The sequence below is a fragment of the Streptococcus sp. 17.1 genome (genome assembly GCF_016648655.1).
Classification (GTDB): domain Bacteria; phylum Bacillota; class Bacilli; order Lactobacillales; family Streptococcaceae; genus Streptococcus; species Streptococcus salivarius_E.
Genome location: NZ_JACLQM010000002.1, coordinates 57,672 through 114,755 on the forward strand (window position 1 = coordinate 57,672; position 57,084 = coordinate 114,755).

The window sequence follows — 57,084 nt, forward strand, 5'->3', positions numbered from 1 at the left end:
AGTGGCTTTGTATTGGCAGGAGCCAGTCATGAAGCTACAAAGACTGCTGAGGTTTTAGCAGTAGGTGAAGGAATCCGTACTCTTACTGGTGAATTGATTGCACCTAGTGTTGCAGCAGGCGATAAAGTCCTTGTTGAAAATGGTGCAGGTGTCAATGTTAAAGACGGAGATGATTCCGTTTCAATTATCCGTGAAGCAGATATTTTAGCGGTCCTAGCTTAGGTCAATGCTGATCAGATATAAACTAAGATAAAGAAGGAGTAACTATGGCAAAAGATATTAAATTTTCATCAGATGCACGCGCAGCAATGGTTCGTGGTGTTGATACTTTGGCTGATACAGTTAAGGTAACGCTTGGCCCTAAAGGTCGTAACGTGGTTTTGGAAAAAGCTTTTGGCTCACCTCTTATCACTAATGATGGTGTAACAATTGCTAAAGAAATCGAACTCGAAGATCACTTTGAAAATATGGGTGCCAAACTGGTCAGCGAAGTGGCTTCAAAAACTAACGATATTGCCGGTGACGGAACAACGACAGCCACTGTTTTGACACAAGCTATTGTTCGTGAAGGTCTCAAAAATGTAACGGCTGGTGCTAATCCAATCGGTATCCGTCGTGGGATTGAAGCAGCTGTGTCTACAGCGGTTGAAGAGTTGAAAGCCATTGCTCAACCAGTTGCTAATAAAGAAGCCATTGCCCAAGTTGCAGCTGTTTCATCACGTTCTGAAAAAGTTGGTGAATACATTTCAGAAGCAATGGAACGTGTGGGTAATGACGGTGTTATCACTATTGAAGAGTCTCGTGGTATGGAGACAGAACTCGAAGTGGTTGAAGGTATGCAGTTTGACCGTGGTTATCTTTCTCAGTACATGGTTACTGATAATGAAAAAATGGTCGCTGACCTTGATAATCCATTTATCCTTGTGACTGACAAGAAAATTTCAAATATTCAAGATGTCCTCCCACTCTTGGAAGAAGTACTTAAGACCAGTCGTCCACTTTTGATTATTGCTGATGATGTGGATGGTGAAGCTCTTCCTACACTTGTTCTTAACAAGATTCGTGGAACTTTCAATGTTGTTGCTGTTAAGGCCCCTGGTTTTGGTGACCGTCGTAAAGCAATGTTGGAAGACATTGCCGTATTGACAGGAGCAACTGTTATTACTGAGGACCTTGGTCTTGAGCTTAAGGATGCAACTATGGCAGCACTTGGTCAAGCTTCGAAAGTAACTGTGGATAAAGATAGCACAGTTATTGTCGAAGGTGCGGGAAGCGCAGAAGCGATTGCTAACCGTGTTAACCTCATCAAGTCTCAATTGGAAACAACAACATCTGAGTTTGACCGTGAAAAACTTCAAGAACGTTTGGCTAAATTGTCAGGCGGTGTTGCAGTTGTTAAGGTTGGTGCAGCCACTGAAACAGCCCTTAAAGAAATGAAACTTCGTATCGAAGATGCCCTTAACGCTACTCGTGCCGCTGTTGAAGAAGGTATTGTAGCAGGTGGTGGTACAGCCCTAGTTAACGTCATTGCTAAGGTTGCTGAACTTGATCTTGAAGGTGACGACGCTACAGGACGTAATATTGTCCTCCGTGCTTTGGAAGAACCAGTTCGTCAAATTGCTTATAACGCTGGTTATGAAGGTTCAGTTATCATCGATAAATTGAAGAATAGCCCAGTTGGTACAGGCTTTAACGCTGCTAACGGTGAATGGGTAGATATGGTTGAAGCAGGAATTATCGACCCTGTTAAGGTCACACGTTCTGCCCTCCAAAATGCTGCTTCTGTAGCTAGTCTTATCTTGACAACTGAAGCAGTCGTTGCCAATAAACCTGAACCAGAAACTCCAGCAGCACCAGCTATGGATCCAGGAATGATGGGCTACTAAGAGTTTAAAAAAGCAAAAGAAAAAACCTAGGAAAAGTCGAGAAACTTTTTCTGGGTTTTCTTTTTTCAATTATTTGTTGTTAATTACTGAAAAGGGTTAAATGTATCAGAACTTCCTTGTTGCCCGGCCATTTGCATCATCATTTGTTGCTGTTTGATACGCTCTGCTTCCTTATTCATATTGATAGAAACAACAAGAAGGATGACCCAACCGATGAAGGTCCAGTTTAGGAGGATGGATAAAACAAAGACTAGCCATTTCTCGTCTGTTTTGTTTAGGAGGGCTGGTAAGATAATAAGTGCTACAAAAGGTAAAGAAAAAATTAGGAGGAAAAGTGCTAAGGGTAACGTTGCCCCAACTTCATCGCTAGCAACTCCAATTAAATATATTCCGAGGGCCCAGATGATAAATGGAATATCAGCGACGGCTAACATGATGAGGTTTGTTTGGGTTTTCTTGTCTTGTTTCTTCCAAGTTTCATTTAGATTTTTGCTTGCTTGTTGGAAAGTTTCACCAGTTTGATTCGCAAATTGGTTAACAGTCTGACTGGCCGTTTCTACAGCAGGTTTAACTTGTTCCTGGAAGGTCTTTGCTTGCTTTTCTTGAGCTAGGTTAGTTGCTTGGAAAGTCTCATCTTCATCTGCTGTGGAGTTAGTGAGAGGCTCTTCAGCAACATCATAGTTGTCAACATCTTTTTCGGCAGTTTCTACAACCTCTGTTGATGGCGCAGGTTTTGTAGGCTCAACGACTTCTGAGCCGTTCGTTGTTTCTACAGTCTCTTTTTGTGGGACAGTTTCTGTTACTTCGGCAGCTTGTTTGGGAGTTTCTCGGACAAACTCGCCTTTCTGAGCTGCTTCAGCCATTTCTTGAATACTTGGATTACGACCATTAACTGCTTGGAAAAAATCGATCCAATCTTGTTGCTTCATGTGTATAACCTCCAGATATCTTGATTAAAAAATGTTGATAATTACAATTATAGCAATAGTGTAAGGGGACTACAATGGGAGTCTTTACTTTATTTCCTTATAATCTTCTTATCACTAAAGATGGGAAAGAGAAAGAAATAGGTTAGGATATAGACCACTAGAGGATATATCAGTGGATTATAGTCCCAGGCTCCTTGCCAATCTAGGTGTAAGAGTCTAACACTAGCGCGTGTTAGACCGGCACTCCAAGCTTTAAGGCCAAATGGTCTTAGGATTAAACTGAGTGGTGTTGGAAGATGTAAAAGGTAGACTCCATAAACTGCCACTAAAACTAAGAGATATAATCTAAAAAAACGCTGGTGGTAGGCCCACAAGCGTGTGAAATAGTTTTTCATTAGCCAATAACTGCAAATAGTTTTTGAGCGTTTGATTGGCGAGTAGCATCCATGATGAGGAATAAGTCAACGATTGACCAGATACCACATCCACCACACGTCAAAAGTTTACCAACACCGAGACCAATTTGTCCTAATAGAAAGCGGTCAATTCCAAGAGTCCCACCTAGAAGTGAAATAATCAACAACATTGTTGGATCTTGGAAGCTGATTGAGTAAAGCATTGAAAGTTGTTGCTCAGGAAGTGCTTCAAGACGTTGACGGATGTACTGAACTTGTTCTGTTGGGAAATACTTGGCGTTAATGGTTATCCATTGATCGACTGGATTCATAAATTAAATACCCCTCAAATTTTAAATGATATGTAAAGGATAACATATTGTAAAGGGAGATTCAAGGCGGTCAAGGCTTTTGAAGTCAATAAAAGCAACTTATTTGCAAGCTTCCACTGTGTCATAACTAGAGGATCATTAGGATAATCCTTTCGCACTATGCTTGAGAATGAGCCTACTTCTATTATTTGTGATTTCTCAACCCTTTTTCAAAACTGTCTGAACTCGCCTTAACAGTGATTTTTTCGAGTGTTAAGGGATGGGTGAAACTAAGAGTGTGGGCGTGGAGCATGAGTCGAGATGCGGGGCGGTGGCTATAAAGAGGGTCCCCCAGAATGGCATGACCATGGTGGGCCAGATGCACCCGAATTTGGTGGGTCCGTCCGGTTTTTAGTTGACAATTGACCAGACTGGCTCCTTTGAAGGATTTGAGGCGCGTGAAGGTTGTATAGGCAACCTGCCCTTTTCTAGGATCAACCACTCGTTTTCTACGATCATGGCGGTCGCGTCCAATCTTGTCGTTGTACACAGTCTCCTTGGTCTGAAATTTACCTTCAGCCAATGCCCAGTATTGACGCTGAATCTTCTTATCTTCCAAGAGTCTATTGAGAATAGGGAGAATAAAAGGATTTTTTGCGAAGAGTACAGCCCCACTAGTTTCCATGTCTAGTCGATGAACGACGTAACAGGTTTGCCCACAATAGGCCGAAACATGGTTAAGTAGAGCAATTTCTGTGGGTTCATTACCATGCGTCTTCATTCCTTCAGGCTTATTGACCACGATGAGATGCTGATCCTCATAAAGAGGCTCTACCAGACTGGCATTTCCCATAGGGATAATTTTTTCAGGGTAGTCCTCCCGGTCAAAGGTCAGGCTAATCTTATCGCCTTTTTCAACAGGACTCTGCCAATTAATAGCTTCTCCATTGATGAGGACGTGCTTTTTCGTGCGTAGGAAATGACGAATCTTACGAGGAATGAGGAGCTTAGTTTCTAGCAAGTCTTTGACAGTCGTTGCAGGATAAGGATTGATAATTTCTACGTGTAAAGTCATGGTTTCATTATATCATGAACGTTTAAAAGAGGACAGAATCTGTAAAAACTTGGTATAATAGGGTTATGACATTTTTTGATAATCTAAAAAACAAACTTTTTAAAGAAGAAAATAGCGGAAAGGGTAAGGATTCCCAGCCTGCTGAAAAATCGAAGAATTTACAAAATAAGATAAAGGGACTCTTCGCTAAGAAACCTGATGAGGTTGAACAAGCCGTTGAAGACCTAGATATGTCTCAGGAAAGTCAAGAGACGTCACGTTATCAACGTTCTAAGCAAAAGAAACCTATTGATACGACCAAACCTTTAGGTAAGGTTCAGGCGTTCTTGAGCAAGTTTACACTTTCGCCAAGAAATCCTATTCGCCGTTTCTGGCGTCGTTATCATATTGGTAAAATTCTCTTTATCATGGTAGCAGTGCTGGTTCTGACAGTAGGTTCCTACCTTTTCTATATTGCCAAGACGACCAATGTTTCAGATCTTCAAGATGCCTTGAAAGCAACTACGGTTATCTATGACAAAGAAGGCAATCAAGCTGGTTCTTTGTCAGGGCAAAAAGGGACTTATGTGGAGCTGGATGCCATTAGTGATAGCCTAGAGAACGCTGTTATAGCAACCGAGGACCGTACCTTCTATGAAAATAGCGGTGTTAACGTCAAGCGATTCCTCTTGGCCATTGTATCTATGGGACACTTTGGTGGTGGTTCGACCATTACCCAGCAGTTGGCTAAAAATGCCTTCTTGACCCAAGAACAGACTGTCACTCGTAAGGCCAAGGAATTCTTCCTCTCTTTGGAATTAACCAAGAAATATAGCAAGCAAGAAATCCTTACCATGTACCTCAATAATGCCTACTTCGGCAATGGGGTTTGGGGTGTTGAAGATGCTAGCCAAAAATACTTCGGGACAAGTGCTGCCAATCTAACCGTTGATGAAGCAGCGACCCTCGCGGGTATGCTTAAGGGACCTGAAATTTACAACCCAATCGATAATATCAAAAATGCGACCAACCGTCGAAACACTGTCCTCGCAAATATGGTTGATGACAAGAAGTTGAGTCAGGCAGATGCCGACAGTGCGGCTGGAGTTGATATGGCTAGTCGTCTGGATGATACCTATCAAGGGACTGGCGATGACTACAAGTATCCGTCTTACTTTGATGCCGTCATTGAAGAAGCTACGAAAACTTATGGCTTGAGTGAGGATGAAATCGTTAAAAATGGCTACAAGATCTACACAGAGATGGATGCCAACTCACAAGCTAACATGCAGCAAACCTACGAAAATACTTATCTCTTCCCTACATCAGAAAGTGATGGTAGTACAGCTCAGTCAGCTAGTGTGGCACTTGATCCAACAACTGGAGCTGTCCGCGGTCTGGTAGGTCGTGTAGGTGGTACCAGTGATACAACCTTCCGTAACTTTAACTATGCAACTCAAGGGAAGCGTAGTCCTGGTTCAACTATCAAACCTTTAGTGGTCTATGCCCCAGCTCTGGCTTCAGGATGGAGCATCAATAAGGACCTTCCGAATAAACCAATCGACTATAATGGCTATACTCCAACCAACTACGGTGGTGTTGAGACAGAGGATGTGCCCATGTATCAAGCTTTGGCCAACTCCTACAATATCCCAGCAGTTTACCTCTTTAATCAAATCGGTATTCAAAAAGGGATCAGTTACGGTCAAAAATTCGGTCTCAACTTTGACAATGTTCCAGAAGAACTGGGAATTTCACTTGGTGGTGGTGTGACAGCTAGTCCTCTTCAAATGGCTCAGGCATATGCGACCTTTGCTAATGGTGGTGAGATGAACACAGCTTATTTCATCACTAAAATTGAAAATGCCAGTGGTGACATTATTGCTACCCATAGTAAGAAGTCTAAACGTGTTATTAGCCAGTCAGTAGCTAACCAGATGACCAGCATGATGCTTGGTACCTTCTCAAATGGTTCTGCTGTGAATGCCAACTACACAGGTTACACGATGGCAGGTAAGACAGGTACTGTTCAGGCTGAATTTAACAAGGATTTGACTAGTGACCAGTGGGTGATTGGTTATACTCCTGATGTGGTTATGACGACTTGGATTGGTTTTGATAAGACTGATGAGAGTCACTACCTAACAGGAGCTAGCTCGGGAACAGCTTCGACAATCTTCAGCTACATCGCTGCGGATGTTTTGCCAAATACACCAGGAACTGAGTTTACCGTTGAAAATGCCTATGCAGCTGATGGTCAAACACTAGACTATACGGCAGATCCAAATGACTCGCGCAATAGCAGTAACAAGTCATGGACAGACAAGGCATCAGACGTTGTGAATGACGTTAAAGATCAAGCAAGCAGTCTTTGGGATAAGATTACAGACTCCTTCTCAGGTCTATTCAGATAGCTTGTCAATTGCATTTAAAAGTGGTAAGATAAAAAGAACGGAGGCGTTATGGCACAGAAAAAAGCAAGCCTAGCGTGTGCTGAATGTGGGAGCCGAAACTACTCAATTAATGTGAGTAGCACTCCCAAACCAACACGACTAGAAGTTAACAAATTTTGTAAACATTGTAAAAAATACACCTTGCATAAGGAAACAAGATAGGAGACACCGTGAGACAAACTGGAAGTATTTTCAAAGTCTTGAAAGACACGACTTGGCCAGACCGTAAACAACGCTGGCACGATTTTATTTCAGTTCTTGAGTATACTGCGTTCTTCACTGTCATCATCTATGCGTTTGATGAATTGTTGAGTCGCGCTATGTCAGCACTGATTAACTTTTTCTAAAGAAAACACAAAAAGAGTGGGAATGCCTGCTCTTTTTTGTTATAATAAATGCAGATAAAAGCGAGAACGAGGGCCACCAGGCTTTTTTATTACGCTTTGAATTAAACCATAGACATTCATTGACATTTAACACTCGAAGCTAGAGGATAGCTAGCCGAAGGTGTTTAAGTGTCATTTAGAAAAAAGAAAGGAATCCTAAAATGCTAGATTCATTCGACAAGGGCTGGTTCGTCCTTCAAACCTATTCAGGATACGAAAACAAAGTTAAAGAAAACCTTTTGCAACGTGCTCAAACTTATAACATGCTTGAAAATATCTTGCGTGTTGAAATCCCAACTCAAACGGTCAATGTTGAGAAAAACGGTAAAGTTAAAGAAGTGGAAGAAAACCGCTTCCCTGGTTACGTTCTTGTTGAGATGGTAATGACAGACGAAGCCTGGTTCGTTGTCCGTAATACTCCGAACGTTACTGGTTTCGTTGGTTCTCACGGTAACCGTTCTAAACCAACACCACTTTTGGAAGAAGAAATCCGTCAAATCTTGATTTCAATGGGTCAAACCGTTGATGTCTTTGATACTAATATCAAGGTTGGTGACGTGGTTCAAATCATCGATGGTGCCTTTATGGGTCAAGAAGGCCGTGTTGTAGAAATTGAAAACAACAAGGTTAAAATCATGATTAATATGTTTGGTTCAGAAACAGCTGCTGAACTTGAACTTTACCAAATCGCTGAACTTTAAGATAGACAAAAAGAGGTTGGCTAAGAGACTTCAACCTTGGAAGACTATCTCATTAAACTTGAGGGGAGAGGCTAGAAGCTAGATTTTTGAAATTTAGTTATGTGTCACTCCCTTTTTTCTAACGGATGATGAATTATAAACGATTTTATGATAGGATTAGTACTCCTTTACGTTCTTACGCTAAGGTTTTAGAAGGCTTGAACAAAATTATAACTAGGACTTTTTACCTGCTTTTTCCTATATTTCTTATTTGGGTTTTGCTAAGGGGTGGGTGGTTTATTCTCTCTACGACAGTGCTTATTATGGGGGGAGGCTTTTTCCTTCTTTCTCTTGGTCGTAGTCTCTATAATCGACCGCGTCCATACCAGACTTGGGCTATCCAACCCCTTATTAAGAAGGACAGTCTAGGCAAGTCCTTTCCCAGCCGGCATGTTTTCTCAGCGACTGTTATTGCTATGTTGGCGCTGACGCTTAACCCCTGGCTAGGTGGGGTTATGCTTTTTCTGGCGGGTGCTCTAGCTCTTTTGCGCGTGCTAGGTGGTGTTCACTATCCTAGTGATGTTTTGGCAGGCTACGTCATTGGAATCCTTGTGGGTCTTCTTCTTTACCTATAGAAAATCTAGTCCTTCTTTGAAAGAGGAGGGCTTTTTTCGTTGAAAAAGGAAAGGCACCTCTAGGGCACCTTTTCTTTTGTTCTAAAATTCGAGTTGGCAATTAAAGGCTGTTCCCACCATTAGATATTGGCTTAGTTTAGGACATGTTCTGTAATAGCTTGAGCCACACCATGTTCATCATTTGAAGTCGTTACTAAGTTTGCAGTTTCCTTAACCCCTTCAGGTGCATTGCCCATAGCAATTCCCAGGCCAGCTAGGGCCAGCATAGGACTGTCGTTGAAGTTATCTCCGATTGTCATGACTTCTTCAAGAGGAAGGTCGTAATATTTGGCAACCTCGATGAGAGCGTGTTCCTTAGAAACATGTTTGGCTGTGACTTCAAGATAGTTATCTTTGGATAAGTAGAATGCTGTCTGTGTAAAATCCATGCTTAGGAGTTTTTGATGGAGGTCCTGAATAACTTCAGGCTCATCAATCAACAAAAGCTTGTGGATAGGAGGCTCTGAATCTGAGACCGTGTCTTGCAGCTCCTTAATAATAGGAGATTCACCCGTGATACTTCCTTCCAACTGAGACCATTTGTCTAGTTTGTTGGTAATCCAGTCCTTGCCAGAGTAGATATTCACAGAGACACTTGGATAATCTGTGGATAAGTAGCTAAGAAGTTCTTGAATTTCAGCTTTATCCACAGGGTGTTGGATGATAGTACGGTCACCCTCAAGTACTAAGGCGCCGTTGTAGCAGGCGATGGGATTGTCATGAAGTCCCAGTTTATGAGCGATTGGTTGCATCCCTAGTGGAGAACGGGCAGATGCTAAAACAAAGGGAATATTTGCCTTTTCAAGCTCTGGCATTACCTCAATCAGTTGTTCATCTACCTGGTGGTTACTAGTGAGAATAGTGCCATCAATGTCACTGATAATCAAACGGATATTATTCATAATCGCTATCCTTTCCATCATATAAAATCGTTACTCTGTCTTTAAGGGCTTCGACCAAATCAGAATCAGGTTCCTTATCTGTAATCCAGTAGTCAAAGCCTTCAATCTTGCCCAAGATATATTTGGAATGTTTTTCATACTTGTCTGATTCAGCAATAAGAACCTTGGTTCGGGCAGCCTGCATGGCCAGTTGCTTAACAGCAACATCCTCCTCGTCCTCATAACTGACCACTCCTTGATTGAGACTAGCCGCTCCAAAGAAGGCTAAGTCAAATTGTAGATGTTGCAAGAGCTGGGCTTCGTGAAGCGAATAGTAGAAGCGGTTTTTACTGTAAAATCTTCCTCCCAAGAGATGAAAGTCAACGCCTTCTTTGCCACTTAGGACCAATGCGTTGTCCAAAGAGTGGGAGTAGATAGTGACCTTCTTAGTCAATTTTTGTGAGACTTCAAGCATCAAGGTAGAGACATCGAAAAAGAGTAGAGATTGGTCTTTGACCAAGCTAAGCGCTAGGTCTGCCATTTTTTTCTTGTCTTCAGTGAGTCCTTTCTGACGTTCCTGGAAGCCAAGAACAGTGGTATTTTTTACTGGAAGAATGCCACCATGGGTACGCTGAGCCAAATTCCTCTGGCTGAGGCAGTCGAAATCTCTTCTGACAGTATCTTTGGAAACTTCTAATTCATCAACCATTTCCTTGACAGATAGTTTTCCTCTCTCCTCCAAAAGTGTTAATATTTTCTCTAATCGTTGCTCCTGATACATGAGTCACCTTCTTTCTGATACTAGTATAGCATCTTTTTGCTTTTTCACAATACAAAAGCGCAAAAAAACTTAAAAAGAATGAAAAGAACGCAAAACAGACTCAAGTGAATTTGCCTTTTAAAGTTCCCTTATCATCTTTAAAAATCCCTCAAAAATGCTATAATAGAAGCATTACGAATATTGGAGAGAAACCATGAGTTTTTACAATCATAAAGAAATCGAGCCTAAGTGGCAAAAATACTGGGCTGACAATCACACTTTTAAGACAGGAACAGACGCCTCAAAACCTAAGTTTTATGCGCTTGACATGTTCCCTTACCCATCTGGAGCGGGTCTTCACGTAGGACACCCAGAAGGATACACAGCGACTGATATCCTCAGCCGTTTCAAACGTGCACAAGGCTACAACGTCCTTCACCCAATGGGATGGGATGCCTTTGGTTTGCCTGCAGAGCAATATGCTATGGATACAGGGAATGACCCAGCGGAATTCACAGCGGAAAATATTGCCAACTTCAAACGCCAAATCAATGCGCTTGGATTCTCTTACGACTGGGATCGCGAAGTCAACACAACAGATCCAAACTACTACAAATGGACGCAATGGATTTTCACTAAGCTTTACGAAAAAGGCTTGGCTTATGAAGCTGAAGTGCCAGTAAACTGGGTTGAAGAATTGGGAACAGCCATCGCCAACGAAGAAGTCCTTCCTGATGGAACGTCTGAGCGTGGAGGCTATCCAGTTGTCCGTAAACCAATGCGCCAATGGATGCTTAAAATTACTGCCTATGCTGAGCGTTTGCTCAATGACTTGGATGACCTTGATTGGCCAGAGTCTATCAAGGACATGCAACGCAACTGGATTGGTAAATCAACGGGTGCCAATGTCACCTTCAAAGTGAAAGGAACAGACAAGGAATTTACCGTCTTTACGACACGTCCTGATACCCTCTTTGGTGCGACCTTCACTGTTTTGGCTCCTGAGCATGAACTAGTAGATGCCATCACAACACCTGAACAAGCTGAGGCTGTAGCTGACTACAAACACCAAGCCAGCCTTAAATCAGACTTGGCTCGTACAGACCTTGCTAAGGAAAAAACAGGGGTTTGGACTGGTGCTTATGCCGTCAACCCTGTCAATGGTAAAGAAATTCCAATCTGGATTGCGGACTATGTTCTTGCCAGCTACGGAACAGGTGCTGTTATGGCCGTACCTGCCCACGATGAGCGTGACTGGGAATTTGCAAAACAGTTTGACCTTCCAATCGTAGAAGTGTTGGAAGGTGGAAACGTTGAAGAGGCTGCTTACACAGAAGATGGCCTTCACGTCAACTCTGACTTCTTGAACGGTCTCAACAAAGAAGAAGCGATTGCTAAAATCGTGGCTTGGTTGGAAGAAAAAGGCTTTGGTCAAGAAAAAATCACTTACCGTCTTCGTGACTGGCTCTTTAGCCGTCAACGTTACTGGGGTGAACCAATCCCAATTATTCATTGGGAAGATGGTACTTCAACAGCTGTTCCAGAAAGTGAACTCCCACTTGTCTTGCCAGTAACCAAGGACATTCGCCCTTCAGGTACTGGTGAAAGCCCATTGGCTAACTTGACAGACTGGCTTGAAGTGACTCGTGAGGATGGTGTCAAAGGTCGTCGTGAGACTAATACTATGCCACAATGGGCAGGTTCAAGCTGGTACTACCTCCGCTATATCGATCCACACAATACAGAGAAATTGGCTGATGAGGACCTCCTCAAACAATGGTTGCCAGTAGATATCTACGTAGGTGGTGCAGAACACGCCGTGCTTCACTTGCTTTACGCTCGTTTCTGGCATAAATTCCTCTATGACCTTGGTGTTGTACCGACTAAAGAGCCATTCCAAAAACTCTTCAACCAAGGAATGATCTTGGGAACTAGCTACCGTGACCACCGTGGAGCTCTTGTGGCAACGGACAAGGTTGAAAAACGTGATGGTTCCTTCTTCCATGTGGAAACAGGGGAAGAGTTGGAGCAAGCACCAGCCAAAATGTCTAAATCCCTCAAGAACGTTGTCAACCCAGACGATGTGGTGGAACAATACGGTGCTGATACCCTTCGTGTCTATGAAATGTTCATGGGACCACTTGATGCTTCAATCGCTTGGTCTGAAGAAGGTCTAGAAGGAAGCCGTAAATTCCTCGACCGTGTTTACCGTTTGATTACAAGCAAGGAAATTGTTTCAGAAAACAATGGCGCTCTCGACAAGGTTTATAATGAAACGGTCAAAGCTGTTACTGAGCAAATTGAGTCTATGAAATTCAACACAGCCATTGCCCAACTCATGGTCTTTGTCAATGCTGCCAACAAGGAAGATAAACTCTATGTGGATTACGCCAAAGGCTTTATCCAATTGATTGCCCCATTTGCGCCTCACTTGGCAGAAGAACTCTGGCAAACAGTCGCAGAAACAGGTGAGTCTATCTCTTATGTAGCTTGGCCAACATGGGACGAAAGCAAATTGGTTGAAGACGAAATCGAAATCGTTGTTCAAATCAAAGGTAAAGTCCGTGCCAAATTGATGGTCGCTAAAGATCTTTCACGCGAAGAGTTGCAAGAAGTAGCTCTTGCTAACGAAAAAGTCAAAGCAGAGATCGATGGCAAGGAAATTGTGAAGGTGATTAGTGTACCTAATAAACTCGTTAATATTGTCGTTAAATAACGAGTTTATTAGCCTTATCTGCTACCTTCAACAGTCCACTGGACTATTGAAGCCGAACAAACTTGTTAACATCGTTGTGAAATAATCGATTTATTTGTTCATGCTCAACCTCAAACAGTTTCCCAAACTGTTTGAGCCTAATAAACTTGTTAACATTGTTGTGAAATAAAAGTGAATCCTTCAGAGCTAAGCTCTGGAGGATTTTTTACTTTTCTTGACAAGAAAACGATATTTTGTTAATATCATTAACAAAAAGAAGGAAACTATGAATAAGAAAGAACTGCATAAGTTTAATAATCGTTTTAACAGCTTTGCCTTAGCCTTTGAACGGTTGAAAAAGAATCAGCATAGAAATAGTATTGATAAATCAATCACTATTAATGAAGTCCATTTGATTGACCTGATAGGTCGGAATCAGCCTGTGAATCTAGTAAAATTATCTGAGTTACTTGAAGTATCAAGGAGTGCCGTTACTCAGAGTGTTAGACGTTTAACCAAGAAAGACCTCGTTTCTTTTGAATTTGCACCGGATAATGAAAAAAGTAAATATCTGATATTATCCAAAAAAGGGGTTGACGTTTTTAACGTCCATAAAGAGCAGCAAGAACATATTGAAAAAGCCATTTTTTCAGTTTTAAGAAACTATAGTGATGAGGATCTTCAAATGGTTATGAAACTGATGGATGATGTTGAACAGGTATGGCGAGAGTTACCGTGGTAAAAGTCACGGTAATTTTAAAACCATATTGTTAATTGTGTTAACAAAAAAGAGGAAGATATGAATGTACAAATGGAATTTATCTCAGAGTCTGAGTTGGCAGACGAATCTTTTAGTATTGTCATCGATGGCTTAAAACCAAGGGAAACATATCGAGTCGAAATGTTTCTATCCGATTATTATTGTATCAATGCTCCCATGCTTTTAGCTCATGATGGTTTATGGAAATCAACAGCGACTTTTGTATCAGATAAGAATGGTATTATTGATATGTCACAAACTCCATCTTGTTCTGGCTCTTATGAAGGCATTTCAACAATGGGACTATTTTCTAATGCAAAGCCCTTGACCAATAAGAAAAAGAAACTTCCAAACTCTCTTTCTGAAATTCCCTTATTAGATCATTTTTTTGTGGATATCAAAATTATGCAAGGAAATACTGTCATTGCAGAGAGAACTTTCACAAGACATTACATGAGTTCGCAAATTAGTCATAAAGATATTTACGGGAAATATTTTCAAGGGAGACTCTTCTATGATAAAAAGGCAATAAAAACACCAGCATTGATTATTGTGAGCGGTAGTGAAGGACGGATTGAAAAGGCACAGAATATAGCTCAGCTTTTATCTTCTAGAGGTTATATTTGCCTAGCAATTGCCTACTTTGGTTTAGAGGGGTTACCAAAACATTTGGAACGTATTCCTTTAGAGTGCCTTGTGGAAGCGAAGGATTATCTACGTCAGCATCCTCAAGTAGATAGTGAAAAAATTGGAATCTATGGACGGTCTAAGGGAGCAGAATTCGTTTTAGCTGAGGAGAGCCTTTTTAATAACGTTCAATGTTTGGTACTAAATTCACCCTCTGATGTGGTGTATGAAGGGATAGAAGGGAAATGGAACTCTCATACTTCTTCTTGGACGCATTTGCAAAAAGAACTTCCCTATCAAAAGTTTCGACTTAGAGATTATCTGTTCAGCAAACTTTTTAGAAAACCTATCCCTAAAGATTGCTCTACTAGGATAGACATTAGTCAATTACATTCGCCAATTTTATTGCTCGGAAGTACTGTTGATGAAATATGGGATGCCTCGTCAGCAATTGATGATATTGTCTCACATTATAAAGGACACAACATTATATTTAAAAAATATCATGAAACAGGTCACATGTTGACAGTGGCTTATCAACCAAATCACCGTTATCGAAAAGATTGGCGTTTATTGATGAAAGAGAGTAAGGACTCTTGGCTGGCTACGATTCATTTTTTTGATAGGCATTTGAAGAAGCAATAAAAATAGCTTATAAATATGCTATAATAGTCCCAACTAAGATAAAAACACAGTTCTGGTTGGTAGTCCAGACGTAGGCAAGCCTATCAGTAACCCTCCTCCTTGGTTGTCCATTCTTAGGGATAGATTTAAGGAGGTGCTGTCGTGGAAACAATTTCAATTGGATTGACAGTTTATTTTGAAGATGGATTTTGGCATGGTTTGTTCGAACAAGTGTATCTAGAAACTTATCAAGTTTGTCGTGTGACATTTGGTCAGGAGCCAAAAGATGATGAAATTCTAGAGATCTTACAGACTCAGTTTACTCAATTATCTTTTAGTCCAGAAGCTATAGTTAAGCAACATGTAAAAGTCAAGAATCCTAAACGATTACAGCGAATGGTGAAGAAACAAGTAAATCAGAAAGTTTCTTCCAAGTCGAAAGAACTATTGCAGTTGCAGTATGAGGAAAGGAAAAAGATTTCAAAACATCAATCTAGTGTCCAAAAGCAATTGCTCAAACAAGAGAAATTTGAACGCAAACAGCAAAAACGAAGAGAGAAGCACAAAGGTCACTAGTGACTTTCTCTTTCATAAAATAGAACAGCTCTTTTCGTATAAAAAGAGCTGTTTTTACTTGTGTTGAAAATTCCTTTTGTATATAGATTCCTAATAAACCTACTTGTCGTCAAAAGATTTACTGACGATAGTTTCAAATTCTGGACAATATTTACTTGCCTCAAATTCAATAATCTCATATTGAGCAATCTCATTTTGATAGAATGGATCGTGTGTAATGATTTCTTGAACGGCTTCTTTATTTTTAGCTCTCATGAGAATGATACCGCCAGTTCTTGGATTTTTTCTTCCAGATGCGATAAAATGACCTTTTGTATAATACTGATTTAAAAAATCTATGTGTTTTTCTAAGAATTTTTCAACTGTATCAAGGGGCTTAATATAGGTAAGATTTACAATAAACATAAGTGACTCCTTTAAAATGAATGATAAATAGATTATAATACTCTACAAATAAATTGAATAGTAGGCACATTTTTGTAAGGAGAAAAAATGTTAACAAATAAAAAATGGAATTGCAGTATGTCTCGGGTATTAGATGTGGTTGGTGGGAAATGGAGAATGAATATATTATGGGTTATAAATAAGCATAAGAAAGTTCGTTTCAATCAATTGAGAAGAGAAGTTGAAGGGATTACAACTATCAGTTTGACACGTGGACTAGATGTTTTAATAGAGAAGCAATTGGTTGAAAAATATGATTATGAGTCTATGCCACTTCATACAGAATATGAGCTGACAGAAAAAGGGAAATCATTGATGCCGATTTTAAAGGACTTGAATCAATGGGGTAAAGAATGGCTGCAATAAATTTGTCCTCATTTTTATCTCTTCCATCTCACCACTTGGACTCTCATTTTGACCACTTATCCCCAAAAGCCGTTTTTATAACGGCTTTTTTGCTAGACTGGTTCTATCAAAAGGAGAGAGAACATGATTTTACAAGCTAAAAACATAAGCAAACGTTACGGAAATCATCTGGCGGTTGATCATATTCACCTACAGTTTGAAAAGGGGACGTTTAATGCGATTCTAGGACCAAATGGGGCGGGGAAATCGACGACAATTTCCATGTTGATTGGTTTGCAACAGCCAACGCAAGGCGAAATTATCTATGAACCAGGTACTAAAATTGGTGTGGTCTTCCAAACCAGTGTTTTAGATGAGATGCTGACAGTTAGGGAAAATCTGATTATTCGTGCTAAACAGTATAAAGGTCTTAAACCTAATCGTGTGTCAGATCTCATTGATCGATTAGGTCTATCAGCTTTCCAAAAACAAAAATACGGGACGCTTTCAGGTGGCCAAAAGCGTCGGGTTGACATTGCGCGTGCACTTCTCTCACAACCAGATATATTATTCTTGGATGAGCCAACAACGGGTTTGGATATCCAAACTCGTAAGTCTATTTGGGATTTGCTCTATCAATTGCAGAGGGAAGAGGGGATGACCGTTGTACTGACCACGCATTATCTTGATGAAGCAGATGAAGCTGATCAGATTTATATTGTGGACCATGGGAAAGTGATTGCTCAAGGATCGGCATTAGATATTAAGAGCCAGTATGCAAAAAATATCTTGAAGATTCGCTTCAAGGAGAGACAGCAGATAGAAAGTCTCAAAGCTTCGGGAATGTCAGTAGAGCAACAAGGTCAATTGGAGTATATTTTTCAACCCGAGAGTGAAAGGGAAGCCATTGATTACCTGGTACAAGTTAGAGATAAATTAGCCCATTTTGAGTTTCGTCCAGGGACCATGGATGATGCCTTTATTGCACTTACAGGAAGGGAGGTTCGCTAATGCTAGCCTTACTAAAGCGAAATTTTTTATTGTATTTTAGGAATCGTTCAGGTGTTTTCTTCTCCTTGTTGGGAGCCTTGATTTCCTTTATTCTCTATATTATTTTTCTTCAAAAAAATCTAACAGATGCCTGGGCTCAGCTTCCCAATAGTGCTCCTGTGTTAAATAATTGGTTAATGAGTGGGACGCTGGCTGTGACAGGGATTACGACAAGTCTGGCTGCCCTGACTCAGCTAGTAAAGGATCGTGAACATCAAGTAGATCAGGATCTTTATTTATCGGATCAAGGGAAGTGGCGGTTACCATTTTCGTATCTAACGAGCGCAATCATCATCTCTTTTTTCATGCAAGTCCTAATGTATGTACTGATGTGTGGCTATTTTAGAGAAGTTCCAACCCTTTCTCTATTACCTGAGGTGCTCCTCATCATGCTGCTTAGTAGCCTGCTTTCTAGCTTAGTGAATGCTATTTTTGTTTATTTTTTCCAATCAGTAGACAGTTTGGGGAAGTTTGCGACCATAGTGGGTACAGCTTCTGGTTTTTTGGTAGGGACTTATGTACCTTTGGGCGTTCTACCTAATTTTGCTCAACTACTAATGAAATGTACCCCAGCAACTTATATTGCTGCACTTTATCGGCAAGTCCTCATGAATGAAACATTAAGTGAGACCTTTAAAGGTCAAGATGATCTTCGTCAAGAGTTCCAAGAGAAAATGGGTGTTCAACTCAAGTGGCAAGAGTTGTTGACAAAGGAAAATACTTACTTTATAGTGTTAGGAGGTATTCTTCTAGTAGGCATTCTTTGGGCTGTTTTAGTGAAAAAGTCTAGTAAGAAAAAATAAGTGAGAGTTGGAATAGGAATGAAACTTCGTTTTGAAGAAAAGTCAGATATTTCGACAAAGGACCCCTGTGTGGTCATTCAAGCAGAGCAATTATCTGATCAAGCACGAGAGGTAATGGATTACCTCGAACAATTTTCAGTTGTAAATCAAGTGGTGATTCCTATTAAAACGGATGATCATTTGGTTATGGTAAAAATTGATGACATTATCCTAGCTGAGATTGATAAGAATGTGTTAACGATTTATACAATAGACAAAACCTATACGATGAAAGAGACACTGACAAACTTTCAGCATCGCATCAATCGTCGAAGTTTTTTACAGATATCACGTCATGCTGTTATGAATATAGACCATTTGGAATCCCTATCGGATAGTTTTTCTGGCAATATGATGGCCAAAATGACAGGTGGAGTGAAGTCTAGTGTCAGCCGAAAATATGTCAAATCCTTGATGGATTATTTAGGGGTCTAGGAGGAACCTATGAAACGTTTTATTGCTTACTTTGTATCCGGCGTGAGAACGGGATCGTTCTTCTACCTTGCACTTCTTTTACTAGGTCAATTATTTCCCCAGATTATCTATCCAAAAGTTAGTGTGGGAAATATTTTAGCCCTCTTTATGATGAGTGGCTTAATGGGGATGCTCTCGTGGATTTTGGAAGACCTTGACCGTATGTCCTACAGACTTAGAGTAATCTTGCATTTCTTGTTGACGGCGATTGTACTGATAGGGACTTGTCTAATAGCGGGTTGGATTGATGCTGTGCTGAATCCTATCATATGGATTGTCTTCATTTCCGTTTATATTATTATCTGGCTTTACCTCATTTGGCAAATGCATATGAGAACACAGCGTATTAATCAAGCCTTAATACATCGTCGAAGCCAGAAAAAGAAAGAAAAGTAAGAAATTATACGAACCTCAAAAAAGACTCTTTTGCCCCTTGACCCTCACGCCACGTCATAGCCTATACTCTTAATCAGAGAGGAGTTCTAATGAAATCTGTAAAAGAAGTGAGCCAACTATCAGGTGTCAGTGTGCGCACCCTTCATTATTATGATGAAATTGATTTGCTGAAACCATCAATTGTGGCTGAAAATGGTTACCGTTACTATAATCGCGATGCGGTTGTCCGTTTGCAGGAAATATTGCTTTACCGTGAGTTAGACTTTCCTCTAAAAAAAATTAAGGAAATCGTAGGTCAAGCAGGCTATGACAAAGTCCAAGCGCTTAAGGATCAAATCAAGCTTTTAGAGCTGAAAAAGTCCCATTTAGAAGCCGTCATAGCTCATGCTAAGGCCTTACAAATGGAGGAAGAAGAAATGTCATTTGAAGCATTTGATCAAAAAGCTATGGAAGAATTTCAGCAATAAGCTCAGGCTAGATGGGGTCAGACAGAAGCTTATCAAGCTTTTGCGGCTAAGGGAGAGGAGCCCTTCCCTGAAGTCACAAAAGAGATGACTGCAATTATGTCTACTTTTGGACAGCTCAAGGAGTCTAATCCTGATGACAATAGTGTTAAGGAACAAGTAAAGGTGTTACAAGACTATATTAGTCAGCATTTTTATCCATGTGACCAAACGGTATTAGCTGGTCTAGGTCAGATGTACCAAACAGATAATCGCTTTTCTAGTTTTATCGATAAAGTCGGGGGATCAGGGACTGCAGTTTTTCTCGCAGAAGCTATTCGTATTTATTGTCAATAAACTAAAGCCAAAGCCAAAGTCTTAAGGAATTTGGCTTTTTCTCATGCCATAGTGACATTTATGTCACTATTTTTATAATCATTTAATGTTTATAATTAATGTATCGTTTTAGAAGGCGATTAGTTAAGTGTTTCTGCTATTTTGCTTGAAATTTTCATGCAGATAATCAGCTGAAATTTAACCAAACTCTAATTTAAATCAAATTTATGGAGGAAACCATGTCCATTTTAACCATTGACCACATCTCAAAGTACTATGATCTCGACGGTACGAACCAAGAGCGCGCTTTGAACGATGTTACACTTGAGATTGCACCAGCAAAGATCACTGCTATCTACGGTCCATCTGGCTGTGGTAAGACCAGTCTGCTCAGTATTATTAGCGGCTTGGATAGTCAGTATCAGGGAAATCTGTATTTCAAGAATCAGAACATGCGTGATTTTTCAGAGCGTGACCTGACCTATTTTAGAAAGGCCCATATTGGCTTTGTCTTTCAAAATTTCAATCTTATCCCTCATCAATCAGTCCTTGAAAATGTCAAGATGCCTCTTTACGTTAAAAATATGACTGATAAAGAGATGATCGAGATTGCGGAAAAGGAGCTCAGCCGTCTTGGAATCGGAGAATTTATCAAGAAAAATGTTAAGCAGCTTTCTGGTGGGCAAAAACAACGTGTGGCCATTGCCCGTGCCCTAGTTAATAATCCAGAAATGATTGTGGCTGATGAACCGACTGGTTCTCTTGATTCTCAGTCTCAGGAAAATGTTCTCGAAATTTTTAAAGAGCTAGCTGAGGCAGGCAAAACTGTGATTATCGTAACCCATAACCCTGAAGTGGCGGATTATGCGGATGTTGTCATTAAAATGAAGGATGGTGAAGTCGTTGAAACAATCGAAAAATAAGGGATTGACCCTCAAGAATAAACTTAAATTGTCATTGAGCAACTTTATGGAACGTAAGTGGCGTAATCTTTTGATTGCGACGGCAACTTCCATTGGTTTTATCGGTGTTTTAATTTCCTTTGGTTTGGGGAATGCTATTGTTGGTATGATTAATGACAGTACCGATGGTGGTAACATTCCATCCCAAATTCAGATTAGTCTTAGTGCTAAATCAGCAGCCCGAGGGGTTCTAAATGCGGATGATGAGAAGTTTATTCGTAGTCAGATTAAGAGTGATGATATTAAATATTTGGAGAGCCCCTTTGGAATGAACATGGCAAGTCTTACCCTTGATGGTAAGACCATGGATTTCAGCAAGGACCTTCCTAACTATTCTCAGGTTATCAGTCTCTACAAGAACACAAAAATATCTACATCTCGCAATGGTAAGGATAAGATTTCAGCCGGGAAGCCTTTTAAATCCGCAGATGAAAAGGGATTAACCCTTCCGATGAGTTTTGTCAAACATTACAATGAAGAAACAGGGAAGAAGCTCAAGGCTAAAGACTTTATCGGAAAAGAAATCTCAGCTCAGATTGTTGAAAATACTGCTGAGGGAACTAAAGTAGCAGATATCAAGACTAAGATTGTCCGTATTGTTGATGACAGCGAGGATGCTGAAGAGAGCAATAGCTATATGCCAGCCAAACAATTGGAAGAGTTGCTCAAAGAAAATGGCTTTACTAAAACAGTCTCTTACATGCTTTTGGAGCTTAAGAATCCAGCCAAGACTAAGGAAGTCACTAAAAAGTTACAGAAAAACAAGAAGTACCTAGTTCTTTCACAGCAGGCCATCCTCGATGTCATTATTAAATTCATCCGTGTTATCCAAGCACTCTTGATTATCCTTTCGTCACAAGCTATCCTAGTTTCAGCTGTCATGATTGGAATTATCATTTATATTAATATCATGCAACGCTCAAAAGAGATTGGTGTCATGAAGGCTGTCGGTTACCTTAATCGTGACGTGAAAGCTATCTTTGTTTATGAGGCACTCTGGATTACGGGTATCTCACTGGCTCTTGCCCTACTTGTATCACAGGGGATTGGAAGCTTGGCCAACATGATTGTTTCACATCTCTACCCAAGTGTCAGCAAGGTATTTGATCTAAATCTGACATCAATTCTCATCATGTTTGGCTTCTCGCTCTTGATGGGCTATGTATCAGCCTACCTTCCAGCACGTAAAATCAGTAAAATGGACCCTGTCGAGTCACTAAGATATGAATAGAAATGAAGAGTAGTCTCACCAGGCTGCTCTTTTTTGTCAAAATCATCAGTAGAATAATCGGAAAATCCAAACAATAATTAACTTTCTGAAAAGTGGAGACAATTGCCCAAAAATGCTATAATAGTCAACATATACAAGCTATTAGTAACAAAAAATAAGTACCTATTCGATTGGAGGAATTCCATGTATAAAGATGACAGTTTAACCTTGCACACTGACTTGTATCAAATCAATATGATGCAAGTCTACTTCAACCAAGGTATTCACAATAAAAAGGCCGTTTTCGAAGTTTATTTCCGTCAACTTCCGTTTAAAAATGGCTTTGCTGTGTTCGCAGGTCTGGAACGTATTGTCAACTATCTTGAAAATCTGACTTTCTCAGAAACTGATATTGCTTATCTAAAAGAGTTAGGTTATCCTGAGGATTTTCTAGACTATCTAGCCAACCTAAAACTCGAGTTGACTATCAATTCAGCCCTTGAGGGTGATTTGGTATTTGCTAATGAACCGATTTTCCAAGTGGAAGGTCCCTTAGCCCAGTGTCAGTTAGTAGAGACTGCCTTGCTAAATATCCTCAATTACCAGATTCTTATTGCTACCAAGGCAGCTCGCATTCGCTCTGTCATTGAAGATGCTCCTTTATTGGAGTTTGGGACACGTCGTGCACAAGAGATGGATGCAGCAATCTGGGGAACGCGTGCAGCCGTGATTGGTGGTGCGGATGCGACATCAAATGTTCGTGCCGGTAAGATTTTCGGCATTCCAGTTTCTGGTACTCACGCTCATGCTCTCGTTCAAGCCTATGGCAATGATTACGATGCCTTTAAAGCCTATGCATCAACTCATAAGGACTGTGTATTCCTTGTGGATACCTATGACACCCTTAAGATTGGTGTTCCGAATGCTATTCGTGTAGCTAAAGAGCTAGGTGATAAAATCAATTTCTTGGGTGTTCGTCTTGATTCAGGTGACTTGGCTTATCTATCGAAGCAAGTCCGTAAGCAGTTGGATGCTGCCGGTTTCCCTGATGCCAAAATTTATGCTTCAAATGACCTTGATGAAAATACCATCCTCAACTTGAAGATGCAAAAGGCCAAGATTGATGTCTGGGGAGTGGGTACTAAGCTTATCACTGCCTATGATCAACCAGCCTTGGGTGCTGTCTACAAGATTGTCACAATCGAGGATGATCAGGGTGTCATGCATGATACTATCAAGTTGTCCAACAATGCTGAGAAGGTATCAACACCAGGTAAGAAGCAAGTCTGGCGTATTACGAGTCGTGCTAAGGGCAAATCAGAAGGTGACTATATCACTTTCGCAGACACGGATGTTAATGCTCTAGAAGAAATTAATATGTTCCACCCAACATACACCTACATTAATAAGACTGTTCGTGATTTTGATGCAGTACCACTCTTGGTCCCAATCTACGATAAGGGTCAACTCATCTATGACTTGCCTAGTCTTAATGAAATCAAGGCTTATGCGACTAAGGAATTGGATGAGCTTTGGAATGAGTACAAGCGCGTGCTAAACCCTCAAGATTATCCAGTTGACTTGGCCAAAGACGTATGGGATAACAAGATGACCTTGATTGATAATGTCCGTAAGAAAGCCCATGACTTGTCAGAGTAAAAGGAGAAATTATGACTTTGCAAGAAACTATTATTGCTCAACTAGGCGTTAAACCTAGAATTGATCCAAAGGAAGAAATTCGAAAATCCGTTGATTTTTTGAAGGCCTACATGCTCAAACATCCATTCCTTAAAACATATGTTTTGGGAATCTCAGGAGGTCAAGATTCTACCTTGGCTGGCCGTCTAGCCCAACTTGCCGTTGAAGAGCTTCGTGCAGAGACAGGAAAAGACTATCAGTTTATCGCCATTCGATTGCCATATGGTGTCCAAGCAGATGAAGATGATGCCCAACGTGCTCTTGCTTTTATTAAGCCAGATGTGAGTCTTGCGGTTAATATCAAAGAAGCTGTAGATGGTCAGGTTGCTGAACTTGCCAAGGCAGGCGTAAACGTTTCTGACTTTAATAAGGGTAATATCAAGGCCCGTCAACGTATGATTACCCAATACGCGGTTGCGGGAGAAAATAGTGGGGCAGTTATCGGGACAGACCACGCCGCTGAAAACCTTACTGGCTTCTTCACAAAATTTGGCGATGGTGGTGCGGATATTTTGCCGCTCTTTCGTCTAAACAAGCGTCAAGGTGCAGCCCTTCTTGCAGAACTTGGTGCGGACAAGGCCCTTTATGAAAAAGTGCCAACAGCGGACTTGGAAGAGGACAAACCAGGAATTGCTGATGAAGTGGCACTTGGAGTGACCTACCGTGAAATTGATGATTACCTTGAAGGCAAGGAAGTATTAGCCAAAGCCCAGGAAACGATTGAGTCTTGGTGGCGTAAAGGTCAACATAAACGTCACTTGCCAATCACTATTTTTGATGAGTTTTGGAAATAAGAGGAGAAATGAATTATGATCAAAGCTTATATTGATTTTTGGAAACGTGCCTTTGACTTTAGCGGACGTTCGACTCGTCCAGACTACTGGTGGGCTTACTTGGTTAATGTCATTATTATCACTATTCTTACTGTTTTTTGTGTTCTTATTCCTTTCTTCAGTAATGTTGACCTTAGTGATCCAGCTCTGTTGAATAATCAGACTGAACTGCAAAAAATAATTATTACCTATGCTTGGCCACTCATTCTTTTTAGCTTAATTGAACTTATCCCTCAATTGTCTCTACAAATCCGTCGTTTAAGAGATGCAGGCTTTCATCCGGCTTGGGTACTTCTAAGTTATATAGGGCTTGTACCAATTTTGGTTATCTTCTCATTGATTGGAAGCATTGTCCTCCTTATCATGTCTTGTCAACCAACGAAACCAGTACCAGAAACGAAGTTTAATAAAGTTGAATAAGATTGTCGTAACTCTAGGTCAAACCTAGGGTTATTTTTAAATTGAATTTTCAGAAATTAGTGATAAAATAGAGAGGAATAAGGCTTAAAAGGAGGAATCTTATGACTTCACTATCAACAGATTTCACAGATAAACTATTTGCAGAATATGAGGCCAATGCCAAGTACAGTGCTATTGAGAATGCTGTAACTCATAATGGCTTGCTCAAATCCATCGAAACACGTCAATCAGAAGTTGAAAACGACCATGTTTTCTCAATCGATTTGACTAAAGATGAGGTGTCTAACCAGAAAGCTTCAGGACGTTGCTGGATGTTTGCGGCACTAAATACTTTCCGTCATAAATTAATCTCAGACTTTAAATTGGAAAGTTTCGAACTTTCTCAAGCGCACACTTTCTTCTGGGACAAGTATGAAAAATCGAACTGGTTCTTGGAACAAATTATTGCCACAGCAGATCAAGAGATTGGCAGTCGTAAGGTTAAATTCCTTTTGGATACCCCTCAACAAGATGGTGGACAATGGGATATGGTCGTATCACTTTTTGAAAAATACGGTGTTGTACCAAAATCGGTTTATCCAGAATCTGTATCTTCAAGCAATAGTCGTGAGCTTAACCAATATCTCAATAAGCTCCTTCGTCAAGATGCTCAAATCTTACGTGACCTAATTGCAGGTGGTGCTGATCAGGCTACTGTTCAAGCTAAGAAGGAAGAGCTTCTTCAAGAAATTTTCAATTATCTTGCCATGACTCTCGGTTTACCACCACGTCAGTTTGATTTTGCCTACCGAGATAAGGATGACAACTATCAATCTGAGAAAAATATCACACCACAAGCTTTCTTTGAAAAATATGTGGGTCTAAAACTCAGCGACTATGTATCAGTTATCAACGCTCCAACAGTTGATAAACCTTACGGAAAATCTTATACTGTTGAGATGTTGGGTAATGTAGTAGGTGCACCAAGTGTTCGTTATATTAACCTCCCAATGGATCGTTTCAAAGAACTTGCTATTGCACAGATGAAGGCTGGAGAAACTGTTTGGTTTGGTTCAGATGTTGGTCAAGTTTCAGACCGTCAAAAAGGTATTCTTGCAACTAATGTTTATGACTTTACAGCTAGCATGGATATTAACTTGACTCAAGATAAGGCAGGACGTTTGGACTACAGTGAATCTCTCATGACTCATGCCATGGTATTGACTGGGGTTGATTTGGATGCCGATGGCAAACCTGTTAAATGGAAGGTTGAAAACTCTTGGGGAGACAAGGTTGGACAAAAAGGTTACTTTGTCGCTTCTGATGCCTGGATGGATGAATACACTTATCAAATCGTTGTCCGCAAAGACTTCCTTACAGCTGAAGAATTGGCAGCTTATGAAGCAGAGCCACAAGTACTTGCTCCTTGGGATCCAATGGGAGCCCTTGCTTCAAAATAAGATAATACATGAAAACACTGGAAATTTTCCAGTGTTTTTTATAGTTTCTTTAAAATCTATCGGTAAAAAAAGAGTTATCCAATCGGATAACCCTTCTTATTTCTTATTCTTCTGCTATAGCAGTGTTTGAATTTGAATGTTCAGAGCCATTAGAAGAGGCCGATGTCGATGGATTTGTTGAAGCATCAGGACCGTACTGTTGACTATCTTGTGAACTTGATGAGTCACTGCTTTGGCTTGAGTCTAAACTTGATGATGAGCTAGATGTTCCAAGTGATCCTGTGTAAACATTTGATGTTGAAGAACCAGTAAGGAAGACATAGCTACCATTATTATAAACACCGCTAGGCATATCGAAATCTTCAGAACCCGCACCATACATCTGGTTAAGGTAGCTACTTGTTACACCATAGATTTGTTTAGCGATATCAAGGTCTGAATCATGAAGTGGTGTTTTACGATTTTTATAACCTGTCCAAATCGCCATAGAATACTTGGTATTGTAACCAACGAAAGTTTCATCTGGAACCATAAGGTAAGCGTAGACGCCACTTTCTTTTTGTACCTTGTAGTATTCATCGTCACCATAGTTAGATGTACCGGTCTTAGCAGCGTTGAACGTACCAGGGACATAGGCTTCAGTCGCTGTACCACCTGTCATTACTTGTTTCAACATGCTTGACATCATGTAAGCTGTTTGTGGTGACATGGCTTCAACACCTTTAGAATCAAATGATTTTGTTGAACCGTCTTCAAATTTGATTGATTTAATGTAAGAAGGTTTATAGTAAGTACCACCATTTGCAAAGGCTGCATAGGCTGCGGCCATTTTCTCACTTGATGCACCATACTTAGGATCTGCTGATGATGTTGAAGATGAGATGGCATTGGAGTAGAACATTTCTGGATACTCAATACCTAAATCTTTCAAGAAGGACTGGGCATAGTCCAACCCAACAGCTTGAAGAGCTTTAACGGCTGTTACGTTACGCGATTGTTGAAGCGCATAAGTCAATGAAATGCTTCCGTAATACTTACGGTCCCAGTTGTAAACTGGTGTTGAAGAACCTGGGAAATTGTAAGGATTATCGTAAACAGTCGTACCAGTGTTTGTATAAACACCTTTTTCAATAGCAGGAGCATAGTCAGTGATTGGTTTCATTGTAGAACCCCAGTCACGGTCTGTTTGAACAGCTTGGTTAGTAGCGAGGGCAATATTTTCATCTTGGTGACGTGATCCCAATTGAGCAACAACACGACCGTTAGTAACATCAATAATAGTAGAAGCAACTTGGAAACTATCATTTGGATAGTAGATATAGTCATCAGTATTATAGACGTTCCAGATATATTTTTGAATATCTGGATTAAGGTTAGTGTAGACGTCGAGACCTGCTGAGTAGATATCAGCATTGGCATCAGTAGCTACCTGCTCAATAACTTGTTTGATGTAGTTATCTAAGTATGGCTCATAGCTAGCTTTCTTCGTAAGTGGAAGAAGGCCATCTGATACATCAGTTGCTTTAGCTTGCTCGTACTCTTCTTTAGAAATATTCTTGTCTTCATACATTTCGTCAAGAACAGTGTTACGACGTTCTTTGGCAGCATCTGGATTAGCATAAGGGTCATATTGTGTTGGTGCCTGTGGAATACCAGCAAGAAGAGCTGCTTGGGCAACAGAGAGGTCGCTCAAGTCCTTACCGAAGTAAGATTTAGCCGCAGTCTTCATACCGTAGTAACCATTACCCATATAAACCTTATTAATATAGAAGGTCAAGATTTCTTGTTTAGTGAATTGACGCTCCATTTGGAGTGACAACCAGATTTCTTGTGACTTACGTTTAAGGGTTTGGTCAGAAGTGTTAGTTGAGAAGTAAGCCAACTTAATCAACTGTTGGTCGAGTGTAGACCCCCCTTGGGTACTGCTACGTCGAAGGTTGTTAATAGCTGCCCCCATGATACGATAGACGTCAATCCCACGGTGTGTGAAGAAACGTTTATCCTCGATAGAGGTGATGGCATTAACTAGAGTTGTTGGAATTTCATCTGTTGATGCACTCTCACGCTTCTCAGCTCCCAAGTCGGCAATAAGACTACCGTTAGCATCGTAAATCTTACTTGAGTTTGTTGATTGCAGTTTGTTCTCGGTAAGTTTAGGAACACTGCTAACATAGTAGGCAAAGAGGCTACCACCAGCGATGACACAGACTACAAAGAAAGTGAGTAGTCCAATAAATCCGTATTTTGCAATACGCCAGCCCAAACTTTGGTCTGAAGCAGCAGAGCGTTTTCCTTTGCTATAGCGAGAAGAATCTGAACGCTTGATCTTGATGTTTTTAGCACGTTTAGTCAAACCGTTAAGTGATTCTTTAAAGTTGCTGAAATTAAATTTAGCCATTATGTGTTACCACCTAATAATTTTTCAATGATTTCTAAATAAGGAACTTGAGGATAAGCTGCTTCTGCAATTGCATAGCCTCTTTTTTTGATATAATCAAGAGGCATTGATTTCGTCCCTTTATCAATTTGATAAAAAGCGATCAAGTCTTTGGCAGGCAGAAGGTAGGTTTCCTTAAGCGTCGAGAAGTGAAGTAGCACGAAGCAGATCCCATCTTGACTGATGACCTGAGACATGTGCTCAATTTGATGCGCATGAAAGTTTTTCATAGGCATGGATGTCTTTTGTCGTGTCTCTTTGGCTTCAAAATCAATGTAGTATCCTTTGTAAACACCAGAGTAGTCGGTAGTAGAGGCTTGTCTAAAGTAAGCTTCTACAATCTTTGCTCGTGAGCGTTTGGGATAATCGACTTTGACAATTTGAACAGGAGTGGGTTTTTTATGAATAACGGCTAAACCACGCGACAAATAGTAATCATTAGTCGCGTTAATAGCAGATTCAAAGCTCATACCCCGATTGGCAAAGTCAACTCTATTTGATTTTTTAGGACGTACTTGTGCTATCTTACGAGATATCTGATGGGGATAGTTTACCATTTCTTTCCCTTCTTCTTTATAAGATATGCATAAAGACTATTTTATTATACCATAAAATGAACGAGGAAAACAATAAATGACATCACTACTGGTAACTGGTTATAAGAGCTTTGAACTCGGTATTTTTAAAGACAAGGACCCTAAAGTAACCATTATCAAGAAAGCAATTAAACGTGATTTTAAGCGTTTCTTGGATGATGGTGTGGATTGGATGATTTTTACCGGCAACCTCGGTTTTGAATTTTGGGCACTAGAGGTGGCCAAAGAACTTCAGAAAGACTATCCTTTGAGGTTAGCGACGCTCTTTCCTTTTGAAACGCATGGTCAGACTTGGAATGAAGCGAATCAAACAAAACTGGCAGCCTTTAAGCAGGTTGATTTTGTCAAGTATAGCTTTCCCGCTTACCAATCTCCAGCCCAGTTTAAACAATTTAATCAGTTTCTCATTGACAATACAGATCAGGCTTATTTATTTTATGAACCTGAAAATGAAACAAATCTGAAATATTTTTACGGTATGATGATAGAAGCAAGGGATTATCCCGTATTTCGACTGACTTTTGATGACCTCAATGAGGTCATGTCGGAATAGGATATAATTGAGTTTTAAACTTGCATTTTTATATTTTTTTCTGTATCATAAAAATATTAGACAGTAAAGTATTAGTAAGTTAGATAAGACAAGTATTGGAGAATAAAAATGGCTAAGATTAATTTAACGCCCAAGAAAATCTACGAACAAGAATTTAAAACAAGCATGCGTGGCTACGATAAAAAAGAAGTTGATGAGTTTTTAGATGATGTAATCAAAGATTACGGTGTCTATATTGCTCTAGTTAAGGAATTGCAAGAAGAAAATGCAAAACTTAAGGCTAAAGCTTCATCAGCTCCTGCAAGTCGCCCAGCATACGCAAGTGCGACAAGTGAGCCATCACGTGCGAATGCCAATGTTGCTTCGGCTTCAAACTATGATATCTTAAAACGTGTCAGTCGTTTGGAAAAAGAGGTCTTTGGAAAACAAATCGTCGAATAAAACTGGTTTGTGCAATTTTTGGATAATCGCATGGTTGCTTGTCTTCCATGAGGAAAGTCCATGCTAGCACTGGCTGTGATGCCAGTAGTGTTTGTGCTAGGTGAATTAATAAGCCTAGGGACTTGATTTTCAAGTTACGGCGAGTGAACTGGCTAAGTCTTCGGATAGGTTTTAGTAGCTCTGAAAGTGCCACAGTGACGGAGTTTTTAGGGAAACCTAAAAAGTGGAACGCGGTAAACCCCTCAAGCTAGCAACCCAAACTTTGGTAGGGGCATGGGATGGCTGGAAACGAACGGACCATCCTGACTGCTTTGCAGTAGACAGATGATTATCGAAGGAAGTGGTACCTAGTCACTTCTGGAACAAAACATGGCTTATAGAAAATTGCATATAGGTGAGGCTGGGACACATGTCTCAGCCTTCTTTTAGCAGGAATTCTCTCTTTTACAACTATATCTTCTAAAGAAAAGAGTGAAAAAATAAGCCATCAGTTAAAAAAGTTTGTACTCTTAACAATGAGATAAAAGGATGACAATGAAAGAAACATTTACATTAGTAGCAACTGCAGCAGCAGGTCTTGAAGCTGTGGTTGGACGTGAATTGCGTGAGTTAGGTTATGACACTCAGGTTGAAAATGGTAAGGTGCGTTTCCAAGGCGGTGTTCGTGCAATTGCTGAAACCAACCTTTGGTTGAGAGCAGCAGACCGTATCAAGATTGTAGTTGGTGAATTTCAAGCACGTACTTTTGAGGAACTCTTTCAGGGAGTTTTTGCCTTAGACTGGGAAAATTATCTTCCGCTAGGTGCAAAGTTCCCAATTTCTAAAGCTAAATGTGTGAAATCAAAGCTTCATAATGAGCCATCTGTTCAGGCGATTTCCAAAAAAGCTGTCGTTAAGAAATTGCAGAAGTATTTCCACCGTCCAGAAGGAGTGCCTCTTCAAGAAACAGGAGCGGAATTAAAGATTGAAGTCTCTATTTTGAAGGATAAGGCTACGGTTTTGATTGATACCACAGGTGCTAGTCTCTTTAAGCGTGGCTACCGTACTGATAAAGGTGGAGCACCGATTAAAGAAAATATGGCGGCTGCTATCCTTGAACTTAGTAATTGGTATCCGGATAAACCATTGATTGACCCGACTTGTGGTTCAGGGACCTTCTGTATTGAGGCTGCAATGATTGGCATGAACATTGCACCAGGATTTAATCGTGATTTTGCTTTTGAAGCATGGAATTGGGTGGATAAGGATTTAGTACAGTCGGTACGTGATGAGGCAGATAGCAAGGCAAACTACGATATTGAATTAGATATTATGGGTTGTGATATTGATGGCCGTATGGTTGAAATTGCAAAAGCCAATGCTCGTGAGGCAGGTCTTGAAGATGTTATTAAATTGAAACAAATGCGTTTACAGGACCTGAAAACAGATAAAATCAATGGTGTCATTATTTCAAACCCTCCTTATGGTGAGCGTTTGTTGGATGACAAGGCTGTGGATATCTTGTATAATGAAATGGGTCAAACTTTTGCGCCACTTAAAACTTGGAGCAAGTTTATCTTGACCAGCGATGAACAATTTGAAAGCAAATACGGTATGAAAGCCGATAAAAAACGTAAGCTTTATAACGGGACCCTCCGTGTTGATTTATATCAATATTTTGGAGAGCGTGTTCGCCGTTCTGAGGCTAGAAAGGTAAATTAAACGTGTCAGAAGATAAAACACAAAATGGCTATGAAGGTAGCCAAGAGCTAGATTTTCAAGATGCCAAGGAAATGACGGTCGGTGAGGCTGTCCGAAAAGAAGCTGAGATTAATGCTGGTGTAACAGAAACAGATAGCATTTTGGATAAGTATATCAAGCAACACCGCGAAGAAGTTGCCTCACAAAAATTTTCAAAGAAAATTGAAGCTGACGGCGACACATCACCTTTGGATGCTTTTATTCAAAAGCAACGTCAGGAGTTTGCGGATTCAGGTTTGATAGGTCAATCAATGGCTAATGAGTCAATCAACTCAACAACAGCTACTGAAGAAGTAACACCGGTCACATTTGGTTTTGGTGCTACAGATAACGAGGCTGATGAAACTCAATCTCATATTGACAAGCAGTTGCCAAATGCCCCTGTTGAACCTGAGGTTATCGCAGAACCAGAAAGTCAAAGTTCTGAAGTTATCATTACGTCAACAAATGCTGATCGTTTCATCACGTCAGAAACAGAAAAATTTGACCTTGGTGATGCACTCGCTGATTCATCTACTTCAACTAATCAGCCAGCCTATAACGATGCATTGGTCGATAATGTTGATGATAACAATCCTTTGATTGCTAACATTGATGATCCAGAACCACAAAATCCTGCTGTTGCCAATATTGACGATACTGAGCCACAAGCTTCAAAACCTTTGTTGGATGATGCTGCTATTTCAGACACTATTGATTTGGCAGCTATTGCATCAACAGTGGCAGGGGTAACTGGAGCAAAAGCTGATGAAGAAAAGACAACACCAAAAGTGTCTATGGCAGTTAATCGCCCATCTGCAGAAGACAGAATCTCTTCAGAGTCTATTTCACCATCGCATAAGAGTGACTTTGATGGTGACATTCCAGTTTACCGTCGTAAAGGTGTTGTTATCGGTGCTCTAGCAGTTCTTGCTTTAGCTATTATCGGTGGTAGCTATGCTCTTTATAAAGGAACACATAGCCAATCGGCGAAAACAACAAGCACAGCTTCTTCAGCAGTGACATCATCATCAAGTAAGGATACGTCAGCTGCTGATAATAAGGCCTTTGAAGAAATGTATAAGAATTTCTTCACAGATGACGAGCAAACAAAACTCGCTAATGATCAATTTGGTAAGTTATCAGATTTGGAAAAACTGCTCAAGAAATTGGAGAAAACCAAGTATTATGATGCAGCTAAGAAAAAATATGATAACTTGAAGAAACAAATTGAAGCTGTACAAAAGATTAACAGTCAGTTTGAGTCAGATGCTCTTGTAGATGGTAGCTATAATGCCTCTATTGCTGTTAAATCAGATGCTAACTTTAATAATCTTCCAGAAAGTGTAACAACAACTGGAAATGCGAGTCTCGACAGCACTATCCAAGAAGCTATTAAGGGTGGTAAGACTCAGCTTGAAGAAAAAGCTAAGGCTGCGAGCGCAACATCTGCAGCGACAGCTTCTGAAAGTGTTAATACTGCTAGTCCTGCTGCACCTTCAGGTGATAACGCATCTGGAGCAGCTTCTAATGGCGGTGGTGCGGCCGCATCAAATACTTCTGGAGCGCAAAATGGAGCAGCTAACTCAGCAGGCTCAACTGGTGCGACTGGAGGAACTACTGGTGGCACAGCTGCAGCTTCAACAGTTGTAACACGCGGAATCACAAATTATAACCCATCAATCCTTCAACGTAATCGCTCACGTGTGCCTTATAATGCAAACGTAGTAGCAGATACAAGTAACCCAGCTTGGACATGGGCTGATGGTGTTCTTGATAAGATTATCGAAACATCACACTCACGTGGTTACTTCTCAGGAGATAACTTCATCCTTGAGCCAGTCAACATCATCAATGGTAATGGTTACTACAACTTGTACCTTCCAGATGGAACTTACCTCTTCAGTATTAACTGTAAGACAGGTTACTATGTTGGTAATGGTTCAGGTCACTCAGATAAACTTGATTACGAATAATAATCTGCGACACTCCTTCGGGAGTGTTTTTTGTTTTATCTTGGTGAAGGCCTAGTTTATAAGGATTTTGTGCTATAATAGAGGGATAAGATAGGGGTGAATACTATGGCAAAATTGATGCCGGGTAGAGTCCGTAATGAGGGTATTGAACTTTTTGCAAAGGATCTCATTACCATTCATCAGGTCTCAGAAACTCAGTTGGATACAACAGTTGACCAACATCATTTAATTTATGCACTCAATGATTCTGAAATCACGTGTGACTGTGATTATTTCGCTCAAAAAGGCTATTGTCCCCATTTGGCAGCGATTGAGTATTATCTAAAAAACGATAAAGAAGGCCAGCGTCTCTTGGCAGAATTGGAAGAGGAACAAGAGTCCTCTCCGGGCCAAGAGCGAGGACACTCTTTTGGCGGTTTATTTTTAGAAGGCCTTTCCCTAAATGAGGATGATACTGTTAGATATAGCTTGATGGTAGAGGGAGAGGAATCTACCTTTGGTTCAGAGATTTGGTGGAGTATACGTTTACGTCGCTTACCAGATGAACGTTCTTATGTTATTCGAGATATTCCTGCCTTTCTCAAACTTGTAGAGACTGAGGGTTATTATCAGATAGGAAAGAACTATTATGAACCCCTATCACTTATTCAATTTGACCAGACTTCACAGGCATTTTTAGACTTCTTAGGACGGATGATTCCAGATGAAGCCAAGACTAATTTAGACTTTATTTTACCGAATAATGCACGTCATCTTTGTCTCCCCTACGGTTTTTTTGAGGAAGGTTTGAGACGGATGCAAGATTTGGATGGCTTTAGGTTTGAATGGGAAGGAACCGAATATCACCGACTTTTGGTTGAGGATTTGACTGCTGATGCCCATCTCTTCTCGTTTGATATTTCTGTTGAGCCTAAGATGATTGAATTGACTGTTGCTGAGAAGAATAGTCAGGCCTTTTTTAATAATCGTATTCTCTTTTATCAAGGTGTTTTTTATCGTTTGAATCGAAAACAACAAAAACTTTTGGTTGGTTTACGCTCTCTTCCAATCGGAAGCGATTTGAATAAGCATGTCAGCTTTAATCTTGATGAACAAGCCATCTTGGCTGCTAGTCTTTTTGATTTTAGGACTATGGGACCAGTTAAAGCTCCTAAAGCCTTTAATATCAAGGATTTTACACCGAGATTTCACTTTGACCTGAAAGGTGACAGTGAGGTTATACTTACATTAGCCTTTGATTTTGATGGTTTCCTAGTCCATAATCGACAAGAGTTGAGTCATTTAGGATTTACGAGTAACTATCGTCATGAGCAGGCTGTTTTCCGTTTGATGGCTAAGCATGAATTCACCCCTGATTTTCAGTCATCTAAACGATTAAGTAGCAGTCAAGAGCTCTATGATTTCTTTACGAATACTCTAGCAGAATTTGAAAATACAGGGACGGTTCTGATTGGGCAGGAGTTGCGTGACTTACGGGTTGAACAGAGTCCGCAGGTTCAGGTAGAGCGTCAGGGGAATTTATTAGATATTTCCTTTGATTTTTCAAGTCTTGACGATGAAGATGTGGATCATGCTTTAGCAGCTTTGATGGAAAGTTCGCCCTATTTTATCAATCGTAGTGGTCAGTTGATTGTTTTTGACGAAGCGACGCATCGTATTAGTGAGAGTCTCAAAACTCTAAGAGCTCGATATTCAGGGCAAGGTCACCTAGAACTAAATCAATTGACTGCCTATCAATTAATGGAGGCTCTTTCAGAAAGTGATTCTGTTCGTTTTTCAAAAGATTTCCAACTCTTAACGCAACATTTGAGTAAACCAGAGACCTTTGATTTGCCAACTTATAAGGTAGAAGCTGACCTTCGTCCCTACCAGGAAAAGGGTGTTCAGTGGCTATCTATGTTGCATCACTATGGTTTTGGCGGTATCTTGGCCGATGATATGGGGTTGGGGAAAACCTTGCAGACCATTGCCTATCTCTCTGCACATTTAGAAGAAGAGCAGCGAGTCTTGGTTTTGTCACCATCAAGCCTGATTTACAATTGGCAGGATGAGTTTAAAAAGTTCGCTCCTCAGTTAGATGTAGCGGTTTCTTATGGACTCAAGCCAAGACGTGATGACATCATTGCTGAAGACCACCAGATTATTATTACAAGCTATGCTTCCTTCCGTCAGGATTTTGATGCCTACAAGGCTGGTAAATATGACTATCTCATTCTCGATGAGGCTCAGGTCATGAAGAATACACAGACAAAGATTGCCCAATATCTACGTGATTTTTCTGTTCCACATTGCTTAGCACTATCTGGAACGCCTATTGAAAATCATTTGTTGGAGATTTGGTCTATTTTCCAAATTATTCTACCAGGACTTTTACCGGCTAAGAAAACTTTCCTTAAGTTAACACCAAAGGAAGTGGCTAGGTATATTTCTCCTTTTATTCTAAGACGTAGGAAAGAAGAGGTCCTTCCTGATTTACCAGATTTGATTGAAATCACTCACCAAAGTGAATTGTCAGATGCTCAAAAAGCTATCTATTTAGCGCAATTGCAACAGATGCAGCAAGGTTTAATTTCTGCAAGTGATCAGGAAATCAACCGTCGTAAGGTGGAAATTTTGTCAGGAATTACCCGCTTACGACAAATCTGTGATACCCCAGCTCTTTTTATGGACTATGCTGGAGATAGCGGAAAATTAGATAGCCTAAGAGAGTTGCTTAGTCAAATTAAGGAATCAGACCACCGTGTTCTTATCTTTTCACAATTTCGTGGGATGTTAGATATTACAGAGGGGCTCTTACAAGAATTAGGTATTTCCTCTTATAAGCTAACAGGGTCAACGCCATCTGATAGTCGTCAAGAGATGACCAGAGCCTTCAATCAAGGAAGTCGAGATGCCTTTTTGATTTCTCTAAAAGCAGGAGGAGTGGGACTGAATCTAACTGGTGCTGATACGGTTATTCTGATTGACCTTTGGTGGAATCCAGCGGTAGAAATGCAGGCTATTAGTCGTGCGCATCGTATAGGTCAGGAACAAAATGTCGAAGTTTACCGTTTGATTACAAGAGGAACTATTGAAGAGAAAATTCTTGAGCTTCAAGAAGGCAAGAAGAACCTGGTGACAACTGTCTTGGATGGCAATGAAAGCCGTGCCAGCATGACCGTTGAGGATATTAAAGAAATTCTTGGTATTGCAATATCTTAATTTGTTATATTTGATATTGGAATACTAATACGTAAAAATGCTACTAGGCAAATCTTTTGAATTAGGCTATAATAGAATACTGCAAGACGTATCTTCCCATTCCCGATTGTTTATATTAAGATACGCATCATCTCGAAAACGAAAGGAAGTCTTTTATGCATCGCCAAAGACGACAATTTCCGCTGATTCCAGACGGGGAATCTTGCTTGCAAGAACCGGTCTCTATGCGCCTATATGAAAATGAAGATTTAATCACAAATATCCGTGGCCCTTACCAAGATAAGGACTACAATGATTTGTTGCCGAACTATGATTTCTTGTCAGCTAAGCCTAGCAATCGTAAGCAGGCTTCAAAACGAGTGGAGACACAAGAAGCTGGCATGACTTATGCAGAGGAAGCCCGTGAAAAGGCTAAGCGCGATGTCCGTGAGAAACGCCAAAAATTCCTCCGCCAAGAAGTTCAACAAACCAAACATACTAATAGCCGTCAACTAACTGCTAAGCCTAAGGTAGAAGCTAAGCCAAGCTTTGAGGCTACTGTTGAGCCAGCTGCCGTAACAACGGATAAAGGGCCAGTGACAGCATCTATCTTGGGAGCTCCTGTAAGTGCTATCAAGCGAACTTTAGCACCTAACGGGAAACACTCAAAAATCCATCACTTGGCAAATCGTCTGCAACAGGATTCTTACATCTTGGCAGAAGTGGCTCCAACCTATCAACAGCCTAGTAACCCATCTCGTAAGAACGTCAAGAAAAATAGCTATGACTTCTTGAAACGTAGCCAGGTTTATAATTACCCAGAACGTCAAACTTACCGTGAACACCGAGTTGCTCAAGAATTAAATTTGACGCATTTAGAAGACGCAAACTAATCGCAGTGCGATTGTAAGGAGAAACTATGTCAAAAACTTATCATTTTATTGGAATTAAAGGATCTGGTATGTCAGCTTTGGCTTTGATGCTCCACCAAATGGGACACAAGGTTCAAGGTTCAGATGTGGAAAAATATTACTTCACTCAACGTGGTCTTGAGCAAGCAGGTATTCCTATCCTTCCTTTCGATGAAAAAAACATCACAGAAGATGTTGAATTGATTGCTGGAAATGCCTTTCGTGAAGACAACAACGTTGAAGTTGCTTATGCGATTAAAAATGGCTACAGCTTTAAGCGCTATCACGAGTTCTTGGGTCACTTCATGGATCAATTCACTAGCTTTGGTGTGGCAGGTGCACATGGTAAGACTTCTACAACAGGTCTCTTGTCACATGTTATGAAAAATATCACAGACACGTCATACCTTATCGGTGACGGAACTGGTCGAGGTTCTGCTAATGCACAATACTTTGTCTTTGAGTCTGATGAATATGAACGTCATTTCATGCCATACCACCCAGCATACTCAATCATCACTAACATTGACTTTGACCATCCTGATTACTTTACAAGTATCGATGATGTGTTCTCTGCCTTTGATGATTATGCTAAGCAAGTGCAAAAAGGACTCTTCGTTTACGGTGAGGATCCACACCTTCGTAAGATTACAGCCAATGCGCCAATCTATTACTACGGTTTCGAAGAAAATGATGATTTTATGGCAACAGACATTGTTCGTACAACGACAGGGTCTAATTTCAAGGTAAAACACGATGGACAAATTCTTGGAGAATTCCATGTGCCAGCCTATGGTCGTCACAATATCTTGAATGCAACTGCGGTTATTGGGACCCTCTATGTAGCTGGTTTCGACATGGATTTGGTTGCAGAACACCTTAAAACTTTCTCAGGTGTTAAACGTCGTTTCACAGAAAAAATTATCAGTGGTACTGTCGTCATCGATGACTTTGCTCACCATCCAACTGAAATTATTGCAACGCTTGATGCAGCACGCCAAAAGTACCCATCTAAAGAGATTGTTGCTATTTTCCAACCACATACCTTCACACGTACTATTGCTCTTCTTGATGAATTTGCTGAAGCTTTGAACGAAGCAGATGCTGTTTATTTGGCGCAAATTTATGGTTCAGCGCGTGAAGTTGACCATGGTGATGTTAAGGTTGAAGATCTTGCTGCTAAGATCAATAAACCGGCCAAAGTGGTTACAGTTGAAAACGTCTCACCTCTCCTTGACCATGACAATGCTGTTTATGTCTTTATGGGAGCTGGGGACATCCAACTTTACGAACGCTCGTTTGAAGAGCTCCTAGCAAGCTTGCAAACACACATGTAATATATTAAGGGCTGTAGCGATTTCGCTCAGCTCTTTCTCTTAATAGAAAGGAATTTAGTATGCTTATTCGACATGCCCGAGAGGATGATTGGGCTGATGTTGTCCGTATCGAACAAGATAATTTTTCACCTGAAGAGGCTGCAACTCCAGAGGCTATTGCGGAGCGTTTAAAGACGATTTGTGATACCTTTCTAATTGCTGAAATTGATGGCGTTGTAGCTGGCTACATTGAAGGGCCTGTGATTGCGGAACGTTATCTTACAGATGACTTGTTCCATAAGGTGGTTCCTAATGCTAGTCAAGGAGGCTTTATTGCAGTTACTAGTTTGTCTATCTCCAAAGATTTTAAAGGGCAAGGGATTGGTACAGCCTTGATTGCAGCGCTTAAGGATCTAGCTATCGCCCAAAAACGCCAAGGTATTAGTTTGACTTGCCATGATTACCTGATTGCCTATTATGAGATGAATGGCTTCACTGATGAAGGAGAATCAGAATCAAATCATGGCGGTAGCACTTGGTATAATATGGTTTGGGAGAATCCAGAAACCCATTGAATTCAGTGTTACGTTACTGTGACAAAGGACCAATTGATTTGCATTAACTGACTTTTTAAGATATAATGGCGTTTGTTACTATAGAGGAGGTATGCCTTGACGGACAAGTTTAATGAACACTCGGAATCTGCTGAAGATAGCCTAAGCTTTAAAGATCAGATTCTTCGAGATTTACAAGAAGCAACACGGCTCCGTTCTCTTCGCGAGGAGGAGCATAATAAAAGTGCAACTATGCCCGAGACACCACGTTCAACGTCAGCTGAGAGCGCTACAACACATAGTACCTCAGCGTCCAATAAAGTAAGTAACCAAGATTTTAGTTCACATTCTGTTTCTCATAGTGCTTTCGCTAAATCTATGACTTCTGAGACAGCTCAAGATTCTCAACAAGATAGTGTTGGCTTGTTTTCTGTTTCTCAAGCTGAGTCTTTAGTGTCTGATGCTCATTCAAATGTAGCGTCTATTTCTAAAGAACCTATCGAGGAGGAGAAAAAGGTAAATATACCTCAGGAGACTGAAACGTCGAAACGCCGTTTTAAACGTCCAGTTTGGGAAACTAGCCTTAACGAAGCATCTGAAGAGGAGTATATTCCTGCAGATGTTGCCAAGGAGCTCATTGAAGCTAAGTCTAACGAAGCTATTTATACAGACCCTAAAGAATTGGAGGCCAAATTGACCTCAGAACGTCAAAAAGAAGCATTCTTGCAGGAACATCATGCAACAAGTGACCAAGCGTCGCAAGAAAAGGTTCAATCAGAGATAGTGGCTGATGGTAATGAGGATGATGAGAGTATTTCTCTAGAACCCTCTGGAAAACCTAAGAAAAAGAAAGGTAAGAAAGTGAAGAAGAAAAAGTCTTCGCCAAAAGATGTTAAACAGGCTGACATTGTCGACGAAGAGCCGATTTCACGTTCTAACCGAAATCACAAACGCAATAAAAATAACCGCCGTGCTGGGAAAATTGCAAGAAATATTATTATCTTCTTGCTTCTTATCTTGTCAGTAGCGACATTCTTTGGTTATCGTTATGTTAGTGATGCTGTTGGCGCAAAAGATGTTAATTCAACTAAGTTTGTTAGTGTTGAAATTCCCGAAAATTCAGGTAGCAGTTATATTGGCCAACTCTTGGAATCAGCTGGTGTTATTAAGTCTGGTAAGGTCTTTAATTACTATACCAAGTTTAAGAACATCTCAAATCTGAAAAGTGGTTATTACAACCTTCAGGCTAGCATGACCATGGATGAAATTATTGAGGCACTTCAGAAAAAAGGAAGTGATAAACCTCAGGAGCCATCTCTTGGTACGGTCTTAGTCAAAGAAGGATATACCATTGATCAAATTTCCAAGGCAGTTGAAGTTAATTCTTCAGCTAAAAAAGGCAAAAAATCATCAACTGGACTTAAGGCGAAAGATTTCTTGAAATTGATGAAGGATGATGCTTTCATTACTAAGATGAAAGCGAAGTATCCAACCTTGTTGGCAAACCTTCCGAATTCTACGGATGCTAAGTATGTCCTAGAGGGTTATCTGTTCCCAGCGACTTATAACATTCATGATGATACGACGGTGGAGTCTTTGGCAGAGGAAATGTTGTCAACGATGGACACCTACCTATCACCTTACTATGCGACGATTTCATCTAGTGGACACAATGTTAATGAGATTTTGACCCTAGCTTCTCTTGTTGAAAAAGAAGGAGCTACAGATGACGACCGTAAAAATATTGCTAGCGTCTTCTATAATCGTCTAAACTCAGACATGGCTCTACAAAGTAATATCGCAGTTCTTTATGCTCTTGGAAAACTTGGTCAGGAAACGACCTTGAAAGAAGATGCAACTATTGACACAAACATTGACTCCCCTTATAATGATTATGTTCATAAGGGGTTGATGCCAGGTCCTGTGGATAGTCCTAGTCTGTCTGCGATTGAAGCGGTTATCAATCCATCATCTACCAAGTACATGTACTTTGTGGCAGATGTAACCACTGGTAATGTCTATTTTGCTGAAAGCTATGAAGAGCATCAGCATAACGTTGAAACTTACATTAACAGCAAACTAAAAGATAAATAGTCTGATTGGCTCATTAAAACCAAGCAAACGAATAGTGATTTTGATGATGCAGCCAACGGCTCAAAAAATAGAAAAGAGAAAAAAATGGCAGAAAAAACATATGTAATGACACAAGCAGAGAAAGAACAACTTGAAGCGGAATTGGAGGAGTACAAACTCGTCCGTCGTCCAGAAGTTGTAGAACGTATTAAGATTGCACGTTCTTATGGTGACCTTTCAGAAAACTCTGAGTATGAAGCAGCCAAAGACGAGCAAGCCTTTGTTGAAGGACAAATTCAGATTCTTGAAACAAAAATTCGTTATGCGGAAATCGTTGATAGTGATGCTGTTGCTAATGACGAAGTTGCAATTGGTAAAACTGTTGTTGTTCAAGAAGTTGGTACAAACGACAAAGATACTTATCATATCGTTGGTGCAGCCGGTGCTGATATCTTCTCAGGTAAGATTTCAAATGAAAGTCCGATTGCTCAAGCCTTGATTGGTAAGAAAGTTGGCGACAAAGTCGCTATCGAATCACCAGCAGGTAGCTACTCTGTGGAAATCCTTAGTGTAGAAAAAACAGCCTAAGTGACTGTTGGAATTAAGGTGTTCAATATTTGAAACTAGTGGGAGTGAGACAAAACAGTTGTTCTGTCGCACTCCTTTTTTGGTTATTGGCGCTATTAGGAATTAGGTTAGTCTGAATTAGTCTATAAGAAAAGCACTTTTGGAAAATTCCAAGAGTGCTTTGTAGCTTATTTACGATTTTGCTTACCGGCGTTACGGTTTTTCTTTGGTTTGCTCGCAATTGCTTGAGTATTTTTTGGTGTCACATCTTTACGCTTGCTTGGTGTTGTACGAGGTGCTTTTGGAGGGTTCTTTTTGAACTCTTCAGCAACTTTTTCTTTTAAGCGAGGTTTGATGATGTAGTTGGTAATCAACTGTTGGATAATAGAGAAGATACCACCAACGAACCAGTAGAGGATTACGGCTGCAGGTGAGCTAATACCAAAGAAGATCATCATGATTGGCATACTGTACATCGTCGCTGCCATTTGTTTACGTTGTTCTTCAGGAACTTGTTGAATAGACAACCAAGATTGGAAGTAGTAAAGCGCTGCGATGATGATAATCAATGGGAAGTCACGGTGACCAAGGTTAAACCAGAGGAAGTTATCCTTGAGTACACCAGGAGTGTAACGTGCTGCATAGTAGAGTGCTGAGAAGAATGGTAACTGAATCAATAGAGGAAGACAGCCGACACCGCCCATCAAGCTTAGACCGTTTTCACGCTGAGCTTGCATGAGTTCAGACTGGGCAGCCATTTTTTCTTCTTGAGTTTCAGCGTTGCGCAAACGTTTGTTAATTGGTTCTAAGATAGGCGCAAGGTATTCACGTTTTGCTGCTTGGTAGGCTGCGCTACGAGATTGGTGAAGACCAAGTGGCAAGATAATCAAACGAACAATGATGGTTACGAAGATAATGCCAAGACCAAATCCCAGATTTAAATTATGTGCGAAGTAGGTGATGACGTGGCTCATAGGGCGACCAAGTAGGTTCCAAACCCAACCAGTAGGATTACCAGACTTATCAAGGCTCACACATCCTGATAGGAAGAGAAGCATGCTGGCAGCAAGCCCCATCAGGGCTAGACGTTTTTGATTTTTATTCACAATATCATTCCTTTTGTTTTTTAGTTATACCTGTCTATTTTACCTTTTTTTAAGGAAGAGAACAAGTTAAAAACGGAGCTCCAACCTTAATTAGCCATGCGAAAATCGCTGTAATTAGGGAAGTTAGCCATGGTCACATCGACATAGGTTACTTTAGACCATTTTGAAGGTCCCTTTCGAACTTCTTGAATAAATTTAGCTAACTTAGAAGGGTTATCTGACTGAGCTAGAATTTCAACAGTACCGTCGTCGTTATTCCAAACCCGACCGCATATATCTCCAATATCTAGTGCTAGAGCATAGGTTGAATAACGAAAACCAACACCTTGGACTCTTCCTGAGACTAATAATCGTACTTTTTGCATGGTCCATGACCTCCTTTTGAAAGCTCTTTCTTTTAGTATAATCCTTGCTATAAAGTCGGTCAAGTCCAAGATTTATCAGGGGATTTCTGCTATAATGAGTGTATGGAAATCATTCAATCAAAGCAAAATGCTAGCATTAAGTCTGCTAGAAAATTATTGCAGCGTAAGCACCGTAAAACTAGCTATCTTTTAGAAGGATGGCATCTTTTTGAGGAAGCAAAGGCAAGCGGTGCCGAGATTCTTCAAGTTTTCGTACTTGAGGAAATGGCTGATCGTGTGGCTAATATGTCTAAGGTCAAGTTGGTTAGTCCAGAGGTGCTTAAGGAACTCTGTGAAACTCAGACACCTCAAGGGATTGTGGTAGAAGTTGCTAAACAATCTCAAGCCTTGCCAAAGTCTCTCTCAGGGAAATATCTGCTCTTGGAGGATGTTCAGGACCCTGGTAATGTAGGAACAATGATTCGAACAGCAGATGCCGCAGGTTATGACGGAGTCTTTTTGTCGGATAAATCAGCTGATATTTATAATCAGAAGACCTTGCGTTCTATGCAGGGAAGTCATTTCCACCTTCCAATCTATCGTGGACCAATTCTTGACATGGTTGAGGCTTGCAGAAAACAAGGTATACCCGTCTTAGCAACGACTCTTTCCGATGTTTCCGTTGACTATAAAGCAGTTAAGACAGATGGCAATTTTGCCCTAGTAATGGGAAATGAGGGTCAGGGAATTAGTCAGGAAATGGCTGAGTCTGCTGATCAACTCGTACATATTAGCATGCCAGGTCAGGCGGAGAGTCTGAATGTTGCTGTTGCAGCAGGAATTCTCATGTTTAGTCTCTAGGTCTCAAGGATGATTTTAGGAGAAAACAACTGACTTTTAAAGTAATTTTAAGTACTAGTGGTATAATGAAGAAGCATTAGAAACATTAATGAGGTATTATTATGAAACGACCAGAAGATGATAAAGAATTCATGGAAGTTGTGGGACATTTGATTTCTCATCCACGTTTTCAAAAATTGGATGGGATTGTACAGCACCATCATTCGACACGTTTAGAACACTCGGTTAATGTTAGTTACACCAGCTATAAGATTGCTAAAAAATTTGGCTGGGATGCCAAGAGTACAGCTCGAGGTGGTCTCTTACATGACTTTTTCTATTATGATTGGCGAGTGACTAAATTTAACAAGAGTCATGCTTGGGTACATCCACGTATTGCTGTTCGTAATGCCAGAAAGCTTGTTAATCTGAACAAAAAAGAAGAGGATATTATTCTCAAGCATATGTGGGGAGCAACGATTGCGCCGCCGAAGTATAAGGAATCTTATATTGTTACTATGGTGGATAAGTATTGGGCGGTTAAAGAAGCAGCGACACCCTTACGAAACCGAATCAAAAATCGTAAGTTTTTCCGTCGCAAGACTCTACAAAGCCACCACCAATAATTCATTATTTTTAGGAGATAACTATGGAATCAAATGCAATTTATACAACTAGTGATGCGGGTTTGAACCGCTTTTTCGGAAAGATTTATGGTCTTGTCGGTATGGGAGTGGGACTTTCAGCAGTCATCTCTTATCTGATGCTCTTCCCTCTTTCGCATCTTTTTGTCAATATTCTCATGAATTATTCTTGGGTTTACATGGCGGCACTCTTTTTAGAGTTTGGTTTGGTCTTTTTGGCTAGCGGTGCTGCAAGAAGGAATACACCTGCGGCTCTACCTTTATTTTTGGTTTATTCTGCTCTGAATGGATTTACACTTAGCTTTATCATCGTACAATATACGCAAGCCATTGTTTTCCAAGCTTTCCTTAGCACTGCCATTGTTTTCTTTATCATGGCACTTATCGGAGTTACCATTAAGCGAGATCTATCAGGCATGGCCAAGTTCCTTATGGCAGCCTTGATTGGGATTATTGTGGCTAGCTTGATTAATTTTTTCTTTGCAAGTAGCATGATGAGTTTTGTGATTAGTATTGTATCAATTCTTATTTTCTCAGGTTTAATTGCCTACGATAACCAGATGATTAAGAAGGTTTATTATGGTACCAATGGTCAGGTCACAGATGGATGGGCAGTTTCTATGGCACTTAGTCTTTACTTGGATTTCATTAACTTATTCTTGAATATCTTGCGACTCTTTGCTAGACGTAATTAGTAAAAAAAATCAGCCAGATGGCTGATTTTTTTACTGTCTAATAGTTTTTTGTGAGTGTTCCTTGCTGACCTGTGTAAGCGTAGAAGAGTGGATAGTAATCCCATTTTCCCACATAGCTATCTTTATCTGGGAAAGCCCACTTGTCGTCTTTTTTAGTAAGCTCGACTGAGTAATTATCAAAGATATTTGTACCTTCAGTCTTTGGTGCTGATGGACTTACTTCTTTGATTGAATTCGGTAGGTAAGTTTCCATGTAGAATTGTCTTGTCAGTTGGTCGACATTTCCAGCGTTAGCACCATTGCTTTGTAGGTAGTTTTTAAGTTCGTCTGTGAGATTTGGGTGATTAGCACCATAGGCATCGTCTGCAGCTTTCATACTGATAGTTGACATGCTGACATTGAATTCTGCCTTATCTTTAGCGACGATAATGTTGTCAACAGTGTAGCTGCCGCGTTCACGGTTAGCTGTTTGAACCCAACCAAAAACTTTTGGAACTTCATCACCGGTTGGTTTGATGTTATCAGTTGCATCATAGCTGTATTGAAGGCTATCTGAGAAATATTGGTTAAGTTCGCCCTTAGCTTTGTCCAAGTCGTTAGAAACAAATTTGCTGTAGTCTTTGCTTTCGCCACCTAGAAGAACTGCGTTGAAATAAGCATCAACAGCCTTTTTAACATTGGTAGTTGTTTTACCATCGAAATCTTTTAGGTTAGTAGAAACAGTTTGTCCTTCTGTCTTCTCATCCTTTGATTCAAAATAGAGTTTATAGCTTTCGTCGTTGTTAACTTCGAAAAAGAGTGAGACAGTTTTGTAGTCGTCAGCTTCAAGCTTTCCAAAGTCATCTGTAGCATCCTCTACGTTCTTATTTTTGTTGAAGAGAGTAGGGAGATCACCTTTGTCGATCTTGCTTGCTGTGACTTTTTTACCATCTTTATCTTTGAGGTAGAATTGTTTAGCAGATGTGTTGAGCTCATTTTCCATATCTTCCGAAGTATTCTCGAGTTTGAATGAGACTTCGACTAGGGTTTGGTCATCCTTGAGCTTGAGGTCGCTTCCTGACATATAGACAATATCGTTAACAGAAAGCTTGGCATCAAGTTTTGGCTTGGCACATGCTGAGAGTGTTAAGATGGCTGCTAGAGCAAGAGCCCCAGAGTAAAGATATTTTTTCATAAATAATCCCCCGTTATTTTATTTAGGTTATAGGTCTATTGTATCATGAAATATGCCTTGAGATTATTAGAAAATTGGGTTTCAAGCCTTTTCTTATGCTATAATAGGATTACTATTGTAAAAAAATGGAGAATAAAATGACAAAAACACCTTTTATTACAGCTGATAAACTTGAACAAATCACTGCAGAATTTCCCACACCTTTCCATCTTTACGATGAAAAAGGGATTCGTGAAACAGCACGTGCAGTTAATGCAGCTTTTTCGTGGAATCCAGGTTTTAAAGAATTCTTTGCTGTAAAGGCCACACCTAATCCAGCAATCCTCAAAATTTTGAAAGAAGAAGGGTGTGGTGTCGATTGTGCGACCGATACAGAGCTTGTCATGAGTAAGAAAATTGGTTTTGATAGTAGCGCGATTAGCTTTACATCTAATGATACACGTGCAGAAGAGTTTGTTTACGCGCGTGATATTAATGCGACAATTAACCTTGATGCTTACGAAGATATCTTTTTCTTGGAAGAGGCTGCAGGGCTTCCTGAAACCCTTTCTTTGCGCTTTAACCCAGGAGGTGTCTTCTCTCTTGGTACTGATATCATGGATCATCCTGAAGAATCAAAATTTGGGATGACTAAGGAACAACTCTTCAAAGGTTATGCCTACCTTAAAGAAAAAGGAGTGAAATCATTCGGTTTGCATGCTTTCCTAGCGTCAAATACAGTAACGAATGAGTATTACCCAACCTTGGCTGCTCAACTCTTTGAATTGGCGGTAGAAATCAAGAATGAACTTGGAGTTAGTCTTGACTTTATCAATTTATCAGGTGGTGTTGGGGTAGACTACACACCGGCTAATAAGCAAAATGACATTGCTGTTATCGGTGAAGGGGTTCATGCTAAATTTGATGAGATTCTTGTTCCGAATGATCTTGGACACATTAGTATTTACACTGAACTTGGACGTTTCATGACAGCACCTCATGGCCTTGTTGTTACTAAGGTTCTTCATATTAAGGACACTTATCGTCGTTACGTTGGTGTAGATGCTTCTGCGGTTAACTTGCTTCGTCCAGCTATGTACGATGCCTACCACCACATCACGAATATGACTAATCCAGATGGTGACACTCAAGTAGTTGATGTGACAGGTTCTCTTTGTGAAAATAATGATAAGTTTGCTAAGAACCGTGAATTGCCAGAAGCTCGTATTGGAGATACCTTGGTTATCCACGACACAGGTGCACATGGTTTCTCAATGGGCTACAACTATAATGGACGTCTTCGTTCTGCAGAAATTCTCTACCAAGAAGATGGAACGGCTCGTATGATCCGCCGTGCAGAGACGATGAATGATTACTTTGCTACTCTTGATGGTTTTGATTTTGACATTTAACAAAAAATAAGCTAGGCCTTAAAGGCCCTAGCTTATTTTACTTTAATGATTACAGCTTCAAGAATGATATCGGCTAACTCCTCAGGGGATTCGACACAGCCTTCTTTGAGCCAGAGTGTTAAAATGGTAACAATAGTGCTAACATAAATTTCCAATGAATATTTGGCAGGAATATGATAGCTTTGTTCCATGAGCTCTGTAACATTTTCGATATCAGAGTTAAGGATGGTCTCGATAATGAATTCACGAATCATCTCATTGATGTTTGGAATGTGTGTCATTAAGGTGAGACAGAGCTTTTGATTTTCCTTAAGATATCTTAGCATTTCAGTAACAACACCCTCTTGGTAGGTCATGTCTTCCTGAAGAATACTTGAAACTTTATCTAAAATCTTTGAGAAGGTTGTTTCAACCAAATCTTCTTTATTTGAATAGTAGTAGTAGAAAGTTGGTCTGCTGAGATTTGCCTTCTTGATGATGTCTGTGATGCTGATTTGTTCGAGTGAACTCTCTTCTAAGAGTTCAATAAATGCGTTGACAATTTTTCGTTCGGAAATAGTTGCTTCCTTGAGCATAAATAAACCCCTTTATATAAACATAATAATAATTCCACAACTTATATAATAACCTATTTTTTTTCTAGAAATCTTACAAGTCCTTTACAGTTGTAAGTGAAAAATACTGAAACTCTCATTTTATCGATATTTTAAACGAAAAAACTTTTTTTCTATACGTTTTTAAGAACCAACGTCTTATTTGTCAGTAGGGTCCATTTTTGCTATAATATAAGGTAAATCAACGTTATAGGAGAATTAAATTTATGAACACCGTCCTTTGGATTATTCTTGTTTTTGTAGCCCTTTTGGGTGGTTTTTATGGAGGCGCATACTTTGCCCGCAAACAAATGGAGAAAGAATTGGCTGAAAATCCTCGTTTGAATGTGGACGCTGTTCGTACCATGATGTCGGCTGCGGGTCAAAAGCCAAATGAAGCAAAAGTGCGTCAAACATATAACCAAATTATCAAACAACAAAAACAAGCACTTGCAGATAGCAATAAAAAGAAAAAATAATGGTGGGGAGCTGGGACGTGAATCTCAGCTTTTTACATGTAACCTAGGGGATAAGGAGGCAAGATGGATAATCGACCTATAGGATTTTTAGATTCTGGTGTCGGAGGACTGACGGTGGTACGTGAACTTAAACGTCAGTTGCCTCACGAGTCTATTGTTTATATTGGTGACTCTGCTAGGGCGCCGTATGGTCCTAGACCAGCAGAACAAATCAGAGAGTATACCTGGCAGTTGGTTAAATTTCTTCTGACCAAAGATGTAAAAATGATCGTTATTGCTTGTAATACGGCAACAGCAGTAGTTTGGGAGGAAATCAAAGGAGCCTTGGATATCCCAGTGCTAGGTGTGGTTTTGCCTGGTTCTAGTGCTGCCATTAAGTCTAGTCAATCGGGTCATATTGGCGTCATTGGGACTCCTATGACGATTGCCTCTAACATCTATGAACAAAAAATTAAGCATCTGGCACCACAAATGAATGTCTTGAGTTTATCTTGTCCTCGCTTTGCCCCTATTGTTGAATCCAATGAAATTAACTCAAGTGTGGCTAAAAAGATTGTTTATGAGAGCATGGCACCTTTAGTCGGCAAGGTAGATACCTTGGTTTTGGGCTGCACCCATTACCCACTTTTACGTCCTATCATCCAGAATGTTATGGGGCCAAGTGTCAAGCTAATTGATAGCGGAGCTGAAACAGTTCGTGATGTTTCCGTTTTGCTCAATTATTTTGAAATTAATCGTAGCCGTGAAGTCGAAGACAAGACGGAAGAATATTACACCACAGCTAGTGTGCTTGGTTTTAAAGAAATCGCAGAACAATGGCTGGGTGAAGAAGTTGCTGTCCAACATGTCGATTTGGACAAGGAGTTAGAAAATGACTAAATCAATTTTAGAATATAAAGACGAACAAGACTGGTATTTGGCTAGTTTTGGAAGCTACAATCACTTGACTTGTTTTGGTGGTGATGAGGCCTATGAACAATTTGTTGACCTTTTCCAAGCCTTGACTAACGTTTTGGCTGTTAGTGGTTTCCAGTTACATATTGCTAAACATTCTTCAGACCTTCGCTTGGTATCCTTTATTTTGGATTGCTTGAAAGAGCAAACTGGTCGAGACCTAGCTGTTACGCCACATCAAGGGGCCTTGGTAGTTAGTGAAGGAGATAAGCTTGTCTATGTTCATGTGCCTAGAGAAGGTGTCACCTTGAGTGATTTCTTTGGTTCTGATAACAAATCAGATTTTGGTGATATCCTATTGATTGCGACACGCAATGAAGGAAAAACTAAGGAATTTCGTAAACTATTTGGAAAACTAGGCATTAAGGTAGAGAATCTTAATGATTATCCAGACCTTCCTGAAGTTGCTGAAACAGGTATGACCTTTGAGGAAAATGCACGCTTGAAGGCGGAGACCATTTCTGAATTAACTGGTAAAATGGTCCTTTCAGATGACTCTGGTTTGCAGGTAGATGTTCTTGGAGGCTTACCAGGTGTTTGGTCTGCGCGCTTTGCAGGCCCTGATGCCACAGATGCTGAAAATAATGCTAAATTATTGCACGAGCTCGCTATGGTGCTTGATGATAGCAAACGTACGGCGAACTTCCATACAACCCTAGTTGTTGCAGCACCTGGACGTGATAGTTTGGTTGTTGATGCCGACTGGAAGGGTTATATTGGCCGAGAACCTAAAGGTGACAATGGTTTTGGTTATGATCCTCTCTTTTTAGTTGGTAATACGGGTAAAACAGCAGCAGAGCTTTCTGCAGAAGAGAAAAATGAACAATCTCACCGTGGACAAGCTGTTAAGAAACTTATGGAGGTCTTCCCAGCATGGCAGAACAAACAATAATCGTAATGAGCGACTCCCATGGGGATCGTGATATTGTAGCAGATATAAAAAATCGTTATCAAGGAAAGGTGGATGCCATTTTCCACAACGGAGATTCGGAGTTAGAATCAAGTGATCCTGTTTGGAAAGGTATCTATGTAGTTCGAGGAAACTGTGATTATGATTCAGGTTATCCAGAACGTTTGGTCGTTAAACTTGGAGATGTGATTATTGCACAAACACATGGTCATCTCTATGGCATTAATTTTACCTGGGACAAGTTAGATCTTTGGGCGCAACAAGAGGATGCTGATATTTGTCTTTATGGCCACTTGCATGCGGCAACAGCTTGGCGAAATGGTAAAACAGTGTTTATCAATCCAGGTTCTGTTTTACAGCCACGTGGGCCTATACATGAGAAACTTTATGCAAAGGTGATTATAAACGATGCAAAAATTCGTGTGGAACATTACACACGTGACCATGAACTTTATTCAGAACTTACACAGGAATTTGAACGATGATTGCTAAAGAATTTGAAGATTTTTTGTTGGCTCGTTTAGATAATTATTTAATTCCATCAGATCAGGTTGCTATTTTTATTGATAGTCATAACGCTAATCATGTGGTTTTGCTTTTGACGAGTAACGGTTATTCGCGCGTTCCCGTTTTGACTAAGGATAAGCATTATCTTGGGACCATATCTTTGACAGATATTAAGCGTTATCAAGATGAACATAACTTGCAAGAGTGGGAGATGGTTAACCATGATATCGGGCCGATGACATCAGATGTCGTGGAAACAGTGGAAGATAATGCTAATCTAAACGAGGTAATGCATAAGCTAGTTGATAATCCTTTCCTTCCTGTGGTTGATAGCCAAGGTATTTTCAAAGGAATTATCACACGAAAATCGATTCTAAAGGCGGTTAATAGCCTCTTACATGACTTTACACATGACTATATCATCATTCCAAAAACAACTGACAACTCAGATCACTGATTTTCTGTCTACTAAGGTCATTTCAGAGAGTTCAAAGCAAGCTTATGCTTATGATCTTAAGCAGTTTACAACTTTGATTTCAGGACAAATTGATCAAACCACTTTAAAGCTCTATGAAAACCAACTCAAGGAATGGAAACCATCCGTACAAAAACGTAAGCGCTCTGCGGTCAATCAATTTTTACTATATCTCTATCAAAAGGGTGAATTAGCGAAATTTTTCAAACTATCAGAGATGGTAACGCTACCTTCTCAGGAGGATAAGTTGCAGATACTGGATCTTTCGTCGCTTTACGAGGGACGTGAAGGGGCTGGGAAACTGGCCTGTCTGCTGATTCTAGAGTTGGGGCTCTTGCCTTCAGAGATTTTGGAGTTGAACTGGTCCGATATCGACTTGGATTTTGGTGTTTTAACTGTGGCCAAGGGAACGACTAAGCGTGTTCTTAGACTTGAAGCAGATTTGAAACAGTATTTGTTGGCTATTAAAGATGTGAACAGTCAGGGATTGCTTTTGGGTAAGGTCTATACTCGACAATGGCTGTATAAGCAAATCCAGACTTATGTTAGTGGCTGTGGCTTATCGAATGTAACTGCTCAAGTCTTGCGTCAGCAATTTATTCTTAGACAAATTGAAAAGGGAACGGGCGCCTTTGAACTTGCTCGTTTACTGGGACTAAAAAGTCCAGTGACCTTGGAGAAATACTATAAAATCTAATGGATATTAAGTTAAAAGATTTTGAGGGGCCACTGGATTTGTTGCTCCATCTGGTTTCTAAGTATGAGGTAGATATTTACGATGTCCCCATTGTTGAGGTTATTGAGCAATACTTGGCTTATTTGGCAACCTTGCAAGCCATGAAGCTTGAAGTTGCTGGGGAATATATGCTTATGGCTAGTCAGCTCATGCTGATTAAGAGTCGTAAGCTTCTGCCGACAGTGGTGGAAGCTGAGCCAGAAGCAGATGATCCAGAACTAGAGCTCTTGAGTCAGTTGGAAGAATATGCACGCTTCAAAGCAGCTAGTCAAGAGTTGGCTAAGCAGCATGAAGTGCGAGCTCAGTATTTTTCAAAACCAAAAGTTGAATTAGTTTATGAAGATGTGACGCTGAATCAGGATAAGACCATTCAAGACATTTTCTTGGCTTTTTCAAAAATCATGACTGAAAAGCAAGAAGAAATTCGTCGAAATCACACGACCATTGCGCGTGACGATTATAAAATTGAAGACATGATGCTGATTATTGAGGAAGCATTTGGCTCAAAAAATGAGCTATATCTGGATGAACTTTTCACAGATGCTAAAGATATGAATCAAGTAATCACCCTCTTTTTGGCAACTCTTGAATTGATTAAGGTCCATCGCATATCAGTACAACAGGAAATAATTTTTGGGACAATCACACTAAGAAAGGAATGGACGAATGAGTAGTCACTTAGCACGATTAGAAGCTTTACTTTTTGTGGCTGGTGAAGATGGTCTTAGTCTACGTACCATGGCACAGCTTTTGGAAATGCCAGTGACGGGTCTGACTCAGTCTTTGGAGAAATTGCAAGCTAAGTACGAGACAGATGAGGATTCAGCTCTGTGTTTATTGGAATCATCAAATACCTATAAGTTAGTGACTAAACCAGATTTTGCAAGTCTCCTTCGTGACTATTCTAAAACGCCTATTAACCAGAGTTTATCACGAGCGAGTCTTGAGGTCCTCTCTATAGTTGCGTATAAACAGCCCATTACTCGAGCTGAAGTCGATGACATTAGAGGTGTTAATTCTAGTGGTGCTATTGCTAAACTTCAGGCCTTCGATCTTATTCAAGAGGCTGGTAAAAAGGATGCTGTCGGTCGTCCTAACCTATATGCGACTACTGATTATTTCCTTGACTATATGGGCATTAACCGTTTAGACGAGCTTGTGGCGATTGATCAACTAGAACTTGAAGAGCAAGAAACGAGTCTCTTTAGGGAAGATGCTTCAGAGGAGCTTTAGGACTTGGACAATTAAGAGTAAACCTTGTTGAAACTAATCATTAAAAATAAAGAAACATAGCAGAGATGCTAGGTAGAAAGGATACAGCTTAAGCTGTAGAAAAAGAATGCGAATTAATAAATATATTGCCCACGCTGGTGTGGCCAGCCGTCGTAAGGCTGAGGAACTAATTAAAGAGGGTCGTGTGACCCTAAATGGTAAGACCGTTACGGAATTGGCAACAATTGTCAAAAATGGTGATATTGTAGAGGTAAATGGTAGCCCAATTTATAATGAAGAGAAGGTCTATTATCTTCTTAATAAACCACGAGGGGTTATTTCTTCGGTATCTGATGAGAAAAATCGTAAGACGGTGATTGACCTCATGCCCCACGTTAAGGAACGTATCTATCCTGTTGGTCGTCTTGACTGGGATACGACGGGGCTTCTTATTTTGACTAATGATGGTGACTTTACCGATAAGATGATTCACCCACGTAATGAGATTGACAAGGTTTATTTGGCGCGTGTCAAAGGTATTGCGACCAAGGAGAACCTTCGTCCTTTGACTCGTGGTGTGGTCATTGATGGTAAGAAAACAAAACCAGCACGTTACAATATTATCAAAGTAGACCATGAAAAGAACCGTTCAGTTGTTGAATTGACAATTCATGAAGGGCGTAACCACCAGGTTAAGAAAATGTTTGAATCGGTGGGCTTGCTTGTTGATAAGTTGTCACGTACGCGTTTTGGTACCCTTGATTTAACAGGGCTTCGCCCAGGTGAATCACGCCGTCTGAATAAGAAAGAAATCAGTCAGCTTCATAACGCTGCTGTCAATAAGGTTAAATAATGAAAAGATTTCTGATTGCCTTAGTAAGGGCTTATCAGAGATGGATTTCTCCCCTATTTCCACCCTCTTGCCGTTTTCGTCCAACTTGTTCGGTTTATATGATCCAAGCCATAGAAATGCACGGTTTAAAGGGAGTTCTTATGGGAGTTGCCCGTATTTTAAGATGTCACCCTTTATCAGAGACTGGCGATGATCCGGTGCCAGATTATTTTAGTCTAAAACGTAATAAAACTCCTTTGGATAAATGAATCCAAAGGAGTTTTTCTATGATTAAGTTTTTGACCAAGTTTTTGGCAGGAAGAGGAGTAGTAAAGGATAAATTTCCAAACGTCCTGCAATCATAGCAAATCCCATGATAAGCTTAGACAAAGGACTGAAAATAGCAAAGCTATCACTCGTTCCAAGTAAAGGTCCAATATTGTTAAAGGTTGAAGCAGCAGCGCTTGTCACAATCAAGAGGTCTTGATTATCCAGTGATAAAACAGTGACTAAACTTAGTATAATGAGTACATATACAGCTAAATATTTAAGAACACTGTGTTGAGTTTCTTTATCGAGAACACTTCCATTGATATGAAGTGACAGGATACGATTAGGATAGAGACTAGCCAGGGTCTGATTTCGTGCAATCTTAGCAATAATCATAGCACGGATAATCTTGAAACCACCGGCAGTAGAACCTGCTGATCCCCCGATAAACATCAGGAGGAGTAGGATATACTGAGAAAAGAGTGGCCATTTGGTAATATCCGTTAGACCAAAACCAGTTGTTGTGATGATAGTTGACACTTCGAAAAATGAGTATTTGAAAGAGTCAGCCAAATTGTGGTAAATCCCAAAAATATTGAGGAAAATCAAACCTGTTGAAATAGCCACAATCGCAAAGTAGGTACGTAGTTCTTCATCTTGGAAGAAAAACTTGATTTTGCGAAGGAGGATATAGAAATAAAGGTTGAAGTTAACCCCAAAGAGTAGGGTACCAACAGTAACCACATAGGTAATCAGATCACTGTGGTAGTGGGCGATAGAGTCATTATAGACAGCAAATCCCCCAGTACCTGCGCCCCCCATAGCAGTGATGATACTATCAAAGATTGGCATACCGCAAAGCCAGAGAATAACAGCAAAAATAACAAACATAGTCAGATAGATGATGTAAAGAATCTGAGCTGTATTTTTGAGCTTGGCAACGACTTTACCAAATACTGGACCAGGCACCTCTGCACGCATAACCTCATGGTGACCATTTTTACTGTTGTTCATGA

60 protein-coding genes, 1 other RNA gene and 1 pseudogene (2 of these 62 running past the window's edge) are annotated in these 57,084 nt (G+C 40.3%); 48 read left to right on the plus strand and 14 right to left on the minus strand.

The window, feature by feature from the left end:
* Both groES and groL read left to right on the plus strand, forming a co-directional pair.
* On the plus strand, positions 1–222 hold the 3' portion of the coding sequence (gene groES / locus H7T99_RS01995) for a co-chaperone GroES (RefSeq protein ID WP_002883604.1). 66 nt of this gene lie to the left of the window's left edge; the window shows 222 of its 288 coding nt (coding positions 67–288); its start codon lies off the left edge, out of view; its stop codon occupies positions 220–222.
* A 44-nt stretch (positions 223–266) separates the two neighbouring features.
* Positions 267–1,886: a chaperonin GroEL gene (groL, locus tag H7T99_RS02000; RefSeq protein ID WP_195519965.1), complete on the plus strand. Its 1,620-nt coding sequence runs from the start codon at positions 267–269 to the stop codon at positions 1,884–1,886.
* Between the two features lie 83 nt (positions 1,887–1,969).
* Here the strand turns inward: groL and H7T99_RS02005 are convergent, their stop codons facing one another.
* The 4 genes from H7T99_RS02005 to H7T99_RS02020 form a co-directional block, all read right to left on the minus strand.
* On the minus strand, positions 1,970–2,815 hold the full coding sequence (locus H7T99_RS02005) for a superinfection immunity protein (protein WP_037600178.1): 846 nt from the start codon (positions 2,813–2,815) through the stop codon (positions 1,970–1,972).
* A gap of 89 nt (positions 2,816–2,904) precedes the next feature.
* A complete protein-coding gene (locus H7T99_RS02010; protein WP_073689661.1) occupies positions 2,905–3,210 on the minus strand; it encodes a DUF2752 domain-containing protein in 306 nt (101 codons plus the stop codon).
* Positions 3,210–3,542 (minus strand): TM2 domain-containing protein, encoded by a 333-nt coding sequence (locus tag H7T99_RS02015; protein WP_013989998.1) that lies wholly within the window; start codon positions 3,540–3,542, stop codon positions 3,210–3,212. The genes H7T99_RS02010 and H7T99_RS02015 overlap by 1 nt, the downstream gene beginning before the upstream one ends.
* 184 nt (positions 3,543–3,726) lie before the next feature.
* Positions 3,727–4,596 carry an RluA family pseudouridine synthase gene (locus H7T99_RS02020; protein WP_037600181.1) on the minus strand — a complete coding sequence of 290 codons (870 nt, stop codon included), beginning with the start codon at positions 4,594–4,596 and terminating at the stop codon, positions 3,727–3,729.
* A 65-nt stretch (positions 4,597–4,661) separates the two neighbouring features.
* Here H7T99_RS02020 and pbp2a point away from each other — a divergent pair, with 65 nt between their 5' ends.
* From pbp2a to H7T99_RS02045, 5 genes are all read left to right on the plus strand, one after another.
* A complete protein-coding gene (gene pbp2a, locus H7T99_RS02025; protein WP_037600184.1) occupies positions 4,662–6,989 on the plus strand; it encodes a penicillin-binding protein PBP2A in 2,328 nt (775 codons plus the stop codon).
* 48 nt (positions 6,990–7,037) lie between these two features.
* Positions 7,038–7,190 carry a 50S ribosomal protein L33 gene (rpmG, locus tag H7T99_RS02030; protein WP_002886472.1) on the plus strand — a complete coding sequence of 51 codons (153 nt, stop codon included), beginning with the start codon at positions 7,038–7,040 and terminating at the stop codon, positions 7,188–7,190.
* An 8-nt stretch (positions 7,191–7,198) separates the two neighbouring features.
* A complete protein-coding gene (secE, locus tag H7T99_RS02035; RefSeq protein ID WP_002883656.1) occupies positions 7,199–7,375 on the plus strand; it encodes a preprotein translocase subunit SecE in 177 nt (58 codons plus the stop codon).
* A 200-nt stretch (positions 7,376–7,575) separates the two neighbouring features.
* Positions 7,576–8,115: a transcription termination/antitermination protein NusG gene (gene nusG, locus H7T99_RS02040; RefSeq protein ID WP_002883644.1), complete on the plus strand. Its 540-nt coding sequence runs from the start codon at positions 7,576–7,578 to the stop codon at positions 8,113–8,115.
* Positions 8,116–8,240: 125 nt separating this feature from the next.
* A complete protein-coding gene (locus H7T99_RS02045) occupies positions 8,241–8,729 on the plus strand; it encodes a phosphatase PAP2 family protein (protein WP_037600187.1) in 489 nt (162 codons plus the stop codon).
* Between the two features lie 131 nt (positions 8,730–8,860).
* On the opposite strand, the gene H7T99_RS02050 is transcribed toward H7T99_RS02045, so the two are convergent.
* Positions 8,861–9,670: a Cof-type HAD-IIB family hydrolase gene (locus H7T99_RS02050; RefSeq protein ID WP_037600188.1), complete on the minus strand. Its 810-nt coding sequence runs from the start codon at positions 9,668–9,670 to the stop codon at positions 8,861–8,863.
* Entirely contained in the window at positions 9,663–10,430 is a 768-nt protein-coding gene (locus H7T99_RS02055) for a DeoR/GlpR family DNA-binding transcription regulator (protein WP_037600190.1), read from the minus strand. The genes H7T99_RS02050 and H7T99_RS02055 overlap by 8 nt, the downstream gene beginning before the upstream one ends.
* Positions 10,431–10,623: 193 nt before the next feature.
* Between H7T99_RS02055 and leuS the strand changes: the two genes are divergently transcribed.
* The 4 genes from leuS to H7T99_RS02075 all read left to right on the plus strand — a co-directional run bounded on the left by leuS (position 10,624) and on the right by H7T99_RS02075 (position 15,691).
* Positions 10,624–13,125 (plus strand): leucine--tRNA ligase, encoded by a 2,502-nt coding sequence (gene leuS, locus H7T99_RS02060; protein WP_037600191.1) that lies wholly within the window; start codon positions 10,624–10,626, stop codon positions 13,123–13,125.
* A 265-nt stretch (positions 13,126–13,390) separates the two neighbouring features.
* Positions 13,391–13,846, plus strand: a complete 456-nt coding sequence (locus tag H7T99_RS02065; protein WP_037600192.1) for a MarR family winged helix-turn-helix transcriptional regulator — start codon at positions 13,391–13,393, stop codon at positions 13,844–13,846.
* Positions 13,847–13,903: 57 nt separating this feature from the next.
* Positions 13,904–15,136, plus strand: coding sequence for an acyl-CoA thioesterase/bile acid-CoA:amino acid N-acyltransferase family protein (locus tag H7T99_RS02070; protein ID WP_037600197.1), 1,233 nt, complete (start codon positions 13,904–13,906; stop codon positions 15,134–15,136).
* 141 nt (positions 15,137–15,277) lie between these two features.
* The gene (locus H7T99_RS02075) at positions 15,278–15,691 is read left to right on the plus strand and encodes a YjdF family protein (RefSeq protein WP_003095191.1); all 414 of its coding nucleotides are present in this window, start codon (positions 15,278–15,280) and stop codon (positions 15,689–15,691) included.
* Positions 15,692–15,790: 99 nt separating this feature from the next.
* Here H7T99_RS02075 and H7T99_RS02080 read toward each other — a convergent pair whose 3' ends face one another.
* The gene (locus H7T99_RS02080; RefSeq protein ID WP_037600199.1) at positions 15,791–16,096 is read right to left on the minus strand and encodes a YciI family protein; all 306 of its coding nucleotides are present in this window, start codon (positions 16,094–16,096) and stop codon (positions 15,791–15,793) included.
* Positions 16,097–16,183: 87 nt separating this feature from the next.
* Between H7T99_RS02080 and H7T99_RS02085 the strand changes: the two genes are divergently transcribed.
* From H7T99_RS02085 to pepC, 12 genes and pseudogenes are all read left to right on the plus strand, one after another.
* Entirely contained in the window at positions 16,184–16,501 is a 318-nt protein-coding gene (locus tag H7T99_RS02085; protein WP_051677006.1) for a winged helix-turn-helix transcriptional regulator, read from the plus strand.
* Positions 16,502–16,624: 123 nt separating this feature from the next.
* On the plus strand, positions 16,625–17,491 hold the full coding sequence (locus H7T99_RS02090; RefSeq protein ID WP_037600202.1) for an ABC transporter ATP-binding protein: 867 nt from the start codon (positions 16,625–16,627) through the stop codon (positions 17,489–17,491).
* Positions 17,491–18,333, plus strand: coding sequence for an ABC transporter permease (locus H7T99_RS02095; protein ID WP_037600205.1), 843 nt, complete (start codon positions 17,491–17,493; stop codon positions 18,331–18,333). Before H7T99_RS02090 ends, H7T99_RS02095 begins: the two co-directional genes overlap by 1 nt.
* An 18-nt stretch (positions 18,334–18,351) precedes the next feature.
* Positions 18,352–18,807 carry a LytTR family DNA-binding domain-containing protein gene (locus H7T99_RS02100; protein WP_002883621.1) on the plus strand — a complete coding sequence of 152 codons (456 nt, stop codon included), beginning with the start codon at positions 18,352–18,354 and terminating at the stop codon, positions 18,805–18,807.
* Positions 18,808–18,816: 9 nt separating this feature from the next.
* On the plus strand, positions 18,817–19,242 hold the full coding sequence (locus tag H7T99_RS02105; protein WP_037600208.1) for a DUF3021 family protein: 426 nt from the start codon (positions 18,817–18,819) through the stop codon (positions 19,240–19,242).
* An 89-nt stretch (positions 19,243–19,331) separates the two neighbouring features.
* Positions 19,332–20,042, plus strand: a pseudogene (locus H7T99_RS02110) (MerR family transcriptional regulator).
* Between the two features lie 218 nt (positions 20,043–20,260).
* Complete coding sequence (locus H7T99_RS02115; RefSeq protein ID WP_037600215.1) at positions 20,261–20,944, plus strand: ABC transporter ATP-binding protein; 684 nt, start codon at positions 20,261–20,263, stop codon at positions 20,942–20,944.
* A complete protein-coding gene (locus H7T99_RS02120; protein WP_073688879.1) occupies positions 20,913–22,214 on the plus strand; it encodes an ABC transporter permease in 1,302 nt (433 codons plus the stop codon). The genes H7T99_RS02115 and H7T99_RS02120 overlap by 32 nt, the downstream gene beginning before the upstream one ends.
* 183 nt (positions 22,215–22,397) lie before the next feature.
* Complete coding sequence (locus H7T99_RS02125; protein ID WP_037600217.1) at positions 22,398–23,852, plus strand: nicotinate phosphoribosyltransferase; 1,455 nt, start codon at positions 22,398–22,400, stop codon at positions 23,850–23,852.
* An 11-nt stretch (positions 23,853–23,863) separates the two neighbouring features.
* Positions 23,864–24,685, plus strand: coding sequence for an ammonia-dependent NAD(+) synthetase (gene nadE, locus H7T99_RS02130; RefSeq protein ID WP_037600220.1), 822 nt, complete (start codon positions 23,864–23,866; stop codon positions 24,683–24,685).
* Positions 24,686–24,700: 15 nt separating this feature from the next.
* Positions 24,701–25,144, plus strand: a complete 444-nt coding sequence (locus H7T99_RS02135) for a DUF805 domain-containing protein (protein ID WP_037600222.1) — start codon at positions 24,701–24,703, stop codon at positions 25,142–25,144.
* A gap of 101 nt (positions 25,145–25,245) precedes the next feature.
* Entirely contained in the window at positions 25,246–26,583 is a 1,338-nt protein-coding gene (pepC, locus tag H7T99_RS02140; RefSeq protein ID WP_037600226.1) for an aminopeptidase C, read from the plus strand.
* 103 nt (positions 26,584–26,686) lie between these two features.
* Here pepC and pbp1a read toward each other — a convergent pair whose 3' ends face one another.
* Positions 26,687–28,981: a penicillin-binding protein PBP1A gene (gene pbp1a / locus H7T99_RS02145; protein WP_037600229.1), complete on the minus strand. Its 2,295-nt coding sequence runs from the start codon at positions 28,979–28,981 to the stop codon at positions 26,687–26,689.
* Positions 28,981–29,577 (minus strand): Holliday junction resolvase RecU, encoded by a 597-nt coding sequence (gene recU, locus H7T99_RS02150; RefSeq protein WP_002886506.1) that lies wholly within the window; start codon positions 29,575–29,577, stop codon positions 28,981–28,983. The genes pbp1a and recU overlap by 1 nt, the downstream gene beginning before the upstream one ends.
* 76 nt (positions 29,578–29,653) lie before the next feature.
* On the opposite strand from recU, the gene H7T99_RS02155 reads away from it, so the two are divergent.
* The 11 genes from H7T99_RS02155 (at position 29,654) to greA (ending at position 42,927) form a co-directional block, all read left to right on the plus strand.
* The gene (locus tag H7T99_RS02155) at positions 29,654–30,169 is read left to right on the plus strand and encodes a DUF1273 domain-containing protein (RefSeq protein ID WP_037600231.1); all 516 of its coding nucleotides are present in this window, start codon (positions 29,654–29,656) and stop codon (positions 30,167–30,169) included.
* Positions 30,170–30,277: 108 nt separating this feature from the next.
* Positions 30,278–30,610: a cell division regulator GpsB gene (gene gpsB / locus H7T99_RS02160; RefSeq protein ID WP_037600233.1), complete on the plus strand. Its 333-nt coding sequence runs from the start codon at positions 30,278–30,280 to the stop codon at positions 30,608–30,610.
* 14 nt (positions 30,611–30,624) lie between these two features.
* An RNA gene (gene rnpB, locus H7T99_RS02165) (RNase P RNA component class B) lies at positions 30,625–30,992 on the plus strand.
* A 152-nt stretch (positions 30,993–31,144) separates the two neighbouring features.
* On the plus strand, positions 31,145–32,311 hold the full coding sequence (locus tag H7T99_RS02170) for a THUMP domain-containing class I SAM-dependent RNA methyltransferase (RefSeq protein WP_037600413.1): 1,167 nt from the start codon (positions 31,145–31,147) through the stop codon (positions 32,309–32,311).
* A 2-nt stretch (positions 32,312–32,313) separates the two neighbouring features.
* Positions 32,314–34,305, plus strand: a complete 1,992-nt coding sequence (locus H7T99_RS02175) for a cell division site-positioning protein MapZ family protein (protein ID WP_037600235.1) — start codon at positions 32,314–32,316, stop codon at positions 34,303–34,305.
* Between the two features lie 105 nt (positions 34,306–34,410).
* Positions 34,411–37,506: a DEAD/DEAH box helicase gene (locus H7T99_RS02180; RefSeq protein ID WP_037600238.1), complete on the plus strand. Its 3,096-nt coding sequence runs from the start codon at positions 34,411–34,413 to the stop codon at positions 37,504–37,506.
* 155 nt (positions 37,507–37,661) lie between these two features.
* The gene (locus H7T99_RS02185) at positions 37,662–38,378 is read left to right on the plus strand and encodes a hypothetical protein (protein ID WP_002886515.1); all 717 of its coding nucleotides are present in this window, start codon (positions 37,662–37,664) and stop codon (positions 38,376–38,378) included.
* A 26-nt stretch (positions 38,379–38,404) separates the two neighbouring features.
* The gene (gene murC, locus H7T99_RS02190) at positions 38,405–39,733 is read left to right on the plus strand and encodes a UDP-N-acetylmuramate--L-alanine ligase (RefSeq protein ID WP_002889872.1); all 1,329 of its coding nucleotides are present in this window, start codon (positions 38,405–38,407) and stop codon (positions 39,731–39,733) included.
* A gap of 59 nt (positions 39,734–39,792) precedes the next feature.
* Positions 39,793–40,287 carry a GNAT family N-acetyltransferase gene (locus H7T99_RS02195; protein WP_002886517.1) on the plus strand — a complete coding sequence of 165 codons (495 nt, stop codon included), beginning with the start codon at positions 39,793–39,795 and terminating at the stop codon, positions 40,285–40,287.
* 96 nt (positions 40,288–40,383) lie between these two features.
* Entirely contained in the window at positions 40,384–42,360 is a 1,977-nt protein-coding gene (gene mltG, locus H7T99_RS02200) for an endolytic transglycosylase MltG (RefSeq protein WP_037600244.1), read from the plus strand.
* A gap of 84 nt (positions 42,361–42,444) precedes the next feature.
* Positions 42,445–42,927: a transcription elongation factor GreA gene (gene greA, locus H7T99_RS02205; protein ID WP_002883697.1), complete on the plus strand. Its 483-nt coding sequence runs from the start codon at positions 42,445–42,447 to the stop codon at positions 42,925–42,927.
* Positions 42,928–43,094: 167 nt separating this feature from the next.
* On the opposite strand, the gene yidC is transcribed toward greA, so the two are convergent.
* Entirely contained in the window at positions 43,095–44,012 is a 918-nt protein-coding gene (gene yidC / locus H7T99_RS02210; RefSeq protein WP_037600247.1) for a membrane protein insertase YidC, read from the minus strand.
* A gap of 86 nt (positions 44,013–44,098) precedes the next feature.
* On the minus strand, positions 44,099–44,377 hold the full coding sequence (locus H7T99_RS02215; RefSeq protein WP_037597401.1) for an acylphosphatase: 279 nt from the start codon (positions 44,375–44,377) through the stop codon (positions 44,099–44,101).
* A 102-nt stretch (positions 44,378–44,479) separates the two neighbouring features.
* Here H7T99_RS02215 and H7T99_RS02220 point away from each other — a divergent pair, with 102 nt between their 5' ends.
* The 3 genes from H7T99_RS02220 to H7T99_RS02230 all read left to right on the plus strand — a co-directional run bounded on the left by H7T99_RS02220 (position 44,480) and on the right by H7T99_RS02230 (position 46,535).
* On the plus strand, positions 44,480–45,217 hold the full coding sequence (locus tag H7T99_RS02220; RefSeq protein ID WP_037598963.1) for a TrmH family RNA methyltransferase: 738 nt from the start codon (positions 44,480–44,482) through the stop codon (positions 45,215–45,217).
* 101 nt (positions 45,218–45,318) lie between these two features.
* On the plus strand, positions 45,319–45,822 hold the full coding sequence (locus tag H7T99_RS02225; protein ID WP_002883682.1) for an HD domain-containing protein: 504 nt from the start codon (positions 45,319–45,321) through the stop codon (positions 45,820–45,822).
* A gap of 23 nt (positions 45,823–45,845) precedes the next feature.
* Complete coding sequence (locus tag H7T99_RS02230) at positions 45,846–46,535, plus strand: Bax inhibitor-1/YccA family protein (RefSeq protein ID WP_037598964.1); 690 nt, start codon at positions 45,846–45,848, stop codon at positions 46,533–46,535.
* Positions 46,536–46,572: 37 nt separating this feature from the next.
* Here H7T99_RS02230 and H7T99_RS02235 read toward each other — a convergent pair whose 3' ends face one another.
* Complete coding sequence (locus H7T99_RS02235) at positions 46,573–47,709, minus strand: DUF5105 domain-containing protein (protein WP_051411988.1); 1,137 nt, start codon at positions 47,707–47,709, stop codon at positions 46,573–46,575.
* A gap of 137 nt (positions 47,710–47,846) precedes the next feature.
* Between H7T99_RS02235 and H7T99_RS02240 the strand changes: the two genes are divergently transcribed.
* Positions 47,847–49,100: a diaminopimelate decarboxylase gene (locus tag H7T99_RS02240; RefSeq protein ID WP_037598966.1), complete on the plus strand. Its 1,254-nt coding sequence runs from the start codon at positions 47,847–47,849 to the stop codon at positions 49,098–49,100.
* Positions 49,101–49,132: 32 nt separating this feature from the next.
* On the opposite strand, the gene H7T99_RS02245 is transcribed toward H7T99_RS02240, so the two are convergent.
* Positions 49,133–49,675 (minus strand): TetR/AcrR family transcriptional regulator, encoded by a 543-nt coding sequence (locus H7T99_RS02245; protein ID WP_037598967.1) that lies wholly within the window; start codon positions 49,673–49,675, stop codon positions 49,133–49,135.
* Positions 49,676–49,920: 245 nt separating this feature from the next.
* Between H7T99_RS02245 and H7T99_RS02250 the strand changes: the two genes are divergently transcribed.
* From H7T99_RS02250 to yidD, 10 genes are all read left to right on the plus strand, one after another.
* Positions 49,921–50,172 carry a YneF family protein gene (locus H7T99_RS02250; RefSeq protein WP_037600250.1) on the plus strand — a complete coding sequence of 84 codons (252 nt, stop codon included), beginning with the start codon at positions 49,921–49,923 and terminating at the stop codon, positions 50,170–50,172.
* Between the two features lie 63 nt (positions 50,173–50,235).
* Positions 50,236–51,051 (plus strand): glutamate racemase, encoded by an 816-nt coding sequence (gene racE, locus H7T99_RS02255; protein ID WP_037598968.1) that lies wholly within the window; start codon positions 50,236–50,238, stop codon positions 51,049–51,051.
* Positions 51,044–52,018, plus strand: a complete 975-nt coding sequence (locus tag H7T99_RS02260; protein WP_037598970.1) for a nucleoside-triphosphate diphosphatase — start codon at positions 51,044–51,046, stop codon at positions 52,016–52,018. Before racE ends, H7T99_RS02260 begins: the two co-directional genes overlap by 8 nt.
* Entirely contained in the window at positions 52,000–52,521 is a 522-nt protein-coding gene (locus tag H7T99_RS02265; RefSeq protein WP_037600256.1) for a metallophosphoesterase, read from the plus strand. Before H7T99_RS02260 ends, H7T99_RS02265 begins: the two co-directional genes overlap by 19 nt.
* On the plus strand, positions 52,518–53,000 hold the full coding sequence (gene cbpB, locus H7T99_RS02270) for a cyclic-di-AMP-binding protein CbpB (RefSeq protein ID WP_037600258.1): 483 nt from the start codon (positions 52,518–52,520) through the stop codon (positions 52,998–53,000). The genes H7T99_RS02265 and cbpB overlap by 4 nt, the downstream gene beginning before the upstream one ends.
* Complete coding sequence (gene xerD / locus H7T99_RS02275; protein WP_179969298.1) at positions 52,954–53,715, plus strand: site-specific tyrosine recombinase XerD; 762 nt, start codon at positions 52,954–52,956, stop codon at positions 53,713–53,715. Before cbpB ends, xerD begins: the two co-directional genes overlap by 47 nt.
* Positions 53,715–54,428 carry a segregation/condensation protein A gene (locus tag H7T99_RS02280; RefSeq protein ID WP_002886532.1) on the plus strand — a complete coding sequence of 238 codons (714 nt, stop codon included), beginning with the start codon at positions 53,715–53,717 and terminating at the stop codon, positions 54,426–54,428. Before xerD ends, H7T99_RS02280 begins: the two co-directional genes overlap by 1 nt.
* Positions 54,421–54,987 carry an SMC-Scp complex subunit ScpB gene (gene scpB / locus H7T99_RS02285; RefSeq protein WP_037600262.1) on the plus strand — a complete coding sequence of 189 codons (567 nt, stop codon included), beginning with the start codon at positions 54,421–54,423 and terminating at the stop codon, positions 54,985–54,987. The genes H7T99_RS02280 and scpB overlap by 8 nt, the downstream gene beginning before the upstream one ends.
* Before the next feature lie 106 nt (positions 54,988–55,093).
* Positions 55,094–55,819 carry a pseudouridine synthase gene (locus tag H7T99_RS02290; protein WP_002883686.1) on the plus strand — a complete coding sequence of 242 codons (726 nt, stop codon included), beginning with the start codon at positions 55,094–55,096 and terminating at the stop codon, positions 55,817–55,819.
* Positions 55,819–56,067, plus strand: a complete 249-nt coding sequence (yidD, locus tag H7T99_RS02295) for a membrane protein insertion efficiency factor YidD (protein ID WP_002886534.1) — start codon at positions 55,819–55,821, stop codon at positions 56,065–56,067. The genes H7T99_RS02290 and yidD overlap by 1 nt, the downstream gene beginning before the upstream one ends.
* A gap of 22 nt (positions 56,068–56,089) precedes the next feature.
* Here yidD and H7T99_RS02300 read toward each other — a convergent pair whose 3' ends face one another.
* Positions 56,090–57,084 carry the 3' portion of a TrkH family potassium uptake protein gene (locus H7T99_RS02300; RefSeq protein WP_002886535.1) on the minus strand. 445 nt of this gene lie beyond the right edge of the window, so 995 of the gene's 1,440 nt are visible here — the last part of the coding sequence; its start codon lies off the right edge, out of view — the gene reads right to left on this strand; its stop codon occupies positions 56,090–56,092.

Excerpts from the sequence above, each read along its gene's own strand:
- H7T99_RS02065 (WP_037600192.1), top strand. The coding sequence starts at position 13,391 with ATGAATAAGAAAGAACTGCATAAGTTTAATAATCGTTTTAACAGCTTT.
- H7T99_RS02090 (WP_037600202.1), top strand. The coding sequence starts at position 16,625 with ATGATTTTACAAGCTAAAAACATAAGCAAACGTTACGGAAATCATCTG.
- H7T99_RS02225 (WP_002883682.1), top strand. The coding sequence starts at position 45,319 with ATGAAACGACCAGAAGATGATAAAGAATTCATGGAAGTTGTGGGACAT.
- H7T99_RS02080 (WP_037600199.1), bottom strand. The coding sequence starts at position 16,096 with ATGTTTATTGTAAATCTTACCTATATTAAGCCCCTTGATACAGTTGAA.
- H7T99_RS02005 (WP_037600178.1), bottom strand. The coding sequence starts at position 2,815 with ATGAAGCAACAAGATTGGATCGATTTTTTCCAAGCAGTTAATGGTCGT.
- H7T99_RS02085 (WP_051677006.1), top strand. The coding sequence starts at position 16,184 with ATGTTAACAAATAAAAAATGGAATTGCAGTATGTCTCGGGTATTAGAT.
- H7T99_RS02070 (WP_037600197.1), top strand. The coding sequence starts at position 13,904 with ATGAATGTACAAATGGAATTTATCTCAGAGTCTGAGTTGGCAGACGAA.
- H7T99_RS02045 (WP_037600187.1), top strand. The coding sequence starts at position 8,241 with ATGATGAATTATAAACGATTTTATGATAGGATTAGTACTCCTTTACGT.
- H7T99_RS02055 (WP_037600190.1), bottom strand. The coding sequence starts at position 10,430 with ATGTATCAGGAGCAACGATTAGAGAAAATATTAACACTTTTGGAGGAG.
- yidD (WP_002886534.1), top strand. The coding sequence starts at position 55,819 with ATGAAAAGATTTCTGATTGCCTTAGTAAGGGCTTATCAGAGATGGATT.
- leuS (WP_037600191.1), top strand. The coding sequence starts at position 10,624 with ATGAGTTTTTACAATCATAAAGAAATCGAGCCTAAGTGGCAAAAATAC.
- pepC (WP_037600226.1), top strand. The coding sequence starts at position 25,246 with ATGACTTCACTATCAACAGATTTCACAGATAAACTATTTGCAGAATAT.
- H7T99_RS02135 (WP_037600222.1), top strand. The coding sequence starts at position 24,701 with ATGATCAAAGCTTATATTGATTTTTGGAAACGTGCCTTTGACTTTAGC.
- greA (WP_002883697.1), top strand. The coding sequence starts at position 42,445 with ATGGCAGAAAAAACATATGTAATGACACAAGCAGAGAAAGAACAACTT.
- H7T99_RS02290 (WP_002883686.1), top strand. The coding sequence starts at position 55,094 with ATGCGAATTAATAAATATATTGCCCACGCTGGTGTGGCCAGCCGTCGT.
- H7T99_RS02100 (WP_002883621.1), top strand. The coding sequence starts at position 18,352 with ATGAAACTTCGTTTTGAAGAAAAGTCAGATATTTCGACAAAGGACCCC.
- nadE (WP_037600220.1), top strand. The coding sequence starts at position 23,864 with ATGACTTTGCAAGAAACTATTATTGCTCAACTAGGCGTTAAACCTAGA.
- H7T99_RS02120 (WP_073688879.1), top strand. The coding sequence starts at position 20,913 with ATGGTGAAGTCGTTGAAACAATCGAAAAATAAGGGATTGACCCTCAAG.
- H7T99_RS02180 (WP_037600238.1), top strand. The coding sequence starts at position 34,411 with ATGGCAAAATTGATGCCGGGTAGAGTCCGTAATGAGGGTATTGAACTT.
- scpB (WP_037600262.1), top strand. The coding sequence starts at position 54,421 with ATGAGTAGTCACTTAGCACGATTAGAAGCTTTACTTTTTGTGGCTGGT.
- H7T99_RS02220 (WP_037598963.1), top strand. The coding sequence starts at position 44,480 with ATGGAAATCATTCAATCAAAGCAAAATGCTAGCATTAAGTCTGCTAGA.
- pbp1a (WP_037600229.1), bottom strand. The coding sequence starts at position 28,981 with ATGGCTAAATTTAATTTCAGCAACTTTAAAGAATCACTTAACGGTTTG.
- H7T99_RS02230 (WP_037598964.1), top strand. The coding sequence starts at position 45,846 with ATGGAATCAAATGCAATTTATACAACTAGTGATGCGGGTTTGAACCGC.
- gpsB (WP_037600233.1), top strand. The coding sequence starts at position 30,278 with ATGGCTAAGATTAATTTAACGCCCAAGAAAATCTACGAACAAGAATTT.
- murC (WP_002889872.1), top strand. The coding sequence starts at position 38,405 with ATGTCAAAAACTTATCATTTTATTGGAATTAAAGGATCTGGTATGTCA.
- H7T99_RS02020 (WP_037600181.1), bottom strand. The coding sequence starts at position 4,596 with ATGACTTTACACGTAGAAATTATCAATCCTTATCCTGCAACGACTGTC.
- H7T99_RS02250 (WP_037600250.1), top strand. The coding sequence starts at position 49,921 with ATGAACACCGTCCTTTGGATTATTCTTGTTTTTGTAGCCCTTTTGGGT.
- H7T99_RS02050 (WP_037600188.1), bottom strand. The coding sequence starts at position 9,670 with ATGAATAATATCCGTTTGATTATCAGTGACATTGATGGCACTATTCTC.
- H7T99_RS02195 (WP_002886517.1), top strand. The coding sequence starts at position 39,793 with ATGCTTATTCGACATGCCCGAGAGGATGATTGGGCTGATGTTGTCCGT.
- H7T99_RS02125 (WP_037600217.1), top strand. The coding sequence starts at position 22,398 with ATGTATAAAGATGACAGTTTAACCTTGCACACTGACTTGTATCAAATC.
- H7T99_RS02015 (WP_013989998.1), bottom strand. The coding sequence starts at position 3,542 with ATGAATCCAGTCGATCAATGGATAACCATTAACGCCAAGTATTTCCCA.
- H7T99_RS02260 (WP_037598970.1), top strand. The coding sequence starts at position 51,044 with ATGACTAAATCAATTTTAGAATATAAAGACGAACAAGACTGGTATTTG.
- groL (WP_195519965.1), top strand. The coding sequence starts at position 267 with ATGGCAAAAGATATTAAATTTTCATCAGATGCACGCGCAGCAATGGTT.
- rpmG (WP_002886472.1), top strand. The coding sequence starts at position 7,038 with ATGGCACAGAAAAAAGCAAGCCTAGCGTGTGCTGAATGTGGGAGCCGA.
- H7T99_RS02155 (WP_037600231.1), top strand. The coding sequence starts at position 29,654 with ATGACATCACTACTGGTAACTGGTTATAAGAGCTTTGAACTCGGTATT.
- H7T99_RS02280 (WP_002886532.1), top strand. The coding sequence starts at position 53,715 with ATGGATATTAAGTTAAAAGATTTTGAGGGGCCACTGGATTTGTTGCTC.
- H7T99_RS02095 (WP_037600205.1), top strand. The coding sequence starts at position 17,491 with ATGCTAGCCTTACTAAAGCGAAATTTTTTATTGTATTTTAGGAATCGT.
- nusG (WP_002883644.1), top strand. The coding sequence starts at position 7,576 with ATGCTAGATTCATTCGACAAGGGCTGGTTCGTCCTTCAAACCTATTCA.
- H7T99_RS02235 (WP_051411988.1), bottom strand. The coding sequence starts at position 47,709 with ATGAAAAAATATCTTTACTCTGGGGCTCTTGCTCTAGCAGCCATCTTA.
- H7T99_RS02010 (WP_073689661.1), bottom strand. The coding sequence starts at position 3,210 with ATGAAAAACTATTTCACACGCTTGTGGGCCTACCACCAGCGTTTTTTT.
- H7T99_RS02115 (WP_037600215.1), top strand. The coding sequence starts at position 20,261 with ATGTCCATTTTAACCATTGACCACATCTCAAAGTACTATGATCTCGAC.
- H7T99_RS02240 (WP_037598966.1), top strand. The coding sequence starts at position 47,847 with ATGACAAAAACACCTTTTATTACAGCTGATAAACTTGAACAAATCACT.
- pbp2a (WP_037600184.1), top strand. The coding sequence starts at position 4,662 with ATGACATTTTTTGATAATCTAAAAAACAAACTTTTTAAAGAAGAAAAT.
- xerD (WP_179969298.1), top strand. The coding sequence starts at position 52,954 with ATGACTATATCATCATTCCAAAAACAACTGACAACTCAGATCACTGAT.
- H7T99_RS02105 (WP_037600208.1), top strand. The coding sequence starts at position 18,817 with ATGAAACGTTTTATTGCTTACTTTGTATCCGGCGTGAGAACGGGATCG.
- H7T99_RS02265 (WP_037600256.1), top strand. The coding sequence starts at position 52,000 with ATGGCAGAACAAACAATAATCGTAATGAGCGACTCCCATGGGGATCGT.
- H7T99_RS02215 (WP_037597401.1), bottom strand. The coding sequence starts at position 44,377 with ATGCAAAAAGTACGATTATTAGTCTCAGGAAGAGTCCAAGGTGTTGGT.
- H7T99_RS02170 (WP_037600413.1), top strand. The coding sequence starts at position 31,145 with ATGAAAGAAACATTTACATTAGTAGCAACTGCAGCAGCAGGTCTTGAA.
- H7T99_RS02185 (WP_002886515.1), top strand. The coding sequence starts at position 37,662 with ATGCATCGCCAAAGACGACAATTTCCGCTGATTCCAGACGGGGAATCT.
- H7T99_RS02245 (WP_037598967.1), bottom strand. The coding sequence starts at position 49,675 with ATGCTCAAGGAAGCAACTATTTCCGAACGAAAAATTGTCAACGCATTT.
- racE (WP_037598968.1), top strand. The coding sequence starts at position 50,236 with ATGGATAATCGACCTATAGGATTTTTAGATTCTGGTGTCGGAGGACTG.
- cbpB (WP_037600258.1), top strand. The coding sequence starts at position 52,518 with ATGATTGCTAAAGAATTTGAAGATTTTTTGTTGGCTCGTTTAGATAAT.
- recU (WP_002886506.1), bottom strand. The coding sequence starts at position 29,577 with ATGGTAAACTATCCCCATCAGATATCTCGTAAGATAGCACAAGTACGT.